This window comes from Psychromicrobium lacuslunae (genome assembly GCF_000950575.1).
GTDB lineage: Bacteria > Actinomycetota > Actinomycetes > Actinomycetales > Micrococcaceae > Renibacterium > Renibacterium lacuslunae.
This window is the reverse complement of sequence record NZ_CP011005.1, coordinates 2,633,779-2,691,449: the sequence shown is the minus strand read 5'-3', so window position 1 is coordinate 2,691,449 and position 57,671 is coordinate 2,633,779. Positions and strand designations below refer to the sequence as shown.

Here is a 57,671-nt window from a genome sequence, read left to right as displayed (position 1 = left end):
TGAGGTGGTGGAGGCAGGTGACGTGCCCAACGCGGTTGCGTTGAATGCCACCTCCTTTAACCTGGCTAGACTGGCCGGACCCGGACTTGCCGGGTTGCTGATCGCCTGGATCGGCACCGGCCCAGCTTTCTTGATCAATGCCGCGAGTTTCGCCGCTGTCATTCTCTCGCTTGCCAAGATGCGAGTCGCGGAACTTCACCCAGCGGCTCGAGCCCCCAGGGGCAAGGGGCAGATTCGAGAGGGATTGCGCTATATCCGGCAGCGCCCAGATCTGATGATGATTATGATTCTGGTCAGCCTGGTCGCCACCCTGACGATGAACTTCCAGATCACCAATGCGCTGATGGCCACGTCGGTCTTCAAGCTCGGGCCGGGTGAGTACGGGTTGCTCGGTACCGTCATGGCGGTCGGCACACTCTCCGCTGCGCTGTTGGCAGCCCGACGGCAGGGTGTGCGGATGGCCTACGTGGTTGGTGGTGCGCTGGCGACCGGCGCGTTCACCGTATTGGGGGCCTTCGCACCGAACTACTGGTTGTTCGCCCTCGCACTAATTCCGATCGGGCTCTCGGCAATGACCTTCCTCAACGCTTGCAATACCAGCATTCAGCTCACTACAGACCCGGCGATGCGCGGCAGGGTACTCGCGGTGTATATGGCCTTAATGCAAGGGGGCACCCCGATTGGGGCACCGCTGGTCGGCTGGATTGGCACTCTTTTCGGGCCGCGCTGGTCACTTATCGTTGGCGGGGTGGCGGCGCTAGCCGCCGGCAGCGTGGCGCTGCTGGTCCTGAACAAGCGAAATCACACCACGCTACGCAGCCAACTCAGCTCGGTCTTGCCCCACCGTGCTCGCGCCTAAACCCCGGCCGGCTCAGCTAAAGCTCACTGTCCGCGAGGTAGGTCAACCATGAACTCGGTGTTTCCGGGCTGAGAGTTGAGCGTTATTTTGCCGCCATGCGCCTGCACGATGGCATGCACGATAGACAGTCCCAGGCCGGTGGTGCCGTCGTGCCCGGAACGGGCCACATCGACGCGAGAGAAACGGTCGAAGATATCGGCTTGGAATTCCGCTGGGATGCCCGGGCCGTTGTCTCGGACGCTGAGTCGCACGGTGGCTTGGTCGAGGCTACGCAAACCGGTGGTTACCGTGGTGCCAATATCGGTGTGTTTCGCCGCGTTGGAAAGCAAATTAAGCAGAACCTGCCTAATTGCGCCGGCGTCCGCTTTGATGATGAACGGGTCGCTGGAGAGGTCGAGTTGCCAGCGGTGATCGCTGATCGCGACTTTCATGTCATTGACCGTCTCCAGCACCAACTGGGTCATTTCGGTATCGGCTAACTCAAGTGGTTTGCCTTCATCAAGCCGTGCCAGGGTGAGGAGATCCTCAACCATGGCACCCATTCGCTTCGATTGGGATTCCACTCGGGAGAGCGACTTCTCTCCCGAGGGGCTGAGATCCTCGGTCATTCTCAGCATTTCTGTGTAGCCCCGGATTGCGGTCAGCGGGGTGCGCAGTTCGTGGCTGGCGTCGGCGACGAACTGCCGGACCTTGGTCTCGCTGCGCTGCCTGGCCTGCAGCGCCTGCGCGACGTTGTCCAGCATTCGGTTTAGTGCGAATCCCACCGAACCGACCTCGGTATTCGGGTTGGCGGCTGAGCTTGGCACTCGTTCGGCCAGGGTGACTTCGCCTTCGTCAAGCGGAAGCTTGGAAACCTTAGTGGCAACCGCTGAGAGCTGGTTGAGCGGCGCCATCGCGCGACGAATAATCACGGTGCCGACCAAACCCATCGCGATCAAACCGGAGGCGGAGACCAAAATGATGGTCGAGATCAATGCCGCTAGGGTGTCGTGCACCGATTTGCTCAGCAGGCCGGTCAGCACAATCACCCCATCGCTCATCCTGACCGCTACCAGACGGTAGTCGCCAAGAGTCAGCTCTCGGTCGACGAAGCTATCAATTGGTTCGATCGAGGTGAGGTCTCCGGCATCGGAGCTAGGTAAGGCCTTCGCCGAGTTCGTGCTCGCGGAGATCTGCACATTTCCGGCGATGCTACCGTCTTTGACGTAAGCGATGAGGGTGCCTTTATTGGTGCCGGGGATATCAGAAATCGTTGTCACACCATGCTGGTAAGCGGCCGTCACTCGATTCGAGGCATCGACAAGATCGGCATTCAGCCGGTTATTGAGCACTAAGCTCATCGAGGCGTAACAGACCAAGCCGACAATAAAGCAGATCGCGGTGAGTAGTGCCAGGGTGGCCATCACCATTTTGGAACGCAGGCTCCAGTCCGAGAACTTCAGCCATTGCTGAGAGCGGAGTTCTCGCCATTTCTTCGCCTGCGACGCGGTTGACGAATCAACAGGCGCCGCCTTACTCACTGTTCAGCCGGTTTGAGGATGTACCCAGCCCCGCGAACGGTATGGATCATTGCTGGATGATTGGCCTCGATCTTCTTGCGTAGATAGGAGATGTAAAGTTCGACGATATTGACCTGACCGCCGAAGTCGTAGTTCCACACTCGGTCCAAGATCTGGGTCTTGCTGATCACCCGCTTGGGGTTTTCCATCAAATAGCGGAGCAACTCAAATTCTGTGGCGGTCAGCATGATCTCGTCCGAACCGCGCATCACCTGGCGGGTATCGTGGTTAAGCACCAGGTCACCGACCCGGATTTCGGCCGCATCAACCGCCGTCACCCCGGCGCGCTGCACAATCCGATGCAAGCGCAGCAGCACTTCTTCCATGCTGAAAGGCTTAGTGACATAGTCATCTCCACCTGCGGTGAGTCCGGCGACTCGATCCTGCACGGCATCCTTAGCGGTCAGAAAGAGCGCTGGAATATCTGGCGCAAAGCCGCGAATCTTGCCGAGCAACTCGACACCGTCGAAGCCGGGCAGCATGATGTCAAGCACTAAGACGTCGGGGCGGTACTCGCGGGCGATCTTGACCGCACTGCTGCCGTCATGAGCGATTTGGGTGTCCCAACCCGCCATCTGTAGCCCCATTGACATCAGTTCCGCCAGACTTGGCTCGTCGTCGACCACCAAGGCGCGAATCGGCGAGCCGTCAGGGTGGCTCAGTTTCGGCAGGTTCTCGGTGAAGTTTCGTGTAGTAGCCATAATCTAACTTTCTGACAATCCAATATATTTAGCCTCGAAGATTGCTGAAGATTGACTGTGGAAACTGTGAATCTTCAGCCGGTGAGTACCGCCTCGCGGCCCCCATAAGCGTTCCTGAGCCGCAGGCTGAACGGTTGATGACTGAACAGTTCGTTCGCGGCCCTGATGTAGCTCTCAACGATCCGCTGAGCCGAGAGGTGCCCGTTCCGGAGCTTCCAGAAGTTGATGGCAACACCGCATCGCCCGGTAGGCAAGTCGTTCTCAGATTTTGGACATGATGCAAAGTGGAGTTGTTGTGGTCAAGGCGACCAGGAGTTGGGTTTCTCTCAACAAGGCTATTTTTTCCGAATTTATGACTGGTAAATTGGAGTATCAATCGATTATTTCATCCTAAAAAGTCGAAAGCAGGTGAATCTCAGAATTAAGTTCACTCCCCTCCCTGGAAGTGATGTTGCTCACATTGGACTAATTTGTCTCAAAATGTGGACGTTTCAGGACATTATTACTTGCAAGTTTGGATTGTTACGTTGCACACTTCATATGTGAAGATCCACTCAAGCGCATCTGCAGCCGCAGCAACTCGATCCGAAGCACTGCTCGGACGGGATATGTGCTGTTGTCGAATGCAGCCCTAGCCTCTACAACCCAAGAGCTCCAGGCACCGACCAATCTGGTCAGCCCAATGATGGGCAAAACCTCGCAGCATCATCGACGAGGTCAAGCATTCGAGTCGTTACTATCGTCAACGACAATTCACAACGAGGTTAATCACATGTCAATTGCACCCGGATACGTCCATATTTCAGTTCGCAATGCCAATAAGGTCTCCCGGACCGGCATCCCCGGTTTCCCACATAATTCGGCTCCCCGGCCCGTCGGCCAGGCCGAACCGCAACGTCAAGCCCCGCTGCGCGCAGTTCCGCAGCGTGTCAGCCCGCCGGTAACCGCTCCGACCGCCCTGGTGGCTGGTAGCGGTTCGACGGTTCGCCCCGTCGGGCAGGATAACGTCGCTCATGGATTCGTGCTTTATGTCGGCATCGATGAAGAGACCGCGGCCGCTAACGGTACTTCGCTGGCCAAACTGGCGCAGGATATCCGGGCCTACGCCCAGTCCTTGGTGCCGCAAGCGCAGAGCTACGCTGCGGTAGCAATTGCCGCAGCTGATGCGCCGGGTTCATCGCTTGACGTGGTGCGTTCGACTTTCGGCGATCCGACGGTTGCTCCTCGGCAGCGACCCGAGTTGCGGGTCAGCAATGTTCAGGAACCCCGCCCGGCTGGCGTGCTGATCGACCTTGCCCGACGCGAGGTTCACCTCGACGGAGATACCTTGAATCTAACTTTCAAGGAGTTCGAGTTGCTGAATTACCTGGTGGAAAATGGCACTCGGACGGTGGGGCGTGAGGAACTTCTGGACGGCCTCTGGCGGAATGCTGATGAGGTTCCCAATGAGCGCACTATCGATGTTCATATCCGTCGACTTCGCTCTAAATTGGGTCGGCTGGCGAACACCGTGCGTACCGTTCGTGGCGAAGGCTACCGGTTCTACGAGCATCCCGAGGTCATCGTTTGGGCGGCCCCGGAATACTCGATCTAAGCACTAGCCAAGTACCCAGCTAGCGTTGTGACTTCGCGAATAACGCGCGACTAAACAAACTAGACTGGCGCAATGAGCGTCCATCACCTCAAGCGACTGGTTCTGATGAGGCATGCCAAATCTGACTATCCTCGTGGCGTTGCCGATCATGACCGGCCGTTAGCGGCTCGCGGACACGCTGAGGCTCGCCTGGCGGGGCAATGGTTGCTGGCACATAACGTTCCAGACTTCATTCTCTGTTCCTCCGCCCTGAGAGCGCGGCAGAGCTGTACTTGGGTGTGCACGGAGTTGGCTGACTTAGCCCCGACGCCGAAGCTTGAGGACGATCTTTATGACGCTGGAGAGTCGCGGATGCTGGCGCTGATCAATCATCTACCCGAGACTGTCACCTCACTATTGGTGATTTCGCATCTACCGACGGTGCAGGATCTAGGGTTGCGACTGGCATCGAGGGATTCGGATCCGAAAGCCTATATGCAGCTGGCTGAGCGCTATCCCACCTCGTCCCTAGCGGTCTTTGAGACTGCGTCTTCCTGGGCCGAGCTGGACGGTCAGGACGCTGAGCTGCGTCATTTCGTGGTTCCCCGCTAGCCCATCCAGCCAGCGGTTATCCCCACCCCCCCTCCGTCGAGTGTCGAGATGTGGATGGTGTGACCGCGCAGTGGTTGGGGAGTTAGCGGGTGGTGGCGATTTCTTTGAGGGCTGAGACTAGGTGATTGATTGCCGGGCTGGCGCTTAGGCTGCGGCGATAAATGATTTTCACGTCGCGTCGCTGAGCGGGCTCACGCAGTTCAAGTGCCACCACGTTGGCGGGCAACTCGGCGCGACCCAGCCTAGGCACTAGGGCAACTCCGACGCCCAACTCGACCAGGCCGATGTGCGTGCTGAAATCCGGGTCGAAGAGCCTGACCTTCGGCAAGATCCCCATCTCCGAGAACATCCGCATTAATGCCTCGTGGCAGATCATCCCCACCGGTGTCGCCATCCACCACTCATCTAATAGATCTGCTGCGGAAACGCTGCCTCGCTGAGCCAGCGGATGATCACGATGGACCAGCACATCGGCGCGGTCCTGGCAGAGCTCCGTGACCATCAGCTGCTCCGGGATAGGGAGCGGAACCGAGTTCCAATTGTGCACCAATGCCAGATCAGCTTCTCCGCTGGCAACCCGCTGCACCGATTCTTCGGGATCTTCGCCGACTACTCGGAGCTGGATGGCTGAACCTTCCTTTTCGAGTTTCTGGATCAGCGGTCCCACCAGGCCGCGGCAGGCGGTGGAAAACGCACTGATCCGTACCGGACCGCTGGGCTTGCTCGGGTCGGCCAACAGAGTGACTTCAAGTTGTTCAAGTTCTTCCAGGACCCTCCGGCCTTGCTCGGACATGCTCAGGCCTCGCTCGGTCAAGAGCACTCCGCGACCATGTCTCTCCAGCAGCGCGCCGCCGGCCTGCTTCTCCAACTTCTTAATCTGCTGAGAGATTGCCGAAGGGCTGTAGCCCAGCGACTCTGCGGCGCTGATAACCGAACCGTGCTGGGAAACCGCGACCAGAGCGCGCACCGCCATCACATCAATCATGAAGTAAATGTACATGATTATCGGCTAAAACATTTGCTTTTACTTAAATAACTTCTTTGTCAGACTTGAGCTATGCAACTCAAACACGCCCTGCTAGCGATTCTGACCGCCGTGATCTGGGGGGCGAACTTCTTAGCGATCAATGCGACCTTGCAGGATGTGCCACCCTTCTTGTCCCTAGCGTTGCGGTTCCTGCTGGTAATTTTCCCCTGGGTATTTTTCATCAAACCACCCAAGGCAGGGTGGAAAGTTGTGGTGGCAATTGGCTTGACCACTAGCTTGGGTCAGTTCGCCATGCTCTACCTTGGACTGGCACTTGGCATGCCGGTTGGATTGGCGCCGCTGGTGCTGCAAGCCCAGGTGCTCTTTACCGCCTTGATTGCCATGGGTGTGCTCAAGGAGCGGCCCAGCAGGATGCAGCTCATTGGCATTGCGTTGGGCGTGCTGGGCCTGGCCATTGTAGGAGTTGCTCGCGCCCAGGTAGCGCCGATCTTGCCCTTCCTGCTCACCCTGGTGGCAGGTTTCTCCTGGTCAATCGGCAATGTCATCACTCGGATCGCCCAGCGTAATCCTGCTGCCGCGGATCAAAAATCCTCCGGTCTGAGTATGGCAGTGTGGTCAGGAACCGTGGTGCCGGTACCAATGTATCTGCTCTCCCTCTTCATCGAGGGGCCGAATGCCTTGGGTGATACGCTCAGCCACCTGCATTGGCCTGCCATTATTGGCGCGCTCTACACCGCACTGATTTCGACCCTGGTCGGCTATGGGATCTGGAACAGCCTCTTGAGCCGCTACCCGGCCAGTGCGGTCGGACCATTCTCGCTATTGATCCCGGTGGTTGGCATGCTTTCGGCCTGGCTGGTGCTCCATGAGGTGCCAAGCGCGGCGGAGCTATTGGGTGGCACCTTATTGCTCCTTGGTGTTGCTTTCGCGGTGCTGAAGATGCCTCGCCGGCCTTTCCGCGATGCTTTGCGCGGGTCAAAAGCTAAGGACGCTGGGGTGCAGACCGCGAGTCCAGCCACCGCAGCGGGAGTGCCAGCGGGAACCTCGGCGAGCGAAAGGGTAGGATAGTGGGCGCGGTCCAGCCGGCTCAGTCGCGGAGATAGCCGGTCATCACGGTCATCAACGCGGTCAGTGCCTCAGCTTTGCTGCGTTCCGGGTGGAAGACTTGACGGTCCAGCCCGACGATCAGGGTCGCTCCTAAAGTGAGGCCCACCATTGCCTGCGGCTGTACCTCCTCACGGACCGGATGCTCTTGAGCCACCCGGCTCAGAGTGTTCCCGGCGAGCAGGAAAAGCCGTTCCCGCAGCATCACCAGGGTGTCCCGCCAGGCGCTCGGAGTTCGCCATAACTCGGAGACTAGAAGCTGGGTGAAGGATGGATATTCCTCGAAAAAGTCGAGAGTGCTGGAGAGCATTCTCTCCAGGGCTTCAAGCGAGGGCAGGCTCTCGTCGGGGGCGAGCCGTTGCTCTAGCAGGCTAACGCCATACTCCAGCAACTGTGAGATCAATTCGGTCTTGCTGCCGAAGTTGTAATAAACGGTACCCTTGGAGACGCCCGCGGCTGCCGCTATCTCATCTACCGTGACTTCGGCGGGGCCACGCTCGCCAATCAGCTGCATTGACGCGTCGAAAAGCTTCTGCTTGGTGGCGTTGGTGCGCTCCGGTCGCTTGACCGTGGTATCGCTCATTTCGGTGCTCATATCGAAATCTCCGGTTGTAGGGTGCTCAGTGTCCAGATTTTGCGCTTGCGCACCGCAAGCACCGACAGCACTAAGCCGATCAAGGTATAGATCACTAGGCCGATAGCGATCGGACCCAGCGGGGCGAGGTCAGCACCGTAGATCAGGTGCCGCATCCCCTCAACAACGTGCCCCATCGGCAAGATGGTGTGCATGGCATGCAGGGGTTCCGGGGTGGTCTGCCAGGGGAAGGTGCCGCCGGAGGCGACCAGTTGCAATACCAGCAGGATGAGCACCACGAGTTTCCCGGGGGTGCCGAGCAGTGCCACGATGCCCTGAATAAGCGCGGTGAACGCCATTGAGGCGAGTAGTAGGAGGCCGAGGGTGAGGTAGGGATGGACCGGATTCAGTCCCACCCCGAACAACACCACGGTGTACATCACCACGGCCTGGATGACCGAGACAGTCAGGAACGGCAGCCAACCGCCAAGTGCCACCTTCCAGGAAGCGGCATTGGAAGCGAGTGCGCGCTGGGTGAGCGGGCGCATCGCTTGCACCAGCATGAAAGCGCCGATCCAGAGTGCCAGTACCAGGAAGAACGGCGCCAGCCCTGCGCCATAATTGGGGGCCTTGGCTTGGTCTAGATTGTTCACCGCGATGGGGTCGGAGATCACCTTGGAGGCGTTGGCTTTGGCCTCATCATTGGGGTTGGGGATTTGACCGGCGCCCTTGTGTAATTGATCGGCCAGCGTTTTGGCACCGTCGGCGAGCTTGCCAGCTCCGGTGTTCAGCGTGCCGACACCGTCATTCAGAGTTTTCGCCCCGCTGGCTAGTTTATTGGTCCCGGCCAGTGCCTGCTGTTCTGAAGAGGCTAGCGTAGCGGCCCCACTAGCAAGTTGATTCGCGCCGCTGCTGGCCTGGCTAATCGCGCTGCTCAGTGCGGGCGTCGAGGCGGCGAGTTGCGAGGCACCATTGGCCACCGCCTGTGAGCCGGTGGCCAGTTTTTGGATGTCCGCGGCGTCCGCATCGATCTTGCTCTTGACGCCATTGACGTCCTTCTCCAGCGCACTTGAAATTGAGCCCTTCTGTTCAGCCGTGATCACCCCGTCACTGACCAGCTTGTCGAGCGCATTGCCGACGGCGGTGGAAGCTTGGGTGTCCAGCTTGGCCAGGGTGCTGACCGCGGACTGTACTTTTGTGTTCAAGGTGGCATTGCCGGCAGCCACCTGGGCCGCTCCACTGGCGAGCTGTTGCGCCGAATCCGGCAGATTAGCCGTCTTGCTCTGCAACTGATTCAAGCCCGCAGACAGGGTGCCGGCGCCGGTACTGAGCTGATTGGCGCCATTCGCGAGCTGCGCTTGACCGCTGGCTAATTCATTGGCCCCGCTGGAGAGTTCTTGGCTACCGGTCTGTAGCTTCGTGGTGCCGTCGTGTAGTTGCTTGGCTGCGTTAGCAAGCTGGGTCGCCCCGTCGGCCGCCTTGACGATTTGCGCGTGCACCGTGCCATAGCCGGTGAGTAGCTGATTGGCGGTGGTTTCGCCGACCTGTTTGGCCACACTGTCGTGCACCTGGGAGGTGACCTTGTCGACAATTGAAGACAGGATGTAGCCATTTGCGTCATTGGTGGTGACGTCGAGGATGGCCTGTTTGGCCGAGTCGAAATTAGCTGGCGAGGCGAGATTTGCTGAAAAATCCTTGGGAATTTTTAGCGCAAAAGAATATGTGCCGTCAGCCACTCCGGCGTCGGCTTGCTGATCGGAATCGACTATCACCCAGTCGAATTTCTTGCCATCGACTAGGTTATTAGCTACTTCCTCGCCCACTTTGAGCGGTTTGCCGTCCTTGCTAGTGCCCTCATCGTTGACCACAATGGCTGCCTTGAGTTGATCAAGATTCCCATAGGGATCCCAGTTGGCGTAGAGATAAACAGCACCATAGAGCAGCGGGACCAGCGTGATAGCAATCAGCGAAAGTTTGGGCAGCAGCCCACTGGTCATGCGCTTGAGTTCAGAAAGTGCCAAGCGGAAGACGGTCATCGGAGTTCCTGCGATTCTTCTTCGGGTTGTTTCTCGGACGCCTCAGCAGGCGTCGCTCGGTGCTGCGCCGTGCTGCTGTCGGTAGCGTGGAGGGGGGTGAGCGGGGCGGTTAGCGGCTGATTTGGTGAATTTTCTTCGATCGCTGGCGGTTCGGCAGCGGCGTACTGGGTTGCTGTTAGTTGACCAGTCACCGGCTCGGGGGCTTCCAGCGTCGAGGCAGGCTCCCTCGCTCCCTCACTGCTGGGCTCTTCGGGCTTTGCGGTTGGGTTTTCTATCCTGATCACCCGGCCCTGCCAGTCTTCGGGGACCTGTGCAACGGTGGCCACAATGCAGAGCGGGCGACCCTCATCTTGGGCACGGTGCTGTAATTGCGGAAGCCAATTCTGCGGGTGCGGTCCCCGCCGGTCCGGGGAGTCGACAACGAGGAGGTCGACCTCGGGGTTAGCTAGTGCCAGCGTGCAGAGCAACTCGAGTCTGCGGGCCGCGGGTAATTCTTCAACCAAGGCATCGGCAATATCTTCAAAGGAATTCACCGTCAGCCAGTCCGATGCCCGTCGAATGCCTCGATAGCGGCGGGGGATTAACGCTAGATCTTCGGTGACCAGGTCTTTGACGCTGAGGTGCGGCTCGGGTTCATTCACCGTCGGCGAGTCGATCAGCGCGCTATGTCGCCGTAAGTGCTTGAATTTGGAGCTTTGCCCCCAGCTGACCAGGCCGTCGCTCGGTTTCATTCTGGCGCTCAGGGTGAGGGCCAGTGCGGTTCGTTGCGGCTGCAGATCACCCACTGCGAGGGTGAGTGAGCCGACTGCTGCCTCAATGGTCAGTGGTGGTACCAGGTCGTAGTGTCTGCCTTTGACCCTGAGTTGCTGGGCAACGAGCACGGTAGTGCCTTTCGACGATGTTCTCCTTCTAAGCTAACAGAACTGACTGGTCAGTTCAAATAGAACTAAATGTTGTTCTGCTTTGACCCTCGGGACGGGTCTAGACTTGAGATATGTTCACCTTGCGCCTCGCGCAACCGGCCGATTTTCCCGCGCTGACAGCGATTTGGCGCGCTGCTGTTGAAGCAACTCATGATTTCGTCAGTGCGGAGCAGATCGATGGCTGGGAACCGCAAATACTTTCTGAGTACCTACCAGCGCTGCTAGTACAGCTGGCCGAATCCGAAAGCGGTCAGCCGCTCGGCTTTGCCGGCTATCAACGCGATAAGCTCGAGATGCTCTTTGTTGATCCACGAGTGCATGGTCAGGGGATAGGCCGCGCCCTGGTATCCGAAGCGATGCGGCGGATCGGCCCGCTCCGGGTCGATGTCAATGAGCAGAATCCGGCTGCCATCGAGTTCTATCGACGGCTCGGTTTCCGGCAGCAAAGTCGTTCGGAAACCGACTCCGACGGCAACCCTTACCCGATCCTGCACCTGGCTCAGCCGGGGACGACGAGCTGAGCCAGGTTGAGCTTCAGGAAAACAGAAAATCTCCGATGAAGCCGCCAGCGGCACAACCTGGCGGGATAGCAAACACTGCTGAACCAATTGGGGTGGTCCATTGATTGAGTAGATCCAGTTCGTCCAAACGTTTCTGAATCGGAGTGAACTGCTCTGCGACACTAGCCTGATAACTGGCGAAAAGCAGACCCGAGGTCGTTGTGCCGGTACCAGTGGCCAATTGTTCGTAGTTATAAGCCCGTCGGAAGATCCGCTGCCGCGAATCGTCCGGGCGCGACCTACGTAGATGGGAGAAATCGGCGATCACCGGGAAACCCAGGGAAGTCTTCGCTTCGAAGTCGGGCTCGTCAAACTCTTGGTTGCCGGTTAGCGGCGCACCAGTAGCAAGGGTTCGCCCTACCGACTCTTCTCGGCCGCCGCGATCCAGTTCATCCCACTTATCCAGATCCATTGAAATTCGACGTAGCACCAGTGAGGTGCCATCGGGGTGCCAGGCAGCTGTGTGTTGGTCGCCCCAGATGATCCTCTCGCGCTCTGCGCTGCCGGACGGGGAATTCCCGGTGCCGTCGAGCTGACCAAAGAGATTCCGCATCGTCGTCCCCGCAGCTTCGGTGCCAACCGCGCGCCGGAAGCCACTCTGTGCCCAGCGCACCGTGCTGAAGGATCTGGCGTCTTTGAGCAGCATCCGCTGAGCGTGAGCCAGCGTGATGGGATCATCGCAGCACAGCTGCAAAAGCAAGTCGCCGCCGCTGTACTCGGCACGCAGCCGATCGATGTTGAAGGCTGGCAGCGGCTGCGCCGAAGCCGGCACGGGCTTGCCGATGGCCTGGAAAAATCCAGGACCAAAGCCGAATGTGATGGTCAGATTTGCCGGTTTTTCCGCGAGTTCGGCTTCCATATCAGCAAGCGCAGCTGTACCTTGACTCAGTTTTGCCGCGTCATCGCTGATGAGTTTCAGCAGTCGACGTACCCCGTCGGCGCGCAGCCCAGGGTTCAAGTTGAGCGCGACGAAACTGGCATGTGCCTGCGCCGGGGTTTCAATACCTGACTGCCGCTTCGCGTAGAAAGGCTGCCTGGCATCACCATTGAACGTTGTGTCGGAGGCAGTGCCTGGCGCCGAGGCGAGGTGATTCGGGGAGTTGGCAAGTCCGTTGCCGATCAATGCGGCGCCGAGCGCGCCGGTGCCCGCGGCGGCACCCCCGATCAAGAGGTGCCGCCGCGGGAGCCGTGTTTTGCGCTCGCTCATTAGCCCGCGTAGGTTTCGTTCGCTCCCGAGAAGGCCTTAGCCGGGGCTTTGAAACTCATGGTTTTGCCGCCCTCAAGGCTCAACTCGAAGCTGAGCTCATCGCCCGGGTTAATCGCCTTGCCGACTTCCATCAGCATGATGTGGTTGCCGCCGGGTTTGAGCTCCAGCTGGCCCTTCGCGGGAATCACGAAGCCACCTTTTTTGGGCTGCATTTTCATGCTGCCATCGGCGGCCATCACGGTTTCATGTAGCTCCACCATGCCCGCCGCCGGGGTGCTGGCCTTCATCACGACGATGTTTTGATCGGTATTGTTCTTCAGGATTCCGAAGGCCCCGGTCATCTTGGTGCCATTGGACTTAACCCAGGCATCCACAATGCTCAGGCCACTGCTTGGTGTCTCGGCCAGCTGGCTTGCGCTGCTACTGGGACTGCCAGCATTCGAGCTGCTCGAAGCTGCGGTGCCGGAGCAACCGGTCAGGGCGAGGGCGGCGATGCCGAGTGAAGCTGCGGTCAGACTAAAAATCTTCTTCATGATTCTCCTTGCACGTCAGTGCATAGTGTTAGTTAGTGTCTTTTCGGGCATTGCCCACGGCTATATAGATCAGGTAGCCGAGCACGCCTACGGCGGCACCGATGCCTGCCCAGAGCAGCCAGGGCTGGTTCAGCCAGGAGGCATTGTTCTGGGTATCCTCCGCTGCGGGCACTGCGACCGAGGTCGCTGATGGGGTCTCCACCGGCTCCGCGCTCTGGGTTACCGCTGGCAGCAGAGAGCCCTCGCTCACCGCTTCGCCGACTGCGAAGCGAAAGCTGCCGCTGATCGGGTGTCCATCGCTGGAAACCACTCGCCAACGGGCTTCGTACTGCCCCTTTGGCAGGGCTGTTTTGACGGCTTGAGTCATAGTGTCACCGGCGAGAGTGGATTTTCCGGCCGACCAGTTGGTGCCTCTGGCGTCAGCAATCACTACCTCGTTACCGAGGTCGAGAAGCTTGGCGCTGAAGGTCAAGGTGATCTTGGCCGGAGCGGTGCTGAGTTGTGAGTTATTTGCCGGGGTGGTGGAAATGAGCTGATCGTGTGCCGAAGCGCTGGAGGCGCCGGACAGCAACACAAAGACCGCCGCGATGAGGGCAGCAAAGATCTTCCACCAACCCCTGAAAAGGGTTGAAGGCATGATTATTTCCCCGGTTGAGGCTCGTCCTGCGAGCCGGGTGATTAGTGGGTGGGAGCGGGGAACTCCGGCGGGCCACGGTGCCGCATGGTGAGCTGCGGGGCGCCCAAGTCGGTGAGGACGCGGAAATGGCAAGTGACTACGGCGCTGATGGTTTCCGGCGCTGCGGGACTGTGTACTACTCGCAGGCTGAAGAAGTCGCGTAGTTCGATGCTGATCGCCCGCCACAGTGCGATGGCGGCGACTTCGCCGCGTCGCAGCAGGGCGATGGTGGCGATCGCTGCGATCAGGTGCGCACCGAGCATCGGTAGCGAGGTGTGGTCCATCCCCATCTCTGCCGTCCCGGTGGGCATAGGTATCTGCTGCATGGCGCCATGATGTGATCCGGGGATGGTTCCGCTACTGCTCATCGTCGGAGTAATGCTGAAGAGGGTGTGAAAAACAGCCTGACTGAACAACACTCCGAGGGAAAGCCGGGGTAAAGAGAGGATTTTGCCAGCTAGCGCGAGGCAGACAAGCCCCGAGATTGCCAGCGAAAACCCCAGAATCAGCGGATGAGGTATTGAGCCGCCACCCAAAGTATGCGATGCGGCTGCAATCATGGTGGCAAAAGCGGCAGCAATCCAGGCGCGCACCATGCGGGCACTGCGACTGACCATGATTCTGCTTTCGCCACCGGAGACATTTGCCCTACCAGTATGGAATGTTTTCTACGGCCTGTCGAATAGTTTTGCCCTAGCTAATGCCTAGAGACCGAGCTTTTCAAGTAATCGCAGCCAGATCTCGCTCACCGTGGGATATGAGGGGACCGCGTGCCACAGTCTGTCCAAGGGAACTTCGCCGACGATGGCGATGGTGGCTGAGTGCAGAAGCTCAGCGACGTCAGGGCCGGCAAAGGTGGCACCGATGATGACATTTCGATCCGCATCGATCACCAGCTGGGCCCAACCCTGGTAGTCATCGAGGTAGAGACTCGAGCCCGCTACCGCGATCGGCAGGGAGACTTCGGTGACCTTGACACCGTCTTGCTCAGCTCTCTCGACCGTCCTGCCTACGGTGGCAATCTCGGGGTCGGTGAAGACCACGCTTGGCACCGCGTATTGATCGGCAGTCTGGGTGTACTTGCCCCAATCTTTGGCGGTGCCGTCGAAATCTCCGTTGATCCTGGCCACGATGGCGTCTCCGGTGATTCGGGCCTCATACTTCCCTTGATGAGTGAGCAGCACCTTGCCAGCCACGTCGCCGACCGCGTAGAGCCAATCTGTGCCGTCAACTTTGCCGCTCTGATCGGTGCGCAGTCGCCTCCCGTCGAAGCCGCTCAGTTCTAAGGCAGCCAGACCCAGTTCGGTCACTGCGGGGGTCCGTCCGGTGGCCACTAAGATTTCTTCAGCCTGCAATATCTCGCCATCGTCGAGTTCCAGATGCACTCCGGCGCTATCCCGGCTGACCTTCCTGAAACTAACTCCTTCACGTAGTTTCACGCTGTCTTTGGCCAGACCTTCAGCGACCAACTTGCGGGCCGGCTCGGGCATTTTTGCCAGCAATTTTCCACGCATCAGCTGGCTGACCGAAGCGCCTAGTCGGGCATAGGCTTGCGCCAACTCGGTGCCAGCGACGCCGCCGCCGATCACCAGTAGGCTCTCCGGAACGCGCGGCGAACTGGTGGCTTCACGGGTGCCCCAAAAGCTGATCTCGGCAAGGCCGGGGATGTCCGGAGTGGTCGGCACTGAGCCAGTGGCCAGCACCACCACCTGCCGAGCGTGGGCTAGGTGAGTACCAGCTTCGGGGTCAGCGATCTCAACGGTGCGCGGTGCGATCAGCCACGCTTTGCCGCGTCGCAGGGAGATGCCCGCATTTTCAACCCACTCCAGCTGGCCGTCGTCTTTCCAATTCGAGGCGAAGGAGTTGCGCCGCTCAAGGACTGCCTGGGCGTCGAGTTGGCCATTAATGGCTTCCCTGGATCCTGCTAATTGTCGGGCATTATTGAGTGCTACTCCCGGTCGAATCAGCGCTTTGGAGGGCATACAAGCCCAATAAGAACATTCTCCCCCGATTAGCTCGGCCTCGACGAGCAGGGTGCTCAGGCCGCCCTTCACCAGCCGATCAGCAACATTCTCGCCTACCGGGCCGGCTCCGATCACGATCGCGTCGAAGGTCTCTTCAGAACGGACTTCAGTCATTTTACGAGCCTACGCCGAAGCAGCGATGCATTGCTAACAGCTGCTGCTAGGCTAAAACTATGAGCTCACCTGAAGCATCTAGACCCGAGCTACCGACTCTTCGGTAGCTTCTGAGTCGCCCCTAGTGTCGGGGGCGTGCTTCGTCAGTATTCAGCTCGCTAATGTCTTCGCGGCTCTTCGCCGGTTTTTCCGCTCTTCAAGACCCCTAGACGCGTCAGACGTTGCCTGCGGGCCTCTTCGATAGTTGCTCAACTCAGCAGCTCCGTGGATCGGTTGTGACCACCACCCAACCCCACCTCGGAGTCCTCATGCCTTTTATTGCTATGCCTTTTACTGTTTATTTGTTCTCGATTGCCGTCTTCGCGCAAGGAACTTCGGAGTTCATGCTTGCCGGTCTGCTGCCGGATCTCTCGGCTGAGCTTGACGTTTCAGTTCCCCAGGCTGGACTGCTCACTTCAGCCTTCGCCGTCGGTATGGTGTTCGGAGCACCGCTGACCGCGGCGTTCAGTCGAGGCTGGCCACCGCGCCGCAGTCTGGCGATATTCTTATTGGTCTTCATTGCCGTCCATCTGCTCGGGGCAATCACCACGAGTTTCACTGTGCTCCTGGCCAGCCGAGTTGTCGCGGCCCTGGCCAATGCCGGTTTTCTGGCTGTTGCGCTTTCTCTGGTGACTCGAATTGTGCCGACCGAACAGCGTAACCGAGCGCTTTCCATCGTGCTGGCCGGTACCACGATTGCGCTGATTGCCGGTGTGCCAGCCGGAGCGTTTTTAGCGATGAGTTTCGGCTGGCGCAGTGCGCTTTGGGCGGTGGCCCTGATCTCGGTTCCTGGGCTGCTCGCGGTGCTCAGTCGGTCGATCGGCAATTCGCTGCCAGCCGGGGAAAGACGCCGCCTGATCAGTGAGTTCGTCGCGCTGCGGAATTTTCGCCTGCTGCTACTGATGTTCCTCGCGCTCTCCGTGAACGCGGCCACTTTTTGTGGTTTCAGCTATCTGGCACCGTTGGTCACCGAGGCCGCCAAATTGCCAGCCACTATGGTGCCGCTGGTGCTGGCACTTTTCGGCATCGGCGCTCTGCTTGGCGTGCTTCTAGCGGGTCGCCTGGCGCTCCGGAGACCCGCTGCCAGCGGTCGGTTGGCGGGCGCGTTATTGGCCATCGGCTGGTCGATTCTCGGCTCTCTGGCAGCTCATCCGACAGCGTTTTTAGCTATGTTTTTACCATTGACACTCTTACTGGGGGCATTGTCCTTCGGCTTGGGCAGCGCACTAATAGCGCGCTTCATGGCTGAGGCGTCCGGCGCCCCGACCATGGCGGGGGCCTTTGCCACCATGTCGTTCAATATCGGGGCCGCACTGGGGCCAGTGTTAGGCGGGCTGGCTTTTTCTTCCTGGCTCGGGGCGGCTGGGCCAGCGCTGCTGAGCGCAGGTTTTGTCTGCTTAGCGCTGCTCACCTCCTTGGTGTCGACACGGCGTCGCCAAACTGGTTAGCCTAGAGAAAGGAGGAACCATGGGTCGAAAAGAGCGTGCTGAACTTCTGAAAAATATTGCCAGGCGACGTGTCGCGCGAGAAGCTGCGCGGCATCCAGCAGAGGCTGACTCGGCTGACTTGAACGCCCAGGCTGACCAAAGCGTTGAGTCGACGGTGAAGCCCGAGATTGCACCTCAGCAGTCCATCCGCAACGAATCGGTGCGTGCCAATATCGCGGTTGAGCAAGCCATTGCGCGTGGTGATTTCGATAATCTGGCGCTGGCCGGGAAGCCGCTGCCCAATTCCGGCCCTAACTTCGACCCCGATTGGTGGCTCAAGGGGTTGATTCAACGCGAGCAGCTCAGTGGGCTGGGGCCGCCAGCATTGATGTTGCGCAAAGAAGATGCCGAACTCGACGCTTTGTTGGATCGGCAGGTTTCCGAGAAGCAGATTCGCGAACTAATCGAGGACTTCAATCGGCGGGTTGTTGAGGCACGCCGTCAGCTCTTGGGTGGGCCACCGGTGGTGACCAAGACTCGCGACGTTGAGACCGAGATTGCTCGGTGGCGGCAGCGCCGGGCGACGCGGGGTTAGTGTGGCCTATGCTCGGGCTATGAACTACAAAATTGGCCGGTCCTCCGCGCTAATCGGCTGGGGCCTTTTACTCCTCGTTGTTGGCGGTGTTATTTGTTGGTTCGGTGCCGATGGAGTGGCAGTAGCGAGCCGGGCGGAAGGACAGAGCACTGCAATATGGCAGCTAATCCAGCTGCTTGGTGTCATCTTGCTGGTGATCGGTTTTCTCGCGCTCCTGATTGGCGTCATCAGGTTAGCAAGTAAGGTCGACGCACTCTACGATAAGGCTCACGATGCATGGCTGAAACCGACCGCCGAGAGCAGCGCTGACCAGCCTCCGGCCGCTGAGCCGGGCGGCAGTTCGGGTGCCGGGGACAAAGCAACCGAGTCGGAGTCTTAACGCAAAGCGGTGAAGTATCTAAGACCGTCACCAGAGGAATGCGCCCTGAGGAGTTTGAATGCTCCGGGGGCTGCTAAGCAAAAAGTTCCCCCTCACCGTTCGGTGAGGGGGAACCAGTCGTGCGGGCGAAGGGATTCGAACCCCCAACCTTCTGATCCGTAGTCAGATGCTCTATCCGTTGAGCTACGCCCGCATTTTAAAACCGGCTAAAAGGCCGAAGACAACTGTAGCGCGGAACCGGCCTCGCCTTCAAATCGGTGACGCTTTGCAGGCAAAAGATCGATAAATTATAGACCGGTCTACGTGATCTATATCACAAAAACTGAGAGATATTTTGAGTAAAATCCCCGAAATTTCGGTGTTTTCCTCAAAGTTTGCTCAAAGTTCGCCCTATTCACCTATTGCGGCAAACCCTACTCTGAGATGCATACACCGACCCAATGAAGGGAAGATCATGGGCCAAACCGCGCAGCAGGTTCTTAGCGATGCACCAACCACCAATCAGCGATTGCGAGATTGGGTGGCCGAGGTTGCCGAACTCACTCAACCCGATCGGGTCTATTGGGTGGACGGTTCGGAACGCGAGTATGCAGAGCTGACCGATGAACTGGTCGCGGCTGGCACCCTGAAACGACTCAATCCTGAGCTTTTCCCGAACTCCTTCGCGGGCTTCTCCGACCCCAAGGACGTCGCTCGGGTTGAAGAGCAGACCTTCATCTGCTCGGCCAAGGAAAGTGACGCCGGCTTCACCAATAACTGGATGGACCCGGCCGAAATGAAAACCAAGCTGGACGGGCTCTTCGCCGGTGCCATGCGTGGCCGGACCATGTATGTGATCCCCTTTGTGATGGGTCACCTGGACGCCAAGGATCCGAAGTTCGGCGTCGAGATCACCGATAGCGCCTATGTGGTCGCCTCAATGCGAATCATGGCGCAGATCGGTACTGAGGTGCTGCGCAAGATTGAAGAGTTGGATGCTTTCTTTGTGCCGGCGCTACACTCCGTCGGTGCCCCGCTTGAACCGGGCCAGCAAGACGTGCCATGGCCCTGCAGCGATGAAAAGTGGATTGTGCACTTCCCGGAAGAGCGTTCAATCTACTCCTACGGTTCCGGCTATGGCGGCAATGCTTTGCTCGGCAAGAAGTGCTACGCGCTGCGAATCGCCTCGGTGATGGCCCGTGATGAGGGCTGGCTTGCTGAGCACATGTTGATCCTCAAGCTCACCTCGCCCGAGCAGAAGACCTATTACTTGGCGGCAGCCTTCCCCTCGGCCTGCGGCAAGACCAACCTGGCCTTGCTCGATCCCACCATCAAGGGCTGGAAGGTGGAGACGCTGGGCGATGACATCACTTGGATGCGTTTCGATCAGGAAGGCCAGTTGCGTGCCGTCAACCCAGAAGCTGGGTTATTCGGCGTCGCGCCCGGCACCGGTTGGGACACTAACCCGAACGCGATGCGGGCGATCAGCAAGGGCAACTCGATCTTCACTAACTGCGCGCTGACCGACGACGGCGGTGTCTGGTGGGAGGGAATGACTCACGATACTCCTGAGCACCTGACCGACTGGCAGGGCAATTCCTGGACGCCAGATATGGACCACCCGGCGGCACATCCGAATGCCCGATTCTGCACACCGATTGACCAGATCGATATGCTGGCCCCTGAGTACCACGAACCCGATGGCGTGCCGCTTTCGGCGATCTTCTTCGGCGGCCGTCGTAAGACCACGATCCCCTTGGTCACCCAGTCCCGCGACTGGAGCCACGGTATTTTCATGGGCTCCACGCTCTCCTCGGAGACCACAGCTGCGGCCGCCGGAGCGCTCGGCCGCTTACGCCGTGACCCGATGGCGATGTTGCCCTTCATGGGCTACGACGCCGGAGATTATCTCAAGCACTGGGTCAAGCTCTCCTCGGGCGTCGACGCCGCGAAGCTCCCCAAGATCTTCCTAGTGAACTGGTTCCGGAGGACTCCCGACGGCGGTTTCGCCTGGCCCGGCTTTGGTGATAACTCCCGGGTGGTCAAATGGGCGATTGAGCGGATCGAAGGCAAGGCCGATGCGGTAGAGACTCCGATCGGTTTCGTGCCGACCGCGGAATCGCTCGATCTGGAGGGGCTGGAGATTTCGGACCTCGAGCTCGAGTCCGCGCTCAAGGTCGATGCCCTGGAGTGGGCTGAGGAGGCCGACAGTATTGACGAGTGGTACCGCCGCTTCGGTGGCTCGCTGCCCGAGGAGTTGCTCGGCGAACTAGAAGGCTTGAAGAGCCGCCTCGGCTAGCTCTGGTTCTACCGGTTCGCGATAGCCCAATGACTTCCGGATAATCTACTGACCTGTCATTGGGCTATCGCGAACAGCGGCGCCTAGGCCCAGACTCGCGGCTGCGGTGGCTGGGCGGCGGTCTCCAAGAACCGAACCGTACCGTTCGCTGCATCGCGCTGCCAGCGAGTAAAAGTGCGGAAGCTGGGCCCGGACGAAAGCTCGACGTCGACGGCAATAGCCGGCACCGGATCGGAGTCGGCACTCTGACGGACGTACACTTCGGAGGCGATGCCAGCGGCTCGGAGCTGATCCCGCTCTTGCCGTTGGCCGGCGGCGATGAGCTCAACGAGCTGGCTGCTCTCTTCGGTTTCTTCGGCGACCATGCTGAGGTTTTGCTGCCCGGAGAGATCAATGGTTTGCCCGAAGGGGAAGAACTCGCCGTTCTTCTCGATATGCGTTTTAGCAATGCTCAGCAAAGAATCGTGCAGCGCATTGAAATCCTCGCCCGCGTGGGGTGGCAGGCCGATGAACTGTCGGCCTTGCTCAAAATAGGCGCGACGGTCATTATCGTCCCAGAGCAGGGGCGCTGTCTCCATACCTTCGATTTCACCGACGATCTTCGGCGCGGAAAGCATTTTCTTGCGATTGAAAGTAGCCCGGCATTGCAGGCTATTGCCCAGCAGATGTTCGGCCCGCACCACGGCGCTGGACTGGGCGGCATCGTCCATTGGCTCAACTACTACCAAGAAACAAGAGAACTCGGCCCGGCGTGGTCTGAGGTGCTCAATAACGTAGGCCAAAATCGCGTCGAAACCCTGTGGCACAAGGGAAAGGAGTTGAGCTTGATCGAGGCCGGGATCGATGATCCTGTTCTCAAAGTCATTGAGTCGGACGATGGGTGCTGCGTTTCGGTTTTGCTTGAGCGCGTTGATCAGCTCAATTTCGGCAACCTGCAGCAGCCCGCCGGTCATTTGTCGGGCATTGTCTTCATCGATGATGGTCATGATTTTCTCTCCTAGGGCTGGTAATTGTCGCGATAGTCACCACGTCCTCCCACTGCTCATTCTTCGCAATGGGGCCCCGGACGAGTAGATCCTGCCTTCCGAATAGTCCAATGACTTCCGGATAGCCTACTGACGCATCATTAGCCTATCGCGAGGTCAATGGACTATCGCGAACGGGTGGCTGGGCAGGGTGAGAGTCGGGTGGGCAGCGGACAGGCGAACAGCTTAGGCTCGGACGATGGCAAGTACGGCGTCGCGCACCGACTCCATCGTTGCCTGGTCCTTGGCCTCGCCGTTGTAACGCAAGTACGGCTCGGTGTTGGAGGCGCGCAGGTTGAACCACCAGTCGCCGGAATCGGCGGAGAAGGTCACTCCATCAAGCTCATCCACGGTGACGCCATCGCGTTCGTATTCGGCCCGGACCCGCGCAACCGCGCCGGCTTTGTCCTCCAGCTTGGAGTTGATTTCGCCCGAGGCAACGTAGGGTTCGTATTCTGCACCTAGCTCGGAGAGCGGGCCAGGCTGTTCGCCCAGTGCTGCGAGCACATGCATGGCGGCAAGCATTCCGGTGTCAGCGTTGTAGAAGTCGCGGAAGTAATAGTGCGCAGAATGCTCACCGCCGAAAACGGCACCCTCGGCGGCCATCACAGCCTTAATGAAGGAGTGTCCGACCCGGGTGCGTACCGGTCGACCGCCGTCGGCAGTGACCAGCTCTGGCACGGCGCGGGAAGTGATCAGATTGTGAATAATCGCTGGTGTCTCTTCGCCCGCGGCTTTGGCTCGGGCGATTTCGCGGCGTGCCACCAGCCCGGTGACAGCGGAAGGTGAGACCGGATCGCCTTTTTCGTCGATCACGAAACAGCGGTCGGCGTCGCCGTCGAAGGCGAGTCCGATATCGGCACCGTGCTGGACAACGGCGGCCTGCAAGTCGCGTAAATTGGCTGGTTCCAGCGGATTAGCTTCATGGTTTGGGAAGGTGCCGTCCAGCTCGAAGTACATTGGCACAATTTCAAGCGGCAGCGCGGGAAGTAACTGATCGCCGAGCACTGCGGGCGTGGTAAGTCCAGCCATCCCATTGCCGGCATCGACCACTACCTTGAGCGGCCGCGAACCGGAGAGATCCACTAGGGAGCGCAGGTATCCGGCGTAATCCTTAAGCACGTCCTGCACGCCGATCTGACCGGGCTGATCGACCACTGGAATGCCCTCGGCGAGGTAGCGCGCCGTCAGTTCCTGGATTTCCTGCAGGCCGGATTCCGAAGACAGTGGGATAGCGCCGGCCCGGGTCATCTTAATGCCGTTGTATTCAGCGGGGTTGTGACTGGCGGTGAACATCGCACCGGCCGCGTTGAAATGCCCGGAAGCGAAGTAGAGTTCATCGGTAGAAATCAGGTCCAGCAGCTTGACCGAGGCGCCACGCTTGGTCGCACCGCTGGCAAAAGCTTTACAGAACTCCGGCGAGGAAGGCCGCATATCGCCGCCCACTAAGACAGTCTGGCCGGTCAGCTGCAGAGTGTCGACGAAGGCTGCCCCAATCGCTTCAACCATCGGCACCGTGATGCTTTCGCCGACTATGCCGCGCACATCGTAGGCCTTGAACGATGCCGAAAGGTCCAGGGATTCGGAATTCAGATTATTAGTCACGGAATGAGTCTATTCGGCTGAGCCGGAAACAGCATTCTGTCGGGCTCAGCGACCATACTGGAAGCATGCCTGTTGCAGAACTTTTGAAAACCCAAGCGCAGCAACTTCTCGGGAGCCTGGTGGGTAACCCGGAGGCAGAGTTCCACCCCGGGCAGTTCGAAGCTATCGAGGCACTGGTCGATGGCGGCAAGCGGGCGCTCGTGGTGCAACGCACCGGTTGGGGAAAGTCAGCGGTTTACTTCGTCGCCTCACTCCTGCTGCGGGCGCGCGGTGCCGGGCCAACGCTCATTGTTTCGCCACTGTTGGCGCTAATGCGTGATCAGATCGCCGCTGCCGAGCGCGCCGGGGTCCGTGCGGTGGCGATTAATTCGGCCAATGCCACCGCTTGGGACGAAGTGCGAGAGGCGCTCGCCGCCGATCAAGTGGACGTGCTGCTGATCTCACCCGAGCGACTGAACAATCCGAGTTTCCGGGACCGCGAGCTACCCGAACTGATCCGGAGGACCGGACTGTTGGTGATCGATGAAGCGCACTGCATATCGGACTGGGGGCATGATTTCCGGCCAGACTACCGGCGGATCTCCGAGCTGATTTCACGGCTACCCGAGACAGTTCCGGTGTTGGCCACCACGGCCACCGCGAATTCGCGGGTGGTTGAAGATATCGCGGAACAACTCAACGGCAGACCGCTCGGCGGGGTTGACGCCGTTCAGCAACGAGACGATGCGGTCTTCACCATTCGCGGCTCCTTGGCCCGTAAATCTTTGCGACTCGGAGTGCTGCGGCTACCGGACTCAGCGAGTCGTTTGGGTTGGCTGCTCAGCCATCTGGAACAGCTGCCCGGCAGCGGCATTATCTACACGCTTACCGTCTCGGCCGCCGAAGATACCGCCCGGTTACTCGCTGAGGCGGGGCATCGCGTGCTGGCCTATACCGGGCGTACCGATAACGCCGATCGGGAAAATGTCGAGCAATTACTCAAGGACAATCAGGTGAAGGCGTTGGTGGCGACCAGCGCGCTCGGGATGGGTTTCGACAAACCCGATCTGGGCTTTGTAGTTCACCTCGGCGCACCCTCCTCGCCGGTGGCTTATTACCAGCAGGTCGGCCGTGCCGGGCGTGGCACCGACAACGCCGATGTGTTGCTGTTGCCGGGCAGTGAGGACCCAGAAATCTGGAAGTATTTCGCTACCGCGTCAATGCCCTCGGAGGAACGGGCGGACGCGGTGCTCGGGGCTTTGGCAGAAGCTGGCGGGGCGCTTTCGACGGCGGCGCTGGAGGCCCGAGTGGATATTCGCCGGACCCCGTTGGAATTGCTGCTTAAGGTGCTTTCGGTGGACGGCGCGGTGGAACGGGTCAGCGGTGGTTGGCGAGGTACAGGGACGCCGTGGAACTACGACCAGGAGCGTTACCAGCGCATCGCGCAAGCCCGACGTCAGGAACAGGCAGCGATGCTGGAATACGAGGTTAGCTCGGGTTGCCGGATGGAGTTCCTAGCGAAGGCGCTTGACGACCCGGAGGCCGCGCCGTGCGGGCGCTGCGACAACTGCGCGGGGCGCTGGTTTAGCGGCGAGATCATCGGCAACGCGGTGCAACGAGCGGAGGATTCTTTGCACACCCTGGGGGTGCCGATCGACCCGCGAGCCCAGTGGCCATCCGGAATGGATCGGCTAGGCGTCGAGATCGACGGCAAACCGGTAAAGGGAAAGATCGCGCCCGAAGACCGGGCAGTCGAAGGTCGAGCCCTGGCCCGACTGACTGACTTGGGCTGGGGCGGTCCATTGCGCGAGATCTTCGCGGAGGGTGCGCCTGATCAGCCGCTCAGCCAGGAGATGTTGAACGCCTGTGTTCAACTACTCAAGGACTGGTCACAATCCGGTTGGTCCGGGGCGGGGCGGCCCGCCGCCGTGGTCGTGATACCCTCCCGGAGCAAACCTCACCTTGTCTCATCACTCGGCCAGGGGATCGCCCACATTGGCCAACTGCCTTATGCGGGCGAGCTATCGTTGGGCCACGGCGGCCCTACCGGGGCGCGTGGTGGCAATAGCGCCTATCGGCTCGCCGGGGTCTGGGAAAGGCTAGTGGTCTCGCCGGAATTGACGGCGCAGATTTCCGGGAAAACCGTGCTGCTGATTGATGACCTGGTGGACAGCCGATGGACCCTCACGGTGGCCGCCCGAGCCCTTCGCCAAGCCGGAGCCACCGCTGTGCTGCCGATGGTGCTAGCTCAGGCAGGCTAAGCCGAGCGTCTGCATTTCCCGTGAGTTCGTTGAAAAGTCTCGAATTCGCTAGTAATTACCGGCGAATTCGAGACTAAACCGCGAACTCACGGGTGGAGGGTTAGGAGGTTGCGATCGGGCGGAGTCGTAGGCCTTGCATGCCGCCGTCGACGGCGAGCGAGGTGCCCGAGGTGGAACCGGCCAGCGGGCTAGCCAGATAAGCAACCGCGGCGGCAACTTCCTGAGCCGAGACCAAGCGACCGTGTGGCTGACGCGCTTCCAAGGCAGCCCGCTCCGCCTGCGGATCGGTTGCCGAATCCAACAAGCGTCCCACCCACGGAGTGTCGGCGGTGCCGGGGTTCACACAGTTCACCCGAATGCCTTCGCGCAGGTGATCGGCCGCCATGCTGAGAGTCAGCGAAAGTACCGCTCCCTTGCTGGCCCCGTAGAGCGCTCGCTGTGGCAGCCCGGCAGTGGCGGCAATGGAGCAGGTATTGACGATGGCCGCTGCTGACGACTTACGCAGCCAAGGTAGCGCCGCTCGGCTAACCCGGACCATGCCCAACACATTGATATCCCAGACCCGGTGCCACTCCTCGTCGGAATTGTCCTCAATAGTGCCTTGAGCGCCGATTCCGGCATTATTAATCACAATATCGAGACCACCAAAATGCTCGGCCACGGCGCTGACCGCGGCGCGGACCGAGGCGTCGTCGGAAACATCACAGCGCACCCCGAACTGCCCGGCTGGCAGACCCTCGGCGTTGAGATCCAGTACCCCCACCGATGCTCCGCGTTCCTGCAAGAGTGCGGCGATCGCGGCGCCAATGCCGGACGCTCCACCGGTGACTACCGCTGTCAGTCCGCTAAATTCTGCTGCACTCATGCTTTGTTCTCCACGCTGTGTTGGCTGTCCGGTTGAAATTCATCCCGCTGAAAACCGATCGATTGAGATCCGTTGTGTCGAAAAAATGTCTGTCGCATTCGGCCCAGGCCACTGATTTCCAGTTCCACCACATCGCCGTCTTGCAAGTAGGGGAATCGGCCGGAGAGCGCAACCCCTTCTGGCGTACCGGTGAGTACCACGTCACCCGGTTCTAGCAGCATGTACTGGCTGAGATGGTGGAGTAGCGTTGGCACGTCGAAGATCAAATCAGCGGTGCTGGAATCTTGCCGTGGCTCGCCGTTGACCCAGCTTTGCAAGCGGAGATTGTTCGCGTCCACCTCATCGGCCGGCACCAGCCAAGGCCCTAGTGGGGTGGAAGCCGGGAGAGATTTTCCTTTAGTCCACTGACCTGCCGCGCCGGGAATTTGATACTCCCGTTCCGAAAGGTCATTGGCCACCAGATAACCCGCTATCGAATCGGCTGCCTCTTCCGGACTGGCGCTATAGCTGAGCGGTTTGGCGATCACCACACCGAGTTCAACCTCCCAGTCGTACTTCTGACTGAGCGGTGGAATGGGAGCTGGGTCATTCGGCCCGGCGACCGTATTACTCGGCTTTAAGAACACCACCGGCACTTTGGGTGGCTCGGCACCGGATTCCCGGGCGTGGGCTGCATAGTTCATGCCAATGCAGATCAGGTTGCCGGGGCGTTGGATTGGGCTAGCGATGCGCAACTGGGCCGAATCGGCGAGAAGTGGCAGCGCTCCTGCGGTCCAGGCCTGGCGGATTCGCTGGACACCATCGGCGGCGAGGAAGTCACCGTCAATCTGACCGGTGAGCGAGGAGAGATCGTAACAGGCCAGCTGCCCGCTGGCGTCCTCAAAATAAGCTACCGGTGTTTCTTCGCCGGCCGGGCCTAGACGCGCAATTTTCACAAGTGCCGCTTTCTCGATTTTCTCGCACTAACATCAGAGCTTTAATTGCCGAAATTTCAATGTTTAGACCAGTCTTCCGGAAAAATCTACCATTGACAAGCTAAACATCGGATGTTTATTCTTGAGCCATTCGCAGACACAGGAGTCATGACGTGAGCACAATCATCGCGGTGGAAACCAGCGACATCCGCTTCCCCACCTCGGAGCACCTCGACGGTTCGGACGCTATGAATCTCGATCCCGATTACTCAGCAGCCTATCTGCGAATCCGCACCGATAGCGAGGACGGCCTCGAAGGGCATGGTTTTGTCTTCACTATCGGCCGAGGCAACGACGTCGAAGCCGCCGCCATCGCCGCGCTCACTCCTTATCTGCTGGGTCAGAATGCCGAGCAGTTGCTCGACAATATGGGGGCCACTTGGAAGTCGCTTGTCTATGATTCTCAACTCCGCTGGCTAGGTCCGGAAAAGGGCGTGATGCATATGGCGATTGGCGCGGTGATCAACGCACTCTGGGACCTCAAGGCCAAGCGTGCCGGACTACCGCTGTGGCAGCTGCTCTCGTCGATGACGCCGGAGGAACTGGTTGAGTTGGTAGATTTCCGCTACTTGAGCGAGGCGCTTACTCCGGCGGAGGCCCTGCAGATTCTGCGTCAGGCGGAGCCTGGCCGGGCGCAACGCCAGCAACAGCTGGTGGCTGAGGGATACCCGGCCTACACCACCACGCCCGGTTGGTTGGGCTACTCGGACGAAAAGCTCATCCGGTTGACCAAGGAAGCGGTGGCGGAGGGCTTCAAGCAAATCAAACTTAAAGTCGGCGCTCATCTTGACGATGATGTGCGTCGGGTTCGGCTGGCCAGGGAGACCGCCGGGCCGAACATCCGGATCGCCGTCGACGCTAATCAGCGCTGGGAGGTAGCCGAAGCCATCGATTGGATGCGGCAGCTGGCTCCTTACGACATTGCCTGGATCGAGGAGCCGACCAGCCCGGATGACGTGTTGGGCCACGCGGCTATTTCGCGTGGGGTGGCACCGATCCCGGTGGCCACCGGGGAACACGTGCAAAACCGGATTGTGTTCAAGCAGATGTTGCAGGCCGATGCGCTGCAGGTCCTGCAAATTGATGCCGCCAGAGTGGCTGGGGTTAACGAAAATGTGGCGATCCTGTTGCTGGCGGCGAAGTTCGGCGTGCCGGTTTGCCCGCACGCGGGCGGAGTCGGGCTTTGCGAGGCGGTGCAGCATCTTTCGATGTTCGATTTCATCGCTGTTTCCGGCACGAAAACGGATCGGATGATCGAGTTTGTGGACCATCTGCACGAGCACTTTGTCACCCCGGTGATGGTTCGACAGGGCCAGTACTGGCCACCGACGTCGCCCGGGGCGGGCAATGAAATGCTGCCGGAATCCTTGCAGGAGTACAGCTACCCGGAAGGCCCAGTCTGGGCTGCGAAGAGCGGCTTGCAACATGTCGGCTGAACTACTCAGCATTTCCGGGATGTCCAAGAGCTTTCCCGGTGTCAAGGCCTTGTCTAAGATGCACCTAGACCTCTACGGCGGCGAAGTGCTGGCTCTAGTTGGTGAAAATGGTGCCGGTAAATCGACGCTGATGAAACTGCTTTCCGGAATCTATACCCCAGACGAAGGGGAGATTGTGGTGGCCGGGCAAGCGGTTGCCATCAGCGGTACCAAACAGGCCCAAGAACTCGGGATTAGCATCATCCATCAAGAGTTCAACCTGATGCCGGACCTCACCGTGGCGCAGAACATCTTCATTGGCCGTGAACCGCGGGCTGCGGGTGTCTTTCTGAGCGAGCGCGAACTCAATCGGGCCACCGCCGAGTTGCTGGAGCAAACCGGCATCGCGCTGAACCCGAAGCAACTCGTCGGTGAGCTTTCGGTGGCTAAACAGCAAATGGTGGAGATCGCCAAAGCGCTGTCCTTCAAATCAAAGATTCTGATCATGGACGAGCCCACGGCCGCGCTCAATGACGCCGAGGTGGCAGCGCTTCACGAACTGATCCGTCGGTTCGTCACTGAGCAAACCGGTGTGATTTACATTTCGCACCGAATGGATGAGCTGAAGGAGATTTCCCAGCGCATCACGGTGATTCGAGACGGTGAATACGTTGACACCTTGAATACCTCTGAAGCGACCATGCCGCAAGTTATTTCGTTAATGGTGGGCCGCACACTCTCCGACCAGCGGCCAGAACTGCCGGCCAGCCGCGGACCGGTGGTGCTCAAGGTCAGCGGTCTGAGCACCAAGGCGCTGCTGAAGAATGTCGATCTTGAACTGCATCGTGGCGAGATTCTGGGCCTGGCCGGACTGATGGGAGCCGGTCGCACAGAACTGGCTAGGGCTATCGTTGGTGCCGATCCGATCAGCGCCGGACAGCTTGAAATTGATGGGACTGCCGTTTCGATCAGCAACCCGGCGGTGGCGGCCAAGCTCGGTATTGGCTACCTCTCCGAGGATCGCAAACACCTGGGCCTGATGCTGGAGCGCGACGTTAAAGAAAACATCGCGCTGACTTCACTGCAGAAATTCAGCACTCTCGGCTTTCTCAACGACGCCGCCATTGAGGCTAAGGGGCGTGAATACATCGAGAAACTCCGAATCAAGACGCCCTCCGGAGATCAGATCACCAAGAACCTCTCCGGCGGTAATCAGCAAAAAGTCGTGATTGCCAAGTGGCTGCTGCGCGATTGCGAAGTGCTGATCTTTGACGAGCCGACCCGCGGCATTGACGTTGGTGCGAAGGAAGAAATCTACGCTTTGCTAAACCAACTCGCTGAAACCGGTAAGTCGATCATCATGATCTCCTCGGAACTGCCAGAAGTGCTCCGTATGAGCCATCGAATTCTGGTGATGGCACAAGGCCGAATCTCCGGAGAACTATCAGCCGCCGAAGCCGATCAAGAACGAATCATGCAGTTAGCGACAGCGGGCGCGCAGCCCAAAATGACTAACCAACCACAGAAGGACGTGCAGTAATGTCTTCTCCCGCCCTGACTTCAAAGGTGAAGTCGAACTGGTGGAAGGCCAGTTTGCAGCAGCTTCTCGCCTTTGCCAGCCTCATCATTTTGGTGATTTTCTTCTCGGTGGCCAGCCCGAAGTTCTACCAGCCCACCAATCTGTCAAACATTTTGTTCTCAATTGTGGTCACCGGCTTATTGGCAATCGGCGTCACCCTGGTCATCATCACCGGCGGCATCGACCTCTCGGTTGGCACCGGGATGACGCTGTGCTCGGTGATGACCGCCGTCTTCCTAGTAAATCTCGGGCTACCCATGGTGCTCGGGGTGATTTGCGGAATACTCTTTGGCGCTTTAATAGGGCTGATCAACGGCATCTTTGTTTCGCTGCTCAAGATTCCACCCTTCATCGCCACCCTGGCGATGATGTTGGTGGCCGCGGGTCTTTCGCTGGTAATCTCCGGCACCAAGCCGATCTACACCACCGGGGTGCCCGGCTTTCAGCAGATTTTTGCTCAAGGCAAACCGATCCCCGGCCTGGTCATCCCGAACGCCGTGCTGATCCTGCTGATCGCCGCAGTGGTGGCCGGCGTGATCCTGGCCAAGACCGTGCTCGGTCGCTATACCTACTCGATCGGCAGCAACGAAGAGGCCACCGCGCTTTCCGGGGTGAACGTGATCAAGTGGAAAGTCATTATTTATACCGTGGCAGGTTGCTTCACCGGCTTGGCCGGTGTGGTCGCCACCGCACGACTCAACTCCGCCCAACCAGCCGGTGGAATGGGCTTGGAGTTACAAGCGATCGCCGCAGTGGTGATCGGTGGGACCTCGTTGCAAGGCGGCAAAGGTTCAATTATTGGCACCATGATCGGGGCGCTCATTATGGGCGTGCTGCCCAACGGTTTGAGCACCATCGGGGTGCCACAAGAATGGCAAAACGTCGCCGTCGGCATCGTCATCCTGCTGGCGGTCTTCCTTGACATGTTGCGCCGCAGGAAATCAGTCAGTTAGTCACACCATTCGTAGCTAGTTTCATCATGAAGGAGATCCACCGTGGAAAGAAGAAAGTTTATTGCGCTCGGCGTCGCTGCCGTTGCCGCGGTTTCGCTTGCCGCCTGTGATACCCCGTCCGCCGGCTCCAGCGGCGCTGCCTCGCCCGGCGGAAAGAGCTTTATCGCCATTGTCTCCAAGGGCTTCCAGCACCAGTTTTGGCAGTCGGTGAAGCAAGGCGCGGAGAAGGCTGCCAAGGAGTTCAATGTCGACATCTCCTTTGAAGGCCCGGACAAAGAGACCAATGTGCAGCAGCAGGTGGATCAACTCAATCAGGCGATGGCGAAGAGTCCACAAGCGCTCGCGATTGCCGCGCTGGACAGCAAAGCCGTTGAGGGGGTGCTGCAAGACGCCAAGAGCAAGAACATTCCGGTGATCGCCTTCGACTCCGGTGTTGACTCAGATATTCCGCTGGCCACGGCGTCAACCGACAATAAGGCGGCGGCCGCTGAAGCCGCCAAACATCTGGCGCAGTTGATCGGTAATGAAGGAAAAGTGGCGATCATCGGGCATTCACAAACTGCAACCTCGGGCACTGATCGTCGCGACGGTTTCGTCGATTGGCTCAAGACCAATGCACCGAAGGTGACCATTGTGGATATCCAGTACGGCGACGGCGACCAGTTGAAGTCCACTGACTTGGCCAAGACCATTCTGACCGCCAACCCGGATCTGAAGGGGATGTACGGCACCAATGAGGGTTCCGCGATCGGAGTGGTGAATGCAGTTCAGGAGCTTGGCATTTCGGGCAAGCTCAAGGTGGTTGGTTTCGACTCCGGCAAGGCGCAGATCGACGCCATCAAATCCGGTCTAATGGCCGGTGCGATCACCCAGAACCCGGTCGGCATTGGCTACGAAACGGTCAAGGCCGCCGTCGCCGCGATCAAAGGCGAGAAGCTCGAGAAGGTTATCGATACCGGCTTCTACTGGTACGACAAGAGCAATATCGACGATCCGAAGATCGCCGCAAACCTCTACCAGTAAGTAACGGCGGCCCCAGGCCTGAGGCTGCCGCGGAAACAGTAACAGCATTTCACTGAGGGAGCACTTTTGATTAAGCAAGCGCCCTGGTTTACCGAAGCCAGGCTCGGAATGTTCGTGCACTGGGGCCTATATGCCCTGCCTGCCCGGCACGAATGGGTAATGAACCGCGAGGAAATCAGCCCCGAGGACTACGAAAAGTACTTCCGCTACTTCGAGCCCGATCTCTACGAACCACGCGAGTGGGCCCGCGCCGCCCGGCAAGCTGGGATGAAGTACGTGGTGCTGACCACCAAACATCACGAGGGGTTCTGCCTTTGGGATTCCGCGCTGACCGATTACAAGGCGCCGAATACGCCAGCTGGCCGGGACCTGATCGGCCCGTATGTCGAGGCATTGCGGGCGGAGGGGCTCAAAGTGGGCTTCTATCACTCGCTGATCGACTGGCATCACCCGGATTTCACCGTCGATGGTGTGCACCCGCAACGAAATGCCAAGGATCTGGACGCACTGAACCAGGGCCGGAAGATGTCCCGCTACCGGCAGTATTTGCATGGCCAAGTGCGTGAGTTGCTGACTAACTATGGTGAGATTGACTACCTATTTTTCGATTTCTCCTACCCTGAGGGCAGCAACCCGCAGTTCTGGAATGGTAAGGGCCGCGAAGCTTGGGGCTCCGAGGAACTGCTGGCCATGGTCCGGGAGCTGCAGCCCAATATTGTCGTCAATGACCGGCTCGACATTCCTGGCGACATCGTCACTCCCGAGCAATACCAACCCTCTGGACCGATGCTGGTCGACGGAGTGCCCTACCCCTGGGAGGCCTGCCAAACCCTGAACGGCAGCTGGGGCTACGACCGAGACAATCTGGACTACAAATCGGTTGACCTGCTGGTGCGAATGCTGGTGGACGGAGTCTCCAAGGGCGGCAATTTGCTGCTCAATGTCGGACCCACCGCGAGGGGCAATATTGACCCTCGGGCGCTAGCTTCCCTGCACGGCATTGGTGACTGGATGGCACTGCATTCACGTTCGATTTACGGCGCTGGCGTGGCACCCTGGACGCCGCCGCAGGACACCCGGTACACGCTGCGCGGAGATCGACTCTATGTTCACCTCTTTGCTTGGCCCTTTGAATTCGTGCATCTGCCAGCTTTGGCGGGCAAGGTCGACTACGCGCAATTGCTCAATGACGCCTCGGAACTTACTTTGCTCGAGCTCTCCGCCGATCGGCAGGCGCAGAACACCGAACAGGGCGGCCAGCCCGCGGGTACGCTGAGCTTGAAACTTCCGGTGCAACGCCCCGAGGTCGCGGTTCCGGTGTTGGAGCTTTTTCTGAAAGAAGGTGCTCTCAATGACTGAAACCATTGCCCTGCACACCCGACTCAAAACGGGGGCCACGGAAGAATATCGGGCGGCCCACCAGCAGATTCCCGCCGAGCTGGTGGCCGCGCTGCGCGAGGCAGGGGTTTCTAATTGGCGGATTTGGCGTAGCGGGGAGGAGCTGTTCCACCTGATCGACGTCGAGGATTATCAGGCAATGCGGCACGCGCTCGCCGAGCATCCGGCGAATGTACCCTGGCAGCAGCGAATGTCTGAGCTTCTTGCGGTGGAAGATGACTACTCGGGTGATGATCGAGGCATTGAACAGGTCTGGGAGCTGCCTTGACTGCATTTACCGAATTGCCCCTAGGCGAACACCGGCTCGGTTACGGTGCGGCCGGCATCGGCAATCTTTACCGCGCCGTTGACGACGCCGAAGCTGCCGCGATTGTCGAAACCGCTTGGAGTGGTGGGGTGCGCTATTTCGACACCGCTCCGCACTACGGTTTAGGACTCTCAGAACGTCGCTTGGGCGCGGTGCTGAGAACTAAGCCGCGGCGGGAATTCACGATTTCGACAAAAGTGGGTCGCTTGCTCGAACCGGTCGATAATCCGGCTTTCGGAAACGTCGGGCATCGTCGGGACGACGAGGGCTTCGACGTACCAGCCGATTACCGCCGGGTCTGGGACTATTCGGAGGCGGGACTCCGGCGCAGCCTGGAATCGTCGCTGGAACGGCTCGCTCTCGATTACGTCGATGTGCTCTACCTGCACGATCCCGATGTCTTTGGACTGGATCGTGGCATCGCTGAAGGCCTCCCAGCGCTACAGAAATTACGCGCGGAGGGCTTAGTGAAGGCGATTGGCGTCGGCGCCAACTCGGCGGAGGCGTTACTGGCTTGTGTGCAGGCCGCAGAGCTCGATGTGGTGATGCTGGCCGGGCGTTACACCTTATTGGAACAACCGGCTTTGCGGGGCCTGTTGCCGGCCTGCGTGCAACGCGGCGTTTCGGTAGTGAACGTCGGAGTGTTTAACTCCGGGTTACTAGCCCGCCAAGTCGTGCCACAAAATGCTCATTACAACTACGAACCCGCCCCGGCGGAACTGCTCGCTAAAGCCCGCGCGCTCGCCGCCTGCTGCGCCGATTACGGCGTCGAGCTGCCCGCTGCGGCGTTGCAGTTCGGTTTGCGACACCCTGCGGTAGAAGCGGTTGCGGTGGGCGCTGGCACGGCTTTGCAAATGCAGCAGAACATCGACCAAATGAATGTGGCGATTCCCGAGGAGCTTTGGGCCGCGCTGATTGAACGGGACTTGGTGCCAGCGTGAACCGGCCGGTGAACGAAGAACGACTAGATGCGCATCTGCACCTGTGGCGACTGGCTCCGGGAGCCTACCCATGGCTGCGTCCTGGCCCGCTCTACCGAGACTTCGACGCCGTGGATGCCCGAGCAGTACTTGGCGAAGCCGGGGTGAACAAGGCGATTCTGGTGCAAGCCGATGACACCACTGCAGATACCGATCAGATGTTGGCGGCAGCCGAGGAGGTTGACTGGATTATTGGCGTGGTGGGCTGGCTGCCGTTGGACGAACCGGTTGTGGCTGAGCAACAGCTCGCCCAGTGGCGCGAGCATAAGGCCTTTTGCGGCGTGCGGCACTTGATCCACGACGATCCCCGCGATGGTTTTCTAGGGCTAGCTGCGGTTCAGAGTTCGTTACGACTGCTCGCGCAGGCCGAGCTCAGCTTCGATTTAGCCGACGCCTGGCCGCGGCACCTGAGCGCCGCCGTCGAACTTGCCGATGCAATCCCCGAGCTAACCTTGGTGCTCGACCATCTGGGCAAACCGCCAGCCGCGGCATTGCGCGAGAGCGCCGGGAGCAGTGAGGAGTTTTATCAGTGGCGTCGAGAAATCGAGAACTTTGCTCGCCGTCCACAGACTTTCGCCAAACTTTCCGGACTACGCTTAGCCGGCAACGAATTCAGCGTGGCCAATGTTCGTACTGTCTGGGAGGTGGCACTCGAAGCTTTCGGGCCGCAGCGGCTGATGTTTGGCGGTGACTGGCCGTTTAGCACCTTGGGAAATTATGCGCAGACCACCGAGGTGCTCGCTGAGTTGATTGCCGAACTTTCAGTGGACGAACAACAAGCCATCTGGGCCGGCACCGCTCGCCGAGCATACCGTCGAGCTTGACCTGGACTACGAGCAAATCACGAGCGAGCCACTTACGAACCACGGGCTAGAGCGCTTGGCGTAGCCAGTGCTCGACGCCGGAAATATGCACGGTGACCAGCGCCCGCGCCAGATCGGCATCCCCGCGCTGCAAGGCTTCGGTGATAGCCGCATGTTCGGAAAGAGTGCGGGAGACCGCCCGTTCCTGAGTTAGACCGCGCCAGATCCGTGCCCGCACGGTGCGGCTGCTCAGCCCGTCCAGCAAGCTGAGCAGATAGCCGTTGCCGGTGGCGGAAGCAATAATGCTGTGGAATTCCAGATCGTGCTGCACTAGATCTTCCACCGGGGTCTGCTCATTCACGCCGACCATGCTTTGCTGCAACTCAGCCAACTGCTCGGCGGTGATCCGATCTGCAGCCAGGGCCGCCGCGGCAGGTTCCAGCGCGCGGCGCACTTCGAAGATCTCCAAAATAGTGGAGTCTCGGTGCAGATCGACAATAAAGGAGACAGCTTCGGTGAGTAATTGAGGTTCTAGGCTGGTCACATAGGTGCCGTCCCCCTGCCGCACGTCAAGCACCCGGATGATCTCCAGAGCCTTGACCGCCTCACGCAAAGAACTGCGCGAAAGCCCCAGCTTCTCGCTCAGTTCCTTCTCTGGCGGTAGCTTGTCACCAGCGGTGAGTTCTCCGCTGAGGATCATCTCCTTGATTTTTGTGATTGCTTGATCGGTGACAGCCATAGCAGAAGTCTATGGTGCGCGGCCGGGATACTGAGGGAGCCGGTACCGAAAGGATCTTCGGTACCGGCTCCCTCAGTTGACCAGTGTGGAGAACTAAAGGGTGACCCACTTCTGGTTAGCGCCACCGTTGCAGTCCCAAAGTTTGAGCGCGGTGCCATCGGCGGTGCTGAAATCGGGTACGTCTAGGCATCGCCCGGGTGTCGAAGCACCGTTCCGTAACTGTCCGTTGTCCCAGGTCCATTGCTGGTTGGTGCCGCCATTACAGGTCCACAGTTCAACAATGGTGCCATTGGCTCCGGTATGCCCCGATGATTCCAGGCAGAGGTTGCTATTGCTGGAGAGCTTGATGGTGCCATCGCTGCCCAAAACCCAGGATTGATTGGCATCGCGAGTGCTTGACGCGGTGGCGAGCACCGCTGCTGCACCGCTGGCCGGCGTCGTGCCCGAGGCGTCGATCACCTTCCCGGCCAGGCCAGAGATCTTGGTGCTGCCCGCCGCGCTACGGGCGGTCAGCGTCAGCGTTTGATTAGCGGAAACGTCATTGCTGCCGCTGGTGCTGCCGGTGTTGTTCACCCAGTTCCGGAACGGACTGGTCTGTGCTGTGTTGCCCAGGCTGAGCACCAGGCCGCTATAGCGATTGACCAGCTGATAGCTTCCGGTCGGCGTGCTGGCCCCACTGCTCGGCGTGCTCAGCACCTTCTGAATGAACCATTGCTGGCCGACATTGCCGCTGGAGAGAGTGGTGACAGTGGGCTTGGTGCCCCAGGCCCGGTTTGTGGTGCTGCTCGAGCTGACACCGAGGGCCAAGCCGGAGGAAGCATTGGTGATGGTGTAGGAACCGTCACCATTAGTGCTGAACTTCCAGCCTTCCAGATTGGATCCAGTGGCGCTATTGATTACGGCGGTGCCATTGCTGCCGCTTTGGGTGAGTAACTGTCCGGAGGCCGAACCGATCAGGTAGGAGGAGCCCGGGGTGGTGAACGAGGCGGCCGGGGTATTGGAGTCGATGGTGACATTGACGTATTCGCCCGAGCTATTGCTGCCACTGGAATTAGCTGAGCAGTCGAAGGAGCAGTAAGAGCGGAAACTCTTGCCGAGGATATTGCCAGTAGTTCCGGTGGCTGAATCCACCATCCAGCGGTACCAGGACTTCTGCGAGTAGTTGGGCGCGCTGCCGATATCGGTCCATTTCTGAGTGGCTAGATCATCGGTGGCGTAGAAGTGCAGTGGCAGGTTTCCTTCGCCGGAAGCTCCGGTGTCGGTCTGCGGTGTGCCGATGTACTTGCCGAGGTAGGCGTTGTAGGAAACATTCATCACGAACAGTGGTGAGGCTTTAAGTTTTCCGGCTGCGATTTGCTGTTGCCACGTGCCGGTGGTCTGCGGGTTGTATTCCTGATTAGCCGGCAAGTAGCCGTTGGGGTATGCGCTGGAGACCGGCATCAGCGTGCTTTCCTGACCACCAATACCGGCGCTCTGCCAACTGCCGTTGTAGTACTTCTGCCAGGAACCCTTGGCCATCTTCTGCGAGATCGGGGCGCGTGCCACATGCGAGGTAAAAGCACCCCAGCCGCCGCCACTGCCCTGATTCACCACGCGCGAGCTGTAATACATGTAGAAGTAGCCGGAGGCGTTATCGACAACGAGGCGCTGATCGCCGTCGCCGTAGTAATAGGTCTGGTTGGGGAAGGCGGTCTTATCGTTCCGGGTAGTGCTGAACGGAGAGGTGACCGCATGGTCCTTGATCGACCACGTTTTACCCTGATCCTTGGAGACCGCGTAATCAATGGAATCCATATGCAGGCCATCACCGAAAGGTGAGGGAGTGAACTCATTGTGCACTAAGCCGTACCAATCGCCGGTATCGGGGTCTACCCAGACACTCGAGAGGTCACAGTAGTTGCGCTGCGCGTACCAGGTGGGTTGTGCCGGGCTTAGATAGCTCGCTTCGACGCCGGTAGGGCTGTTATTGCATCGCCAGGTGGTGTCGTTGTTCTTATCGCTGGAGTTCGCCGGGTTGACGGCATTGCTCAGCGTGCTGGACTTGGTGGCGTTGTCGAAGTTCGTGCCGGTATAGAAGTCCCATTTACGAGGGTCGTTCTGCGCGTAAAGCGCGGCTGACTGCTGAAAATAGAAGGTGCCATCCTTGTCGATATAAGGATTGGCCGGGGTGTCAGTGGGGGTGTTGTACGGCACCACTGTGCCGCTCGTGATGGTGTACGTAGTGGCGGCACTGGCGCTAGTTGCGCCGGTTGCCCCGATGGCGAGGGCCGCGCAGGCGGCGGCACTGAGTATCGCCGGAACGCGCAAGCTGCGTTGCTTGAACATTGGGACCTTCCGGTTGCTGAGACGAGGGACAAAACTGAGGCGAGACAATATTTAAACAAGTTATAGACAAATAATGACTCTTTTTAATCATTTTCGATCACTATCAATCATGTCCTAGTGTCAGGCCATCGCGAGGGAAAAGCAAGAGTTTCACCGAAATTGCTGAGCTGACGGGCGGAATCGACGGGTTCAGTGTGAGGCTGGTACCAGTGTGTGGCGACGCAGCAGCCGATCGGGATACCTGGCGCTCCAGATCACCTCTTGTACTGTGAGAATCTTCCACGGACTCATCCAGCCTTGCGATGGTTTGTGCAACGCATATCCGCCGCCAATGGTCACTGCAGCATGCTGGGCGAGTCCGGCCCGGGAGCGCCAGACCAGAACCGTGCCGGGGTCGTCATCGTGACCGCCCGGAGTCGAGGCTTCGCGCAGCCAGTTTTCAAAAGGTTCCTGGAACATCCAGGTCGAAGCGGCGCCTTCGACGCCGGCGGCGGCCATCACTGCCCCGAAGCAATTGGGCCCGCTGGCTTCGGGATAGCGGCCGGCAAGTTCTTTGGCCCCCGGCAATATTGTCGTCGCTTGCTGCCAGATGCTGACCGGAACTTCTTCATGTCGGCTATTTCGTCGGCCCGCGGCTAGGTAACTGCTGAGCACTTCCTCCTGATGCCCGCTCAATAACGAAGGCCACCAGATAAACCGGTGTCCATCGGCCTGCTCGGCAACTTTTGCGCGGATCGCCGCGGGTGCGCTTCGCACCGAAGGTACGAGCTCGGGATTCGTTGCCAGTTGGCTACGGACCAAGGCAATGCGAACGTTTCGGGGGAGGCCGGAAAATTCTTCCTCGTCCAAGAAAACGCAAACATCTCCGTCGGGAAGGTTGTAAATTTCGAAGGTGTCTCGAGTTTCCGCGGTGATGGATTCCTTCGCCGCGGCTTCTCCGATGCTTCCGGCGGCCTTTTCTTCGAGAATGAAAGGGCGCCGTTGCGGGGCGAACCAGCTGGCTTGGCGGCACAGTAGTTCGGCTGAAACCTGGATCCCTAAGACGTTCATTGTGACTTTCCCCCAACATAAATCGGCTGTGCTTTGCGCCGTGGAACTGAGTCTAAGTCTCTCGCATCCAAACCAGTCGGGTAGGAGTTGACTAGCTAGATTTGCGGGACCGTATCTTATCCACAGCCAGATGATTCATGCGAGTGAGTTGGACTAGGGGCTACCAGGACGATGGAGTAAAGAGAGCGTGACGATCCGTGACGTTTGTCGCTGCGGCACTTTGCTTGCGGCTGTCCGATTGGGTTCTAGTGGTGGAAAACCCTTCCACTCGAATCATCGCCTAGGGAGATCATGACAGCCTCAAGCCTCGAACACCTCGAATTTTGGCAGCGGGCTGCGCGTCGACTGGACTGGGCGACGCCCTGGCACACCGTGCACAGCTGGCAGCCGGCAGACCTGGAGAGTGGTGCGCCGCCGAAAATTGAGTGGTTCAGCGGCGGCACCCTCAATGCCTCGGTAAACTGCGTCGATCGACACGTTGCCGCTGGTCGCGGTGAAAAGGTGGCGCTGTATTTCGAAGGCGAGCCAGGGGATCGGCAGGCTGTCAGCTACGAAGACCTGCACCGAAGGGTCGCCCAGGCGGCGAATGCGCTTGAAACACTCGGAGTAGGCAAGGGCGATCGGGTGGTGATTTACCTGCCGGTGCTTGTGGAGACCGTCGTCATCACCTTGGCCTGCGCCAGGATCGGGGCCATTCACTCACTGGTCTTTGGCGGGTTTTCCGCTGAAGCTTTGCGATTCCGGCTCGCCGACACCGGTGCGAAATTACTGGTCACCACTGATGGCCAATTTCGTCGCGGTGAGGCAGTGCCGGTAAAGCAGCAAGCCGATACTGCGGTGGCTGGCGGTGCGCTTGCGGGCGATAACGCGGTGCAGCATGTTCTGGTGATTCGCCGAACCGGCTCTGACATCGCCTGGACTGCGGGCCGCGATCTCTGGTGGCATGAGTTGGTCGAAACTCAGCCGAGCAGCCACCAGGCGGAAGTCTTCGAGGCTGAAACGCCGCTGTTCATCATGTACACCTCTGGCACTACGGGCAAGCCCAAGGGCCTGGTTCACAGCACCGGTGGTTATCTAACTCAAGCCTCCTGGAGCCACGAATTCTTGTTCTCCCATCGCGATCCTCGCCGCCGCGAGCGAGACGTGCACTGGTGTACCGCTGATCTTGCCTGGGTGACCGCTCACAGCTATGAAATCTACGGGCCATTGCTCAACGGAGTCAGCCAGGTGATCTTCGAGGGCACCCCGAATACCCCGCACCCCGGGCGGCACTTCGAGATTATCGAGCGTTACGGCGTCACCAGCTACTACACGGCCCCCACCCTGGTTCGTGCGCTGATGGGCTGGTTTCCCGACGGTGTGCCGGCCAGCTGGGATCTCTCCAGTATCCACACCCTCGGCACCGTGGGGGAGGCGGTCAATCCCGAAGCTTGGCGGTGGCTGCGAGCGAACCTAGGCCGAGACTCCGGTGGTGACGTGGCTGGCGGCGTGCCAATGGTTGATACCTGGTGGCAGTCCGAGACTGGAGCCACGATAATGTCTCCGCGGCCAAGTGATTCTTCCTTCAAGCCCGGTTGCGCCACCCGGGCGCTGCCCGGGCTGGCCACCGACGTGGTGGATGAGAAGGGTCGGAGGGTTCAGTCCGGGGAGCAGGGGAATCTTGTGGTGACCCAGGCCGGACCGGCGATGGCACGCACCGTCTGGAATGACCCGCAACGCTACCTCGACACCTATTGGCGCCAATACGCGGCGCAGGGCTGGTTTCTGAGTGGAGATGGCGCAAAGTTTGACCGGGATGGGGACATTTGGGTCCTCGGCCGCACTGATGACGTGATTAACGTTTCCGGGCATCGGCTGTCCACTATCGAGATCGAATCGGCTTTGGTCTCGCACCCACAGGTTGTTGAGGCCGGGGTGTGTCCGGTGCCCGATCCCTTGACCGGGCATGCCGTGGTGGCCTTCGTCGTGTTGAAGCCGGATGCTTCCGACGACTATCGGCTTAGCGCCGCGCTGCGGGAGCAGGTCGTGCGCGAGATTGGAGCGATTGCTAAGCCAAAAGCTTTCGTCTTCGTCCCCGATGTGCCGAAAACCCGTTCCGGAAAGATTATGCGCAGGCTGCTGACTCAGCTCTTCGAGGGCGATCAGCTCGGCGATACGACGAGTCTGCAGAATGAGCCTTGCGTTGCCCAGATTGAGGCCATCCTGAAAGCCGGGTCAACCGCAAAGTTCGAAGGCGGCAGGAGCCATATCTGACAGGCGACGGCTGACGGGCGAGCTAGCCAAATTCATCGAATATGTCCGAATAATGTTCGGATGTGGGCTGATTTGACGTGATGTGACGAAATTATTTGCACTCAAGAGACTGTCTCCGCAGAATCAATGAGATAACCAGCTCTGATCGCAACGGAGACCGCCATGCCCGATCACGTCATTGACTTCAGTAGTCCGCTCAAATTTGCCTACTGGGTGCCGAATGTTTCGGGGGGCCTGGTGGTCTCTACTATCGAGCAACGCACCAACTGGGAATTCGACTACAACAAAGAGCTGGCCCGGATCGCCGAAAACTCAGGCTTTGAATACGCCCTCACCCAGACCCGCTATGCGGCCAGCTATGGCGCGGACAAACAGCACGAGGCTACTTCCTTCAGCTTGGCGCTACTCGGCGCGACCGAGCGTCTCAAGGTGATCGCCGCGGTGCACCCGGGAATGTGGCATCCGGGGGTATTGGCCAAGTTCATTATCACCGCTGACCATCTCTCCCAGGGCAGGGCTGCGGTGAACATTGTTTCAGGGTGGCTCAAAGACGAATTTGTTAACTTCGGGCTGGATTGGCTGGACCATGACGAACGCTACGTCCGCACGGGCGAATTCATTGATGTGCTTCGCGGACTCTGGACCGAGCAAGGCTATTCGCAGCGTGGGAAATACTACACCATCAATGATTTCACGCTGAACCCGGCGCCGGTGAGCGTTGGCAGTCGGCCGCATCCGGAGATCTTCTTCGGCGGCAACTCCACTGCGGCCCAGGCAGTCGCTGGCCGGGCCGCCGACTGGTATTTCTCCAATGGTCGGGACCTCGAAGGTTTCAAAGACAATATCGCTGGCGTACTCGCCTCAGCGCGCACCCAACGAGCTGCCCTGGCACCGCCACGATTTGGTCTTAACGGCTTTGTGATTTCCCGCGAGACCGAAAAGGAGGCTCAGGAGACGCTGCGCGAAATCATTGCCAAGGCGCACCGGCCCGCCGTCGAAGGCTTCGCTGCCGCTGTTAAAGAGGCGGGGCAGTCGACGAAAGACGGTAAGGGGATGTGGGAAGATTCCAGTTTCGAGGACTTGGTGCAGTACAACGACGGCTTCCGCAGCAAGCTGATTGGCACCCCCGAGCAAATTGCTGAGCGAATCATTGAGTACAAAAAGATTGGCGTCAATCTCTTCCTCACCGGGTACCTGCATTTTCAAGAAGAACTGGCGGCGTTCGGTCGCGAAGTCCTGCCAATCGTACGAGAGCTTGAGGCCGAGCTGGCCCGCAAGAACGGCACTGAACTGAATACCGAACTGCTGCCGACGGCCACCCTCGCTAAGGCTAGCCGCTAATGGCCGATCGGGAGTTTGGGTTTCGCACCAGGGCGCTGCACGCTGGTGGCACCCCCGACGCTGAACACGGTGCCCGGGCTGTTCCCATCTATCAGTCGACGTCATTTGTTTTTAAGGACACTGATGATGCCGCCAACCTCTTCGCCCTGCAGAAGTACGGCAATATCTACTCCAGAATTGGCAACCCCACAGTTGCCGCCTTTGAAGAACGAATAGCCTCCCTAGAGGGTGGCATTGGGGCAGTCGCAACGTCTTCGGGGATGGCCGCAGAGTTCATTACCTTTGCTGCGCTCGCCCAAGCTGGAGATCACATCGTCGCCTCCGCGAAACTTTACGGCGGCACGATTACTCAACTCGATGTCACCTTGCGGCGCTTCGGCATTGAGACTACCTTCGTTGATTCCACTGATGCCTCCGATTTCGCTGCCGCGGTACGTGAGAACACCAAGGCGATTTACACCGAGGTGGTGGCGAATCCCTCGGGAGACATTGCCGATCTAGCGGGTCTTGCGGAGGCCGCACATCAGCGAGGAATCCCGCTCGTGGTGGACTCGACCATCACGCCACCCTATTTACTGCGGCCGATTGAACACGGTGCGGATATCGTGATTCATTCGGCGACGAAATTCATCGGCGGTCATGGCACCACCCTCGGAGGCGTGGTGGTCGAGAGCGGAACCTTCGATTGGGGGAATGGCAAGTTCCCCTCGATGACCGAAGCAGTACCCAGCTACGGAAATGTCTCCTGGTGGGGCAACTTCGGCGAGTACGGATTTCTGACCAAACTTCGCTCCGAACAGCTACGCGATATCGGTCCGGCACTCTCCGCGCAATCTGCTTTCCAGTTATTGCAAGGAGTGGAGACCTTGCCGCAACGGATGGATAACCATCTAGCCAATGCGCAACGGGTGGCCGAATGGTTAGCGCAGGATCCTCGGGTGAGTTATGTGAATTTTGCCGGTCTGCCATCCCATCCGCAGTATGAACGCGCACGGGAGCTACTGCCACTAGGGGTGGGATCGGTTTTCAGCTTTGGAGTTAAGGGCGGCCGTGAGGCAGGCACCCGATTTATTGAAGCCCTACAGCTGGCAAGCCACCTCGCCAATATCGGAGACGCCCGCACACTGGTGCTTCACCCCGCTTCGACTACTCACCAGCAGCTCTCGGAAGAGCAGCTTGCCGCCGCCGGAGTGCCTGTCGATCTGATCCGGCTATCGGTGGGCTTGGAGGATATCGAGGACATCCTTTGGGACCTCGATCAAGCGCTCGCCGCCAGCCAATTGCGCGGCGAAGCTGAGTCAGAAGTGGCAGCTGCTTGCGCGCTCCCGGAGGCATCGGCGTCGGCCAATGCTGATCCACGACGGAACAGCGACAGCGGAGAGGAATTGGTGAATCAATGAGTTCGCTTGAAGAACGAAAGTGGCTGGGACCCTCCGCCGCCAGCCGATTGAAAATCCTTCGCGATACTCGGGTGATCGCCATTGTTGGAGCCTCGGATAAGCCGAGTCGTGCCAGCTACTTCGTGGCCACCTATTTGCTGGCCTCCACCCATTACCGGGTCTATTTTGTGAATCCGGTGGTTAAATCCATCCTGGGCCAGCCGGTTTACGCCTCGCTTGCGGAGCTTCCGGAGCCGCCGGATTTAGTTGAGGTGTTCCGGAAGTACGACGACCTGCCCTCAGTGCTGGAGGAGGCGAAGACGGTCGGAGCCAAAACCATTTGGCTGCAACTTGGTTCCTGGCATGAGGAGGTTGCCCGGGATGCTGAGGCCGCTGGCCTGAAGGTGGTGATGGATCGTTGCGTGAAGATCGAACATGCCCGGTTCCACGGGGGATTGCGTTTGGCCGGATTCAATACCGGAGTTATTTCCAGTAAGCGTCAACTTCTCGCCTAGCCGCTCTGCCTCCCTAGTGGCTTGCTGAGAGTTTGGAACGTTAGGCATCAGCGGGCGTGAAACCTGGTCACCGCTGCGCGAAGAGATTCCCGCTTTCTATTCCGGCCGCCCGCTTACGCCGGAAATAGTCATTGATGATCACCCGGTACAAATCGGCGTCCGGCCGCGCCCAATTGCGCATTAGCTCACAGCCCAAGGCGAGTGAAGTGATGGGCTGTGCGCCGGCAATCTCAGGAACGGTTGGCCGGTTCACTCCCATCCCGACGGCGACGGTAGAGAGCACGGTGGGAAGCTGATATGAATGAGCCAGTTTTGCCAGCGTGATTGCGCCCAGGTCGATTTCCGCACGGCTGGTCGATCCGACCGTGGCAAACTGGCCCTCTTGGTAGTCGATCATCGCAACGACACAGTTCTCCGGGGTGAGCAGTGAATCTGTCGTAGGGGTGCGAATGGGCTCTGGATCAACTTTTAGCAATGTGCGGACCTCTCAGTGGTGGCTCAGATGGAAACCTCGACAGCCTCCACCCGACTCTCAATACTTTCGACCAGGCCGTGCTTCGTCAAATGGTGGAATGATCGACTTCACGCCGCTCGAGCAGGCTGCCGATCCCTTCAACCACGGTGAGGAATACCTCATCAGTGGCGCCGTCTTTTAACCTGGCGATCGCGGCGTTCCAATTAGCGCCGAGGGAGAATTCGTCGCTGTTCACCTCCGCTAGCGCTCCGGAAAATATCCTGAGGGCTTCGGCTGTGGGTGTGGAGTGGTCCGCAATCGCCATTGCAGCTGCGGACACTGCCCCCGGTAAGTCGGATAATTCAAAATTTGGTCCCGCCGTCTCCACGTTATCGGCAAAGCCGTTCATTGCTACTCGCCAGGTGCTGGCCTCAGCGGGTACCGCGTGAGCCATCCACGCTCGGGTAGCGGAGGAAACTATCAACGCTTGGTTGGCACCGATCTCTGCTGAGACGCGCGCCGCCTCTAGGGCCTGGCTGGCACCTTTTCTGAGCGAACGCAGCGTGGCTTCGTCGGTCACTTGGCGGGCGGTCGCTAACTGGGCGATTGCGGAATAGACCTGGAAGATACATTCCACGTCGGCGGCGGGCGGCTGCGCCTCCTCGGCCCTATCCATCTCCGAGCCGAGGTCATTGTGCCGAGCTTGGTCTACGTCGATCCCTTTAGCCAGAGAGTCCGCCCGCTGATTCAATTCACTCACCATGACAGTCTTCTTTCGTTTGTTGGGGACAGTCACTTTTACTCTGTCGAACCGTCCTCTGAGGCTCAAGGGACACTCCCTCGCCGAAAGGGAAATTCACCCGAAGTTCATTCCTGATTGCTGACCAGCACGCATTGGGGCCAACCCGATTTTTACTCGGATCGGCCCCAACGGAGGGTGAGCATAATTGTGCTGGATTCTGTCCGCCGACCCGTCGGGTCAGCAGGGCTTAGCTAGCTAGCTGGCTGACATCCTGGCTGCTAGTGCGATGCCCGCATTAGCCACGCCTCACCGTCGCGGTGCTGTTCCCAGTATTTAGAACACCGGGGTGACACCGAGCTTGGTGTTGAGGCCAAGCGATCCTGTCGGCGCTGGGTGCATGGGGCTGAATCGAACCTTCAGGGTGTGCGGCTTCCCGTCCGCAGGAAAGGTGTCAGTCTTCGTCTCAGAGACTACGCCCTTAGTTTGCGGATCGTAGCTCCATTTATATGAAACATCGACCTTCTTATAGCCCTGGCCAGGTGGGCACTGCACGCTGATCCAATTCTGGTCGGGCTTCGGCAGGGGTTCAGCATATTTTGGCGGGGTCGTGTATTTAATAGTGCATTCTCGCGGCTGGTAATAAGACGATTTGGTGTGGTTTCCGTTGGTCTCGGTGTAATCCACCATGTCAATTTTTCCGCGGAGCGTGTGCGTGGCATCTTGCGGGATAACTGCAGTCTTTCCGTCGTCCGCTACGGCTCCGGGAGCCACCACAAAACCAGTCACCACTAGAGACAGAGTGGCGAGGGGAAGGAACAATGATCCTAATTTTCTTCGATTCATCGTGAGTAATCTCCTGTGCTAGCGGGTTGACCATCTTTTTCGATCTTCCATCCTGCGGAAAGCACTAAGTCGACCTTGACCGATTTGGGGTCTCCTACCAGTTCTTTTTTGCTAGTCCCGGTTTCGCACTTATATGTTGCGCCCCAGCCCTGCATTTTTATGAAAATTGGTGTGGCGCTCAGGCCTTTTGACTTTGGCTTGATTTTGATCGAATTCTCCTGCGAGAAATCCACGCTTGAACCGTTGGTGTACGTAGTGGTGGTTTGGTGGGTGACAACAAGCGATGCCTTGCCATTAGCCGTGTCCGCGAACTTGGGCGCCCACTCGAGGGTGAACTGAACTCCGCTCATCTTGACAACTTGGACCTGATTGGTGGTTGTCTTTTTATTCGCGACCTTGAGGGTAGTCTCAAGCCCGACGGGTAAATTCTGCGTCGTTCCGGCCGACTCTTCGTAGGAATTCTTTGACTCGAGCACTGGGTAAATTACCCCATCGCAGGGCAGGTTGCTGAGCCCGTCGACAAAATGGGTGCTATTGCCTGGGGGCGGGGCTGCTGAAGCAGTGGAAGCTGAGACTGCTGTGGCAAGACCCAGTCCAGCTGCGAGGGCAATCACTGAGATATAGCGAATAGGTGGCCGCACGATTTACTCCTTAGAAGGAAGGTTTACGGGGTTGGTGCGTTTTTGGGGGAGGGGGTGGCGCTAGCGATTGAGCTTGCTGGCCGCCCCCTCCGTGAGCGACGCTAGCGGAGGAAAAGATTCCACCGGCTCGCTATGGTTTGTGCTGTTAGTTACTACTGGGTGCCGAGGTTGCAGGCACTAGTTTGTTGTCGGTGATCTTGAATATTTGGGTTGTTGAGGCGTTCTTGATCGGGGTGTTGGTGTCGTTGTATCGGTAGATTCGCGACGGTTCTTTACTGGTCACGATGAGGTATTGACCGTTGCTGTAACTCTTGCCATTGAAAGCGGCGACCAGGGATGCGATCGTCTCGTCCCCCTTGACGCTGGCCCGATACACCGTCTTGCCGTCCGCGCCACGTAGCTCGGCGGTGTAGTACTCGATGTGGGGGTAAAGGGCATTAGCTTGTGAGGCGTTGCCGTAAGCCGAAAAGGCGCTGTTTGCGGAGAGGGCCAGGTAACCGCGGTATAAGCTGGCGTAGCCGTGGAACTCAAGTGCTTGGCCCGCATTGACGTCCACCGGTGTGGAAATAACTTCCTGGACGCCGCTAGGGTTCTCAATCACGGCGTATGCTATTCCGGCCCTGACGCCAACCTTGGTCGTCAAAATTCCTGTTCTGACAACTTTGCTGGTGCCACCGGCGATGGTGCTCAGCGCCGAGACAGTGATATTAGCGCTGCTGGTCTGTCCCAGACTGACAGTTCCGCCGGTGTAACTGATCTTTCCGGTAGGTACGTCATAGGTTGGGACCGAGTTTTCAACCACGGTGTCCTTGGCCAGAACGTTTTTCCAGATTTCATTCTTCAGCGCGGGGTAGGCCTTCAAGGCGTTCTTAGTTTGGTCGGTGAGTTCGATGCCCCAAGCGGTGAAGTACGGGGTGAGGTCACGGTTAGCGACCTTGGAGGTTTTCAACGCGAACAAATTCCACTTTTCAGCGTCATCTTTCGGCTGACTTACCCCGAGAGCGTTATCTACTCGGTAGGCCTGAGACAAGCTGGGGTAGAAGTTGGGGCCGAAAGCACGCCGAAGCCCGTCAAACAGTCCTAACTGGACCATTTGAGAAGCCGCTGTATAGTCCTTCTCTACGGCGGAGAGACCGAGGTATTTCTTAATGGCTTCAGCATCCTGATCCATTCGCGGATGGAGAGGGTCAATCTTGCCCTGAATCGCCAAGGCGGAGATGTTGACCGTCACCTCCGTCAAGTTTGAACCTTTGTACTGTGTAGTTTGGTAGGTGTGTCCGGTTTCATGCCAGATCGCCCAAGTTCCGTTACCAGAAAGTAAACGTGCTGCCGCGCCGGTGCTTACCTGGAAGCTGAGCTTTCCTTCGGTCGCATAGGCCAGGCCTGCGCCACTGTCGGGGCTAGAGATGTAGATCCTTGACGGGGTCTTATAAGCGGTCCCGACGGCTTTTTCGGAGAGACCGTAAACCTCATTGGTCCAGCCCCAGACCTGATCCAGCTCAGCTACGGTTTTCTGCAGGTTGAGCTTCTTATCCGCTTGGACTTTCTCTACTGTCCGACGCTGGAAGTCAGCGAAGTAGTGCTCTCCGATGACTGTCGCGAAGGGAGCGTCCGAGAGTGTCTTGAAGTCGGCTTCGAAACCGGCTTGAGTCGATTCGCCCTGAACCCAGACCGGAAGCCTGGAGCCGCCAGAGACCGTGACCTTGGCGCCGGCAGTAGTGGAGATGTTCGTCAGGAAGACAATGCCGTCGCGGTCGGCGGTAATGGTCTGTTCGCCGGCTTTCAACTCGGCGAGTTTCACTCCGACCGCCGCACCGCCGTTATATGCCGAGTAGGGGCCCTCTAAACCGATTCCTACTTGGAGAGCGGGGCTATCCTCTGGCACTGTGATGGCCAGTTGCTGGCCGGACTTGACGAACCTACCGGTGGGTTGCAGGTTTGAATGGCTCATCTGTCGATTTTCGGTGACTTTTGAGGATCTGGCGTCCCCGCGGCCATCGACCCGGACGGTGCTTGTTTTTCCGTCGGAGGAAACGCTGAGCAGCGGGCCGTCAAGCCTGGCTACGGCGTCGGTTGCGGCAGTGTCATTAGCGGTCTGTCCCACTATGGAACTGGGCTGCATGCCTGGTTGTGCTATGGCCAGTTGTGAGCCGGTGCTTGCCAGCACGGCAGCGGCCACCAGGGCTGCAAGGCCCCTGGCGCTGCTGTCAAGATACTTATTTAACACGAGGTTTCTCCAATCAAGATAAGGCGTGGTTAGCGGGGTGGTTAGCCGCGGATGGTGTTGGCGATCCAGGCGCTCGGGGCAGCTAGGGTCACGTTGGTGTAGTTCGCGCCGCCGTGAATATTGGAGGGGCAATTTACTCCATCGATGGTTGAGGCCACCCCGACGATTTGATTGTTGTTTCCGAGGGTTAGTGGGCCGCCGGAGTCACCGTGGTTCGCAATCCCGTTCACGCCCTGGACGTGCACAGCGTCTGCACCCTCGGCATCGGCCGAGACCCCCAGAACGGAAATGTTTGCCCGGTAGAGCCAGTCGGCTTGAGTTTGATTGCATTCCGAACGCAAGCCATAGCCCTGAACAACTCCCGCGTCGTTTTCGGTCGGATCGTAGGCAGCTGCAATGGTTGGGTAGTTAGCCAACCCGGTCGAGGCGGCGAAATGGATCAGTGCGAGGTCTCCATCGGCCCAGGTCTGTACCCGGTCGGCATAAACCCAATTACGCGAATTTTGGCGATCCGCGGTGCTATTAGTGGCCACGCCATTTACGCGAACGGAGAAAAGATCTGCTGCCGCGGCCGTGCCGCCACCGACAGCGGCAACGCAATGCTTGGCGGTGAGCACCCAATGATCGTTAAGTGCTTCGCCGGTGCAAAGACTAAGACGCACACCAGTGGCTGTCCGCTCGGTGATGTTGCCTAGCTGGATGACCCAAGGGTTGTTGTTCTGTTGTCCCCCAATGATGCGCGGGCTCGGAGCTATCCCCAATGCGGCGTTTGCTGCCGGGGCACTAAAGGCGCCCGCAACGAACAACAGGGCCAGTACGCTCAGCAAGCGCACTGCGATAAGTCGTGGGGTATTTTTCACTAAAAACACATCCTCAATCTCTAGGGGTGAAAGGAACAGATTGGTCCTCATCGCGCCCGGAAAGATCGGTGTGTTCAGCGCCATTGCTCTGAACACACCGACTATTTCAAAAGCGAAACATCTGATGATTCAGAACCAGCCATAATCAAAACACAGCTTGAACACAGAAAAAAACTAAGTTACATGAACATTCGGAGACGCTCAGATGACGGCTTGTGGAGATTGCCCGCAGGCTGTCAGGGCATTCTGAATCTGGTGACTTTTGAGGTGGCTTATTCCGTTACGTGGATTATTCTTTTGCTTCCTTTTTCAGGCTAGTCCGGGGAAGTGAGACTCGCTTTGGAGGGGGGAATTTGGCGCTCGGGTCTGATTTGGCAGATTATCCCAGGTCTCCGAAAAATATCATTTCGGCGCACCTGAAAGATACACCGAGGGATCCTGGTATTGTTACGAGTGCTTCCATGGGGAAAGCAAACTTGAATTATTTAGTGCCATCTGCGAATGTGGCACTGCTAACTTCGGTTGGCTGCGTCAGTCCCTGATAATCCCCAAAATGTCCGGGATTGCTGCAGTGTCGTTGCCTGCAGTGAGCCCTCCCGTCAACACCCCTTCGGTGGGAGGGCTCCGCATAAATTCATCCACTCCTGAGCGTGTGGGACGAGAATTTTTCTGGTTAGTTTTGCTGATACTGGGGTAGCTCGGATGGGGTTTTTTGTTGCCTTATTTCGCGATTTATCATTTTCGCTTCAGTAGCGAAAATTTTTGATTTTAAAGTAGCTGAAAATTATAGAATTTGAAATTCCTGTTCTCGTGAAGCGGGGCGAGCTTTTCGTGGCGTGGATGACGCCTGTCGAAGGCGGGGCTGGCTGCGTCTAGTTCGAACGCTCTGATTGGCCTTGCTGAGTTGGCTGGCTGGACGCAGGATCCCTGGCGGGCCTTGGTATTTAATTGCAACCCGCTCCTGCGTTAAAGATAGGATCTTTAATGCGTCTTTAGAGGTGAATTCATGCTTCTCGCATCTATCGGCAACTGGTACCCGGCTATCACCTCCCAGATTTACGAGATTTCGATAGTCTTCGACTGCGAAGGCTCGAGTACGACCTTGCGGGGTCTCAGCGGCTTGAACGCCAAACCTATCCGGCGGGGTAGGTCGTAGCCTATGATCCGCCGGGCGGAAGCAAGCAGCACGAACGCGGTGGTACAAACGGGCAAAACAAAGCCCCAACCAACTTGCGCTGGTTGGGGCTTCTGCCGAGCAATCGGCGGAGACGGGGGGATTTGAACCCCCGGTGGAGTTTTGCCCCACACTTCATTAGCAGTGAAGCCCATTCGGCCGCTCTGGCACGTCTCCAAAGTGCTGGCTCCAGTAGAAGCCTAGAGCCAGCTTCACAAGGTTACCGAACTTACTGCCAAACACGCAAAGTGAGGGCTAGGCGACGGTAGTGCTGGGGTTCTGAAACTTGCTGATGATGCTGTACGGAGCTTCGTCGTTGTAAAAGAGTTTGAGGTTGGCTGCGGATTCGGCAGCTGCGGCTTCCGCGCGCGGAAACATTGCTGTTTCGTAGGATGCCACGGCGGCATTCGCGTCCTCGGGTTGAGCAAGCAGGGCTAACGCAAGTTCTGCACCGTCCTGCATGGCGAGATTTGCCCCCTCACCCGCGAACGGTGACATCAGGTGTGCGGCATCGCCGAGCAGGGTGACTCCGGCGGTGGCTTGCCAAGAATGTCCGATGGGCAATGCGTAGATCGGCCGAGGAGTGACGTCTCCGTCCGAGCGCAGGATGAGTTCAAGTAGTTGAGAGTCCCAGCCTTCGAAGAACCCTGCTAGAGCCCGCCGGGCGGCGGCTGCATCGTGGAAATCTATCCCGCAGCCTTGAATCCAGCTCTCAGCAACCCGGAACGCTAAATAAACCCGGACGCTGCCGTCCCCATTGCGCTGCGCAGAGATCCCCTTTCCGGGGGCATTAACACTCAGGCTGCCGCGGCCCACCAGCGTCGAGAGTTCGGGGTTGCGCTCGTCGATATTGCTGAGACGCAGCTCAATAAAGGAGAGTCCGCTGTATTCGGGTACCGCGGCGGAAAGCAGGCGGCGAACCTTTGACCAGCTTCCGTCGGCACCCACCAGCATTTCGACGATTTCGCTCTCGCCATCGGTGAAGTCAAGGACGTGCCTACTGTCGCCAAGTGAGTGAACAGAATTAATTTTCCGTCCCCAGCTAATCGTGCCCGGCTTGAGCGAATCGATTAGCAGGCCGCGTAGCAGTTTGCGATCAATCTCTGGTCGCCCCTCGCCCTCCTTGAGCTCCGCGCTAGAAATCTCCTCGAAAAGTACCTCACCCCGCTGATCTAAGAACCGCCAATCTTCCCCTTCAGGCCGGGCGAGCTTGGCGAATTCTTCGAATAAGCCCGCCTGCTGCAGGGCAAATTGCCCGGATTCCGCGTGGAGGTCCAGGGTGCCGCCCTGGCTGCGTGCGCTAGGCGACGACTCGAGTTCATAGATTTGCACTTGAGCCCCGTTCTTCTGTAACACGCGGGCCAGGGTGAGGCCGCCTAGGCCAGCGCCAATAATGGTAATCATCAGAGTGTCCTTTCAGAGGCGATATACGTCGATAGTTCAACGATATATCGCTATATTCGAAAAGGGCAAGGTGATTTAGCGCACCATCCGCAGTTCGCGCAAATTCTCCCAATCCTCAACCAGCTCGCTGGTGCCGTCCAGAGCGAAGCCGAGGCGCTGGTAGAACGCAATGGCATTGAGGTTCTCTGCGGCTACCCACAATGACGCCGGACGTTCCGCCAGAGCCGCCTCAAGCAGTGCTCGTCCCAAGCCCTGCTTGTGGTGAGACTGCAAGAGATATAAACCCCAGAGCTCCTCCGGACGCACCGCGTCGGGACCCATTGGCCTGACGCCAGCAAAACCGATAATCACGCCGTCAAGCTCGGCCAACCAGTGCCGGGCTCGTCCCTCCGGAGTAGAGTTCTGCCACATTGCTAACCGGGATTCAGTAGTGACGGCGGCGAGGAACTGCTCAGAAAGTATTCCGGCGTAGGTTTCCCGCCAAGCCTGGGCATGCACCTCGGCGAGTTGGGGTGCATCCTCCGAGCGCATCTGCCTGATTGAGGCCGTCATGGTCGAAGCCGGCTCACAGCTGACCGTCGTTCAAAGCGCGCCAGATGAACTCCAGCGGCGCAGTCGCCAGGCGCGCCCGACCAGCATTATCGGCTGCCCCGGAGTGACCGCCTTCCAGGGATTCCCAATACCAGAGCGGAGAAATATTCATTGACTCCATCCGGGCGGCCATCTTCCTGGCCTGCACCGGGCCTACTCGGTCATCAGAGGTGGCAGTCCAGATGAAGGTCGCCGGATACTCAACCCCCTCCTTGAGCAGGTGGTAGGGCGAGAAGGTCTTAATGTACTCCCACTGCTCGGGGATCTCCGGGTCACCGTATTCGGCGATCCAAGAATAGCCAGCGTTCAGCTTGGTATAGCGCTGCATATCGAGCAGCGGTACCCCGCAGGAAATAGCACCGAACAGCTCAGGATACTGGGTGAGCATATTGCCGACCAGCAGCCCGCCGTTGCTACCGCCCTGGCAGCCCAGCTTGGCAGCTTTGGTCACGCCTCGCTCGATCAGATCCTTGCCGACCGCGGCAAAATCTTCGTAGGCGCGGTGCCGATTCTCTTTGAGTGCGGCCAAATGCCACGCGGGGCCATATTCACCGCCGCCGCGGATGTTCGCCAGCACATAGACGCCGCCACGTTCCAGCCAGGCGCGGCCAATCACTCCGCTGTAGACCGGGGTTCGGGACACCTCGAAGCCGCCGTAACCGGAGAGCAGCACCGGATTCTCGCCGTCGAGCGCAATGTCCTGAGGCGAGACCTGGAAGTAAGGAATCTTGGTGCCATCCAGCGAGGTGGCGAAGTGTTGTTCCACTCGGTAATCGGCTTCATTGAAGAACGACGGTGCCGAGCGCAGCGTGGTGGCTGGGGCAGCGCCCGGCGCAACCGAGCCGCGCAGTAGCGTGCTCGGAGTCAGGAACCCGGTAACGGTGAGCCAATAGTCATCTCCAACGAATCCCTCGGCACCTTCGCCCTCATCATCGATATCTACTGCCGAGACGGTGGCTACGTGCAGCGGTGGGCAGGCATCGAGCTCTCGACTGCTGAAGTTGGCTGCGGGGTCCAAAACCAAAATCTTGGAGGAGACATCGTGCAGTAATTCAAGCAGCAGATAGTTCTTGGTCCACGTCCAGCTTTGCAAGGAAGTGTGGGCGTCAGGTTCGAAGGCCGGAGCGAATTGACGTGAGCCGCTCAGGAACTCCTCAAGGTCAAGCAAATAGAGACCGCCACTGCGCAATTGAGCCTCGCCAATAGCGGTATCGCTCTGCGGCCGGAGTACCAGCCACTCGCGATGTAGTTGGAGGTCAACGTCGACCGGCACCTCGAGAGCTACCCACTCCTCGCCGCGACGCAAGTAGTTGCGGCGGGCGAAGAAGTCGATCACGTCGAGCGCAATATCGCGCTCAAAACCGGGGGTGGAGTCGTGCCGCACGAAGACACCCATATGATCTTCGGGTACTTCGAAATACAGCTCGGCTTGATCAAGTTGCTGACCTCGTTTGAGGATCCGGGAGGTTCGGGGGTAGGACGAGGTGGTCATCGATCCCGGGCCGAAATCTGTCTCGACGATAAGGGTGTCAGCATCCTGCCAGGAGGCGTCGGACTTCGCCACCGGCAGCACAAAGCCGCCCGCTTCTGGATCAACAAAGGCTTTTGCGACGACGTCGAACTCGCGTTGAGTGTGTGCGTCTCCGCCGTCGGGGGAGAGCATTACTAAGCAGCGAGTGTGGGGCTGGCCGGCGGCGGGGCGCAGGAAGTCAGCACCGTGCCATACCCACTGAGTGCCCTCGGTAGCTCCCAGCGCATCGACGTCGAGTACGGTCTCCCAGCTGGGTTCACCTGAGACATAAGAGGCCCAGTCGGTGCGCCGCCACAGCCCACGGGGGTTCGCCTCGTCCTGCCAGAAGTTGTAGTAATGGTTTCCACGCTTGACCACCTCGGCGATGCGTTCCTTGGAGTCCAGCACCTCCAGCACCCGCGACTCCAGCGCTGAATACTCCGGGGTGATCAGCTTTTCCTCGGTTTGGGCGTTGCGCACACGCACCCAGTCGAGCTGTTCATTGCCGTAGATGTCTTCTAACCAGAGGTTTTCATCATCGAGGGAAACTGCTGTTTGAGAGGTCATGCTTCCATCCTAGTAAGCTCAATCTATGCCCCGCTCGCGCACGTCACAGTCCCTCCGCATCGCCATTATTGGCGCGGGGCCGCGGGGCACCTCGGTGTTGGAACGACTCGTTTCGCAACTAAGTGCCCGGCCGGATGAACCTGAGATCGAGGTGTCGATCCAGCTTATTGATCCCTTCCCGCCCGGCCCGGGCCGGGTTTGGCGTACCTCGCAGTCCGAGTTGTACCTGATGAACACCCAATCTTTTTTCCCCACCGTGGTGCCGGATCAAGGAGTTGCGGCAGCTTCGGTGACCGGTCTGAGCTTCGATGATTGGCGGGCGAAATTCGCTAGCCAGTTGAAGCGGGTCGAGTTTCCCTCCAGAGCGCTTTACGGTCAATACCTGCACTGGACTTATCAGCAAATTCTCGCGGCGCTGCCGGCTGGCGTCAGCGTGGAGTGGTTACAGGCTGAGGCAAGTAATATTGCCCGAAATTCCGAGGGCTACCGGCTGAGCCTGCAGGGCGCCAACCCGGAAGCCGCCGAGCTCCAGGTGGACTCCGTGGTGCTCGCGGTCGGCCACCTACCGGCCAAGCTGAATCCCGAACAAGCAGTTTTTGCCAAGGCAGCCAAAGAGCATCAGCTCGGCTATTGGCCACCGGCTATCCCGGCCGACGTCGATTGGTCCGAGGTGCCCGCCGGTGAGCCGGTGCTAGTGCGTGGCATGGGGCTGAACTTTTTTGACTTGATCGGCCAGTGGACTCAGGCGCGGGGCGGTAGCTTCCAGGACACCGGTTTAGGCCCGGGCCAGGCGCTACGCTATCTCCCGAGCGGTCAGGAGCCGCAAATCCTTGCCGCCTCGCGGCGAGGCGCTCCCTACCGAGCCAAGGCGGAGTTGCAAAGTTATTATCCGGCCCGGGTGGAGATGCAGTTTCTCACCGATTTGCTGGCCAAGCCTCGGCAAGGCCAGCCAGGTTTCCAACACGATATTTGGCCCGCGCTACACAAAGACATTATCTGGGCTTACTACAACACCTTGTTCGAATCGGCCCCGATCGAGCTTGCCAAGATTCTAAACAGCGAAGACTGGCAGGTTGAACTGACCGCGTTCGAGGCCAGCCTGCCCGATCAGCAACGTCTCGACATCGA

50 protein-coding genes and 2 tRNA genes (2 of these 52 only partly in view) are annotated in these 57,671 nt (G+C 58.9%); 23 read left to right on the top strand and 29 right to left on the bottom strand.

What is annotated here, in order from left to right; all coding sequences use genetic code 11:
* A protein-coding gene (locus tag UM93_RS12595) for an MFS transporter (protein WP_045075916.1) crosses the window boundary here: on the top strand, positions 1–859 show its 3' portion. The gene continues 386 nt to the left of window position 1, outside the view; 859 of the gene's 1,245 nt are visible here — the last part of the coding sequence; its start codon lies beyond the left edge, outside the window; it ends in the stop codon at positions 857–859.
* A gap of 23 nt (positions 860–882) precedes the next feature.
* Here the strand turns inward: UM93_RS12595 and UM93_RS12590 are convergent, their stop codons facing one another.
* Entirely contained in the window at positions 883–2,379 is a 1,497-nt protein-coding gene (locus UM93_RS12590) for a sensor histidine kinase (RefSeq protein WP_234399308.1), read from the bottom strand.
* Positions 2,376–3,119, bottom strand: coding sequence for a response regulator transcription factor (locus UM93_RS12585; RefSeq protein WP_045075915.1), 744 nt, complete (start codon positions 3,117–3,119; stop codon positions 2,376–2,378). The genes UM93_RS12590 and UM93_RS12585 overlap by 4 nt, the downstream gene beginning before the upstream one ends.
* A 772-nt stretch (positions 3,120–3,891) precedes the next feature.
* On the opposite strand from UM93_RS12585, the gene UM93_RS12580 reads away from it, so the two are divergent.
* Both UM93_RS12580 and UM93_RS12575 read left to right on the top strand, forming a co-directional pair.
* Positions 3,892–4,713, top strand: a complete 822-nt coding sequence (locus UM93_RS12580; RefSeq protein WP_045075914.1) for a winged helix-turn-helix domain-containing protein — start codon at positions 3,892–3,894, stop codon at positions 4,711–4,713.
* A 72-nt stretch (positions 4,714–4,785) separates the two neighbouring features.
* The gene (locus UM93_RS12575) at positions 4,786–5,304 is read left to right on the top strand and encodes a SixA phosphatase family protein (RefSeq protein WP_045075913.1); all 519 of its coding nucleotides are present in this window, start codon (positions 4,786–4,788) and stop codon (positions 5,302–5,304) included.
* Positions 5,305–5,386: 82 nt separating this feature from the next.
* Here UM93_RS12575 and UM93_RS12570 read toward each other — a convergent pair whose 3' ends face one another.
* Complete coding sequence (locus tag UM93_RS12570; RefSeq protein ID WP_234399307.1) at positions 5,387–6,304, bottom strand: LysR family transcriptional regulator; 918 nt, start codon at positions 6,302–6,304, stop codon at positions 5,387–5,389.
* Between the two features lie 57 nt (positions 6,305–6,361).
* On the opposite strand from UM93_RS12570, the gene UM93_RS12565 reads away from it, so the two are divergent.
* Positions 6,362–7,360 (top strand): EamA family transporter, encoded by a 999-nt coding sequence (locus UM93_RS12565; protein WP_082057136.1) that lies wholly within the window; start codon positions 6,362–6,364, stop codon positions 7,358–7,360.
* A gap of 19 nt (positions 7,361–7,379) precedes the next feature.
* On the opposite strand, the gene UM93_RS12560 is transcribed toward UM93_RS12565, so the two are convergent.
* From UM93_RS12560 to UM93_RS12550, 3 genes are read right to left on the bottom strand one after another with little or no spacing between them, the layout of a single operon-like run.
* Entirely contained in the window at positions 7,380–7,991 is a 612-nt protein-coding gene (locus UM93_RS12560) for a TetR/AcrR family transcriptional regulator (RefSeq protein WP_045075912.1), read from the bottom strand.
* Positions 7,988–10,006 carry a YhgE/Pip domain-containing protein gene (locus UM93_RS12555; RefSeq protein WP_045075911.1) on the bottom strand — a complete coding sequence of 673 codons (2,019 nt, stop codon included), beginning with the start codon at positions 10,004–10,006 and terminating at the stop codon, positions 7,988–7,990. Before UM93_RS12555 ends, UM93_RS12560 begins: the two co-directional genes overlap by 4 nt.
* The gene (locus UM93_RS12550) at positions 10,003–10,887 is read right to left on the bottom strand and encodes an ABC transporter ATP-binding protein (protein ID WP_082057135.1); all 885 of its coding nucleotides are present in this window, start codon (positions 10,885–10,887) and stop codon (positions 10,003–10,005) included. The genes UM93_RS12555 and UM93_RS12550 overlap by 4 nt, the downstream gene beginning before the upstream one ends.
* Before the next feature lie 113 nt (positions 10,888–11,000).
* Between UM93_RS12550 and UM93_RS12545 the strand changes: the two genes are divergently transcribed.
* A complete protein-coding gene (locus UM93_RS12545; protein WP_045075910.1) occupies positions 11,001–11,450 on the top strand; it encodes an acetyltransferase in 450 nt (149 codons plus the stop codon).
* Positions 11,451–11,463: 13 nt separating this feature from the next.
* Here UM93_RS12545 and UM93_RS12540 read toward each other — a convergent pair whose 3' ends face one another.
* From UM93_RS12540 to UM93_RS12520, 5 genes are all read right to left on the bottom strand, one after another.
* On the bottom strand, positions 11,464–12,696 hold the full coding sequence (locus UM93_RS12540) for a Dyp-type peroxidase (protein ID WP_045075909.1): 1,233 nt from the start codon (positions 12,694–12,696) through the stop codon (positions 11,464–11,466).
* Entirely contained in the window at positions 12,696–13,229 is a 534-nt protein-coding gene (locus UM93_RS12535; protein WP_045075908.1) for a copper chaperone PCu(A)C, read from the bottom strand. The genes UM93_RS12540 and UM93_RS12535 overlap by 1 nt, the downstream gene beginning before the upstream one ends.
* A gap of 28 nt (positions 13,230–13,257) precedes the next feature.
* Positions 13,258–13,866 (bottom strand): copper resistance CopC family protein, encoded by a 609-nt coding sequence (locus UM93_RS17210; protein WP_052663782.1) that lies wholly within the window; start codon positions 13,864–13,866, stop codon positions 13,258–13,260.
* Positions 13,867–13,907: 41 nt separating this feature from the next.
* Entirely contained in the window at positions 13,908–14,522 is a 615-nt protein-coding gene (locus tag UM93_RS12525; protein WP_052663781.1) for a hypothetical protein, read from the bottom strand.
* A gap of 87 nt (positions 14,523–14,609) precedes the next feature.
* On the bottom strand, positions 14,610–16,043 hold the full coding sequence (locus UM93_RS12520; protein ID WP_045075906.1) for a dihydrolipoyl dehydrogenase family protein: 1,434 nt from the start codon (positions 16,041–16,043) through the stop codon (positions 14,610–14,612).
* 323 nt (positions 16,044–16,366) lie between these two features.
* On the opposite strand from UM93_RS12520, the gene UM93_RS12515 reads away from it, so the two are divergent.
* The 3 genes from UM93_RS12515 to UM93_RS12505 are packed head-to-tail and all read left to right on the top strand — an operon-like array spanning position 16,367 to position 18,483.
* Positions 16,367–17,530 (top strand): Cmx/CmrA family chloramphenicol efflux MFS transporter, encoded by a 1,164-nt coding sequence (locus tag UM93_RS12515; protein ID WP_045077380.1) that lies wholly within the window; start codon positions 16,367–16,369, stop codon positions 17,528–17,530.
* A gap of 19 nt (positions 17,531–17,549) precedes the next feature.
* Positions 17,550–18,104, top strand: coding sequence for a DnaJ family domain-containing protein (locus UM93_RS12510; RefSeq protein ID WP_052663780.1), 555 nt, complete (start codon positions 17,550–17,552; stop codon positions 18,102–18,104).
* Positions 18,105–18,123: 19 nt separating this feature from the next.
* The gene (locus tag UM93_RS12505; RefSeq protein WP_157874144.1) at positions 18,124–18,483 is read left to right on the top strand and encodes a hypothetical protein; all 360 of its coding nucleotides are present in this window, start codon (positions 18,124–18,126) and stop codon (positions 18,481–18,483) included.
* 120 nt (positions 18,484–18,603) lie between these two features.
* Here the strand turns inward: UM93_RS12505 and UM93_RS12500 are convergent.
* Positions 18,604–18,676, bottom strand: a tRNA-Arg gene (locus UM93_RS12500).
* Positions 18,677–18,937: 261 nt separating this feature from the next.
* Between UM93_RS12500 and UM93_RS12495 the strand changes: the two genes are divergently transcribed.
* On the top strand, positions 18,938–20,761 hold the full coding sequence (locus tag UM93_RS12495) for a phosphoenolpyruvate carboxykinase (GTP) (protein ID WP_045075904.1): 1,824 nt from the start codon (positions 18,938–18,940) through the stop codon (positions 20,759–20,761).
* 83 nt (positions 20,762–20,844) lie between these two features.
* Here the strand turns inward: UM93_RS12495 and UM93_RS12490 are convergent, their stop codons facing one another.
* Together UM93_RS12490 and UM93_RS12485 are read right to left on the bottom strand one after the other, a co-directional pair.
* Positions 20,845–21,747, bottom strand: a complete 903-nt coding sequence (locus UM93_RS12490; protein WP_045075903.1) for a hypothetical protein — start codon at positions 21,745–21,747, stop codon at positions 20,845–20,847.
* A gap of 225 nt (positions 21,748–21,972) precedes the next feature.
* Complete coding sequence (locus tag UM93_RS12485; RefSeq protein WP_045075902.1) at positions 21,973–23,391, bottom strand: phosphomannomutase/phosphoglucomutase; 1,419 nt, start codon at positions 23,389–23,391, stop codon at positions 21,973–21,975.
* Between the two features lie 65 nt (positions 23,392–23,456).
* Between UM93_RS12485 and UM93_RS12480 the strand changes: the two genes are divergently transcribed.
* On the top strand, positions 23,457–25,631 hold the full coding sequence (locus tag UM93_RS12480; protein WP_045075901.1) for a RecQ family ATP-dependent DNA helicase: 2,175 nt from the start codon (positions 23,457–23,459) through the stop codon (positions 25,629–25,631).
* Between the two features lie 100 nt (positions 25,632–25,731).
* Here UM93_RS12480 and UM93_RS12475 read toward each other — a convergent pair whose 3' ends face one another.
* Positions 25,732–26,496, bottom strand: a complete 765-nt coding sequence (locus UM93_RS12475) for an SDR family NAD(P)-dependent oxidoreductase (protein ID WP_045075900.1) — start codon at positions 26,494–26,496, stop codon at positions 25,732–25,734.
* Positions 26,493–27,431, bottom strand: coding sequence for a fumarylacetoacetate hydrolase family protein (locus tag UM93_RS12470; protein WP_082057134.1), 939 nt, complete (start codon positions 27,429–27,431; stop codon positions 26,493–26,495). Before UM93_RS12470 ends, UM93_RS12475 begins: the two co-directional genes overlap by 4 nt.
* 152 nt (positions 27,432–27,583) lie before the next feature.
* Between UM93_RS12470 and UM93_RS12465 the strand changes: the two genes are divergently transcribed.
* The 8 genes from UM93_RS12465 (at position 27,584) to UM93_RS12430 (ending at position 35,949) form a co-directional block, all read left to right on the top strand.
* The gene (locus tag UM93_RS12465) at positions 27,584–28,906 is read left to right on the top strand and encodes an L-fuconate dehydratase (protein ID WP_045075899.1); all 1,323 of its coding nucleotides are present in this window, start codon (positions 27,584–27,586) and stop codon (positions 28,904–28,906) included.
* Complete coding sequence (locus UM93_RS12460; protein WP_045075898.1) at positions 28,896–30,425, top strand: sugar ABC transporter ATP-binding protein; 1,530 nt, start codon at positions 28,896–28,898, stop codon at positions 30,423–30,425. The genes UM93_RS12465 and UM93_RS12460 overlap by 11 nt, the downstream gene beginning before the upstream one ends.
* Positions 30,425–31,417 carry an ABC transporter permease gene (locus UM93_RS12455; RefSeq protein ID WP_045075897.1) on the top strand — a complete coding sequence of 331 codons (993 nt, stop codon included), beginning with the start codon at positions 30,425–30,427 and terminating at the stop codon, positions 31,415–31,417. Before UM93_RS12460 ends, UM93_RS12455 begins: the two co-directional genes overlap by 1 nt.
* A 42-nt stretch (positions 31,418–31,459) precedes the next feature.
* Positions 31,460–32,440 carry an ABC transporter substrate-binding protein gene (locus UM93_RS12450; protein ID WP_045075896.1) on the top strand — a complete coding sequence of 327 codons (981 nt, stop codon included), beginning with the start codon at positions 31,460–31,462 and terminating at the stop codon, positions 32,438–32,440.
* 66 nt (positions 32,441–32,506) lie between these two features.
* The gene (locus UM93_RS12445; protein WP_045075895.1) at positions 32,507–33,799 is read left to right on the top strand and encodes an alpha-L-fucosidase; all 1,293 of its coding nucleotides are present in this window, start codon (positions 32,507–32,509) and stop codon (positions 33,797–33,799) included.
* Positions 33,792–34,106 (top strand): L-rhamnose mutarotase, encoded by a 315-nt coding sequence (locus UM93_RS12440; protein ID WP_045075894.1) that lies wholly within the window; start codon positions 33,792–33,794, stop codon positions 34,104–34,106. Before UM93_RS12445 ends, UM93_RS12440 begins: the two co-directional genes overlap by 8 nt.
* Positions 34,103–35,086 (top strand): aldo/keto reductase, encoded by a 984-nt coding sequence (locus UM93_RS12435; protein ID WP_234399305.1) that lies wholly within the window; start codon positions 34,103–34,105, stop codon positions 35,084–35,086. Before UM93_RS12440 ends, UM93_RS12435 begins: the two co-directional genes overlap by 4 nt.
* 8 nt (positions 35,087–35,094) lie before the next feature.
* Positions 35,095–35,949 carry an amidohydrolase family protein gene (locus UM93_RS12430; RefSeq protein ID WP_045077375.1) on the top strand — a complete coding sequence of 285 codons (855 nt, stop codon included), beginning with the start codon at positions 35,095–35,097 and terminating at the stop codon, positions 35,947–35,949.
* Between the two features lie 46 nt (positions 35,950–35,995).
* Here UM93_RS12430 and UM93_RS12425 read toward each other — a convergent pair whose 3' ends face one another.
* From UM93_RS12425 to UM93_RS12415, 3 genes are all read right to left on the bottom strand, one after another.
* Positions 35,996–36,667 carry a FadR/GntR family transcriptional regulator gene (locus tag UM93_RS12425; RefSeq protein WP_045075892.1) on the bottom strand — a complete coding sequence of 224 codons (672 nt, stop codon included), beginning with the start codon at positions 36,665–36,667 and terminating at the stop codon, positions 35,996–35,998.
* Between the two features lie 93 nt (positions 36,668–36,760).
* Positions 36,761–38,992, bottom strand: coding sequence for an RICIN domain-containing protein (locus UM93_RS12420; protein WP_045075891.1), 2,232 nt, complete (start codon positions 38,990–38,992; stop codon positions 36,761–36,763).
* A gap of 189 nt (positions 38,993–39,181) precedes the next feature.
* Entirely contained in the window at positions 39,182–40,042 is an 861-nt protein-coding gene (locus tag UM93_RS12415) for a hypothetical protein (RefSeq protein ID WP_045075890.1), read from the bottom strand.
* Between the two features lie 291 nt (positions 40,043–40,333).
* Here UM93_RS12415 and acs point away from each other — a divergent pair, with 291 nt between their 5' ends.
* From acs to UM93_RS12395, 4 genes are all read left to right on the top strand, one after another.
* Positions 40,334–42,295 carry an acetate--CoA ligase gene (gene acs / locus UM93_RS12410; protein WP_045075889.1) on the top strand — a complete coding sequence of 654 codons (1,962 nt, stop codon included), beginning with the start codon at positions 40,334–40,336 and terminating at the stop codon, positions 42,293–42,295.
* 162 nt (positions 42,296–42,457) lie between these two features.
* Positions 42,458–43,636 (top strand): dimethylsulfone monooxygenase SfnG, encoded by a 1,179-nt coding sequence (sfnG, locus tag UM93_RS12405; protein ID WP_045075888.1) that lies wholly within the window; start codon positions 42,458–42,460, stop codon positions 43,634–43,636.
* Positions 43,636–45,036, top strand: a complete 1,401-nt coding sequence (locus UM93_RS12400) for an O-acetylhomoserine aminocarboxypropyltransferase/cysteine synthase family protein (RefSeq protein ID WP_045075887.1) — start codon at positions 43,636–43,638, stop codon at positions 45,034–45,036. The genes sfnG and UM93_RS12400 overlap by 1 nt, the downstream gene beginning before the upstream one ends.
* Positions 45,033–45,530, top strand: a complete 498-nt coding sequence (locus UM93_RS12395) for a CoA-binding protein (protein WP_045075886.1) — start codon at positions 45,033–45,035, stop codon at positions 45,528–45,530. The genes UM93_RS12400 and UM93_RS12395 overlap by 4 nt, the downstream gene beginning before the upstream one ends.
* Positions 45,531–45,597: 67 nt before the next feature.
* Here UM93_RS12395 and UM93_RS17205 read toward each other — a convergent pair whose 3' ends face one another.
* The 10 genes from UM93_RS17205 to UM93_RS12345 form a co-directional block, all read right to left on the bottom strand.
* Positions 45,598–46,005 (bottom strand): cysteine hydrolase family protein, encoded by a 408-nt coding sequence (locus UM93_RS17205; protein WP_199921747.1) that lies wholly within the window; start codon positions 46,003–46,005, stop codon positions 45,598–45,600.
* Between the two features lie 85 nt (positions 46,006–46,090).
* The gene (locus tag UM93_RS12385) at positions 46,091–46,747 is read right to left on the bottom strand and encodes a hypothetical protein (protein ID WP_045075885.1); all 657 of its coding nucleotides are present in this window, start codon (positions 46,745–46,747) and stop codon (positions 46,091–46,093) included.
* Between the two features lie 312 nt (positions 46,748–47,059).
* Positions 47,060–47,515 (bottom strand): hypothetical protein, encoded by a 456-nt coding sequence (locus UM93_RS12380; RefSeq protein ID WP_157874143.1) that lies wholly within the window; start codon positions 47,513–47,515, stop codon positions 47,060–47,062.
* Between the two features lie 50 nt (positions 47,516–47,565).
* The gene (locus tag UM93_RS12375; protein WP_234399304.1) at positions 47,566–48,045 is read right to left on the bottom strand and encodes a hypothetical protein; all 480 of its coding nucleotides are present in this window, start codon (positions 48,043–48,045) and stop codon (positions 47,566–47,568) included.
* 310 nt (positions 48,046–48,355) lie between these two features.
* The gene (locus UM93_RS12370; protein ID WP_045075882.1) at positions 48,356–50,437 is read right to left on the bottom strand and encodes a M60 family metallopeptidase; all 2,082 of its coding nucleotides are present in this window, start codon (positions 50,435–50,437) and stop codon (positions 48,356–48,358) included.
* Between the two features lie 41 nt (positions 50,438–50,478).
* On the bottom strand, positions 50,479–51,297 hold the full coding sequence (locus UM93_RS12365) for a S1 family peptidase (RefSeq protein ID WP_157874142.1): 819 nt from the start codon (positions 51,295–51,297) through the stop codon (positions 50,479–50,481).
* 1,263 nt (positions 51,298–52,560) lie between these two features.
* Positions 52,561–52,648: transfer RNA gene (locus tag UM93_RS12360), tRNA-Ser, on the bottom strand.
* A gap of 78 nt (positions 52,649–52,726) precedes the next feature.
* Positions 52,727–53,875 (bottom strand): FAD-dependent oxidoreductase, encoded by a 1,149-nt coding sequence (locus UM93_RS12355; protein WP_045075881.1) that lies wholly within the window; start codon positions 53,873–53,875, stop codon positions 52,727–52,729.
* A gap of 75 nt (positions 53,876–53,950) precedes the next feature.
* On the bottom strand, positions 53,951–54,427 hold the full coding sequence (locus UM93_RS12350) for a GNAT family N-acetyltransferase (RefSeq protein WP_045075880.1): 477 nt from the start codon (positions 54,425–54,427) through the stop codon (positions 53,951–53,953).
* A gap of 13 nt (positions 54,428–54,440) precedes the next feature.
* Entirely contained in the window at positions 54,441–56,543 is a 2,103-nt protein-coding gene (locus tag UM93_RS12345; RefSeq protein ID WP_045075879.1) for a prolyl oligopeptidase family serine peptidase, read from the bottom strand.
* A 25-nt stretch (positions 56,544–56,568) separates the two neighbouring features.
* Between UM93_RS12345 and UM93_RS12340 the strand changes: the two genes are divergently transcribed.
* Positions 56,569–57,671 carry the 5' portion of an FAD/NAD(P)-binding protein gene (locus UM93_RS12340; protein WP_045075878.1) on the top strand. 757 nt of this gene lie beyond the right edge of the window, so only the first 1,103 of its 1,860 coding nucleotides appear in the window; the start codon lies at positions 56,569–56,571; its stop codon lies beyond the right edge, outside the window.

Excerpts from the sequence above, each read along its gene's own strand:
- UM93_RS12385 (WP_045075885.1), bottom strand. The coding sequence starts at position 46,747 with ATGGTGAGTGAATTGAATCAGCGGGCGGACTCTCTGGCTAAAGGGATC.
- UM93_RS12455 (WP_045075897.1), top strand. The coding sequence starts at position 30,425 with ATGTCTTCTCCCGCCCTGACTTCAAAGGTGAAGTCGAACTGGTGGAAG.
- UM93_RS12560 (WP_045075912.1), bottom strand. The coding sequence starts at position 7,991 with ATGAGCACCGAAATGAGCGATACCACGGTCAAGCGACCGGAGCGCACC.
- UM93_RS12545 (WP_045075910.1), top strand. The coding sequence starts at position 11,001 with ATGTTCACCTTGCGCCTCGCGCAACCGGCCGATTTTCCCGCGCTGACA.
- UM93_RS12345 (WP_045075879.1), bottom strand. The coding sequence starts at position 56,543 with ATGACCTCTCAAACAGCAGTTTCCCTCGATGATGAAAACCTCTGGTTA.
- UM93_RS12460 (WP_045075898.1), top strand. The coding sequence starts at position 28,896 with ATGTCGGCTGAACTACTCAGCATTTCCGGGATGTCCAAGAGCTTTCCC.
- UM93_RS12475 (WP_045075900.1), bottom strand. The coding sequence starts at position 26,496 with ATGAGTGCAGCAGAATTTAGCGGACTGACAGCGGTAGTCACCGGTGGA.
- UM93_RS12480 (WP_045075901.1), top strand. The coding sequence starts at position 23,457 with ATGCCTGTTGCAGAACTTTTGAAAACCCAAGCGCAGCAACTTCTCGGG.
- UM93_RS12515 (WP_045077380.1), top strand. The coding sequence starts at position 16,367 with ATGCCTTTTACTGTTTATTTGTTCTCGATTGCCGTCTTCGCGCAAGGA.
- UM93_RS12565 (WP_082057136.1), top strand. The coding sequence starts at position 6,362 with ATGCAACTCAAACACGCCCTGCTAGCGATTCTGACCGCCGTGATCTGG.
- UM93_RS12415 (WP_045075890.1), bottom strand. The coding sequence starts at position 40,042 with ATGAACGTCTTAGGGATCCAGGTTTCAGCCGAACTACTGTGCCGCCAA.
- UM93_RS12540 (WP_045075909.1), bottom strand. The coding sequence starts at position 12,696 with ATGAGCGAGCGCAAAACACGGCTCCCGCGGCGGCACCTCTTGATCGGG.
- UM93_RS12490 (WP_045075903.1), bottom strand. The coding sequence starts at position 21,747 with ATGACCATCATCGATGAAGACAATGCCCGACAAATGACCGGCGGGCTG.
- UM93_RS12575 (WP_045075913.1), top strand. The coding sequence starts at position 4,786 with ATGAGCGTCCATCACCTCAAGCGACTGGTTCTGATGAGGCATGCCAAA.
- UM93_RS12355 (WP_045075881.1), bottom strand. The coding sequence starts at position 53,875 with ATGATTACCATTATTGGCGCTGGCCTAGGCGGCCTCACCCTGGCCCGC.
- acs (WP_045075889.1), top strand. The coding sequence starts at position 40,334 with ATGACAGCCTCAAGCCTCGAACACCTCGAATTTTGGCAGCGGGCTGCG.
- UM93_RS12510 (WP_052663780.1), top strand. The coding sequence starts at position 17,550 with ATGGGTCGAAAAGAGCGTGCTGAACTTCTGAAAAATATTGCCAGGCGA.
- UM93_RS12580 (WP_045075914.1), top strand. The coding sequence starts at position 3,892 with ATGTCAATTGCACCCGGATACGTCCATATTTCAGTTCGCAATGCCAAT.
- UM93_RS12570 (WP_234399307.1), bottom strand. The coding sequence starts at position 6,304 with ATGTACATTTACTTCATGATTGATGTGATGGCGGTGCGCGCTCTGGTC.
- UM93_RS12420 (WP_045075891.1), bottom strand. The coding sequence starts at position 38,992 with ATGTTCAAGCAACGCAGCTTGCGCGTTCCGGCGATACTCAGTGCCGCC.
- UM93_RS12395 (WP_045075886.1), top strand. The coding sequence starts at position 45,033 with ATGAGTTCGCTTGAAGAACGAAAGTGGCTGGGACCCTCCGCCGCCAGC.
- UM93_RS12350 (WP_045075880.1), bottom strand. The coding sequence starts at position 54,427 with ATGACGGCCTCAATCAGGCAGATGCGCTCGGAGGATGCACCCCAACTC.
- UM93_RS12535 (WP_045075908.1), bottom strand. The coding sequence starts at position 13,229 with ATGAAGAAGATTTTTAGTCTGACCGCAGCTTCACTCGGCATCGCCGCC.
- UM93_RS12400 (WP_045075887.1), top strand. The coding sequence starts at position 43,636 with ATGGCCGATCGGGAGTTTGGGTTTCGCACCAGGGCGCTGCACGCTGGT.
- UM93_RS17210 (WP_052663782.1), bottom strand. The coding sequence starts at position 13,866 with ATGCCTTCAACCCTTTTCAGGGGTTGGTGGAAGATCTTTGCTGCCCTC.
- UM93_RS12525 (WP_052663781.1), bottom strand. The coding sequence starts at position 14,522 with ATGGTCAGTCGCAGTGCCCGCATGGTGCGCGCCTGGATTGCTGCCGCT.
- UM93_RS12520 (WP_045075906.1), bottom strand. The coding sequence starts at position 16,043 with ATGACTGAAGTCCGTTCTGAAGAGACCTTCGACGCGATCGTGATCGGA.
- UM93_RS12425 (WP_045075892.1), bottom strand. The coding sequence starts at position 36,667 with ATGGCTGTCACCGATCAAGCAATCACAAAAATCAAGGAGATGATCCTC.
- UM93_RS12585 (WP_045075915.1), bottom strand. The coding sequence starts at position 3,119 with ATGGCTACTACACGAAACTTCACCGAGAACCTGCCGAAACTGAGCCAC.
- UM93_RS12555 (WP_045075911.1), bottom strand. The coding sequence starts at position 10,006 with ATGACCGTCTTCCGCTTGGCACTTTCTGAACTCAAGCGCATGACCAGT.
- sfnG (WP_045075888.1), top strand. The coding sequence starts at position 42,458 with ATGCCCGATCACGTCATTGACTTCAGTAGTCCGCTCAAATTTGCCTAC.
- UM93_RS12440 (WP_045075894.1), top strand. The coding sequence starts at position 33,792 with ATGACTGAAACCATTGCCCTGCACACCCGACTCAAAACGGGGGCCACG.
- UM93_RS12505 (WP_157874144.1), top strand. The coding sequence starts at position 18,124 with ATGAACTACAAAATTGGCCGGTCCTCCGCGCTAATCGGCTGGGGCCTT.
- UM93_RS12495 (WP_045075904.1), top strand. The coding sequence starts at position 18,938 with ATGGGCCAAACCGCGCAGCAGGTTCTTAGCGATGCACCAACCACCAAT.